The organism is Proteus columbae, assembly GCF_002777965.1.
In the GTDB taxonomy this organism is placed as follows: domain Bacteria; phylum Pseudomonadota; class Gammaproteobacteria; order Enterobacterales; family Enterobacteriaceae; genus Proteus; species Proteus columbae.
Window position 1 is genome coordinate 1 of the sequence record NZ_NGVR01000011.1, and the last position, 57,671, is coordinate 57,671.

General features: G+C 38.1%; 50 protein-coding genes, 1 tRNA gene and 1 pseudogene (1 of these 52 running past the window's edge). 24 read left to right on the plus strand and 28 right to left on the minus strand.

Going from position 1 to position 57,671, the window contains the following annotated elements:
- Positions 1-392: 392 nt before the first annotated feature.
- The 4 genes from CBE70_RS05280 to acs form a co-directional block, all read right to left on the minus strand.
- Positions 393-1,976 carry a phosphoethanolamine transferase gene (locus tag CBE70_RS05280; RefSeq protein ID WP_100158517.1) on the minus strand — a complete coding sequence of 528 codons (1,584 nt, stop codon included), beginning with the start codon at positions 1,974-1,976 and terminating at the stop codon, positions 393-395.
- A 432-nt stretch (positions 1,977-2,408) separates the two neighbouring features.
- On the minus strand, positions 2,409-4,064 hold the full coding sequence (locus tag CBE70_RS05285; RefSeq protein WP_100158518.1) for a cation acetate symporter: 1,656 nt from the start codon (positions 4,062-4,064) through the stop codon (positions 2,409-2,411).
- Entirely contained in the window at positions 4,061-4,372 is a 312-nt protein-coding gene (locus CBE70_RS05290; protein ID WP_100158519.1) for a DUF485 domain-containing protein, read from the minus strand. Before CBE70_RS05290 ends, CBE70_RS05285 begins: the two co-directional genes overlap by 4 nt.
- 158 nt (positions 4,373-4,530) lie before the next feature.
- Positions 4,531-6,489 (minus strand): acetate--CoA ligase, encoded by a 1,959-nt coding sequence (acs, locus tag CBE70_RS05295; RefSeq protein ID WP_100158520.1) that lies wholly within the window; start codon positions 6,487-6,489, stop codon positions 4,531-4,533.
- 372 nt (positions 6,490-6,861) lie between these two features.
- Between acs and sodA the strand changes: the two genes are divergently transcribed.
- The 3 genes from sodA to CBE70_RS18475 all read left to right on the plus strand — a co-directional run bounded on the left by sodA (position 6,862) and on the right by CBE70_RS18475 (position 8,526).
- On the plus strand, positions 6,862-7,485 hold the full coding sequence (gene sodA, locus CBE70_RS05300) for a superoxide dismutase [Mn] (protein WP_075672604.1): 624 nt from the start codon (positions 6,862-6,864) through the stop codon (positions 7,483-7,485).
- A 115-nt stretch (positions 7,486-7,600) separates the two neighbouring features.
- Positions 7,601-8,275, plus strand: a complete 675-nt coding sequence (gene yiiM / locus CBE70_RS05305; RefSeq protein ID WP_100158521.1) for a 6-hydroxyaminopurine reductase — start codon at positions 7,601-7,603, stop codon at positions 8,273-8,275.
- Between the two features lie 125 nt (positions 8,276-8,400).
- On the plus strand, positions 8,401-8,526 hold the full coding sequence (locus CBE70_RS18475; RefSeq protein ID WP_408634001.1) for a hypothetical protein: 126 nt from the start codon (positions 8,401-8,403) through the stop codon (positions 8,524-8,526).
- Positions 8,527-8,616: 90 nt separating this feature from the next.
- On the opposite strand, the gene trpS is transcribed toward CBE70_RS18475, so the two are convergent.
- The 11 genes from trpS to CBE70_RS05360 all read right to left on the minus strand — a co-directional run bounded on the left by trpS (position 8,617) and on the right by CBE70_RS05360 (position 18,331).
- Positions 8,617-9,645, minus strand: coding sequence for a tryptophan--tRNA ligase (gene trpS, locus CBE70_RS05310; protein ID WP_100158522.1), 1,029 nt, complete (start codon positions 9,643-9,645; stop codon positions 8,617-8,619).
- Positions 9,646-9,666: 21 nt separating this feature from the next.
- Entirely contained in the window at positions 9,667-10,356 is a 690-nt protein-coding gene (locus CBE70_RS05315; protein WP_100158523.1) for a phosphoglycolate phosphatase, read from the minus strand.
- On the minus strand, positions 10,356-11,027 hold the full coding sequence (gene rpe / locus CBE70_RS05320) for a ribulose-phosphate 3-epimerase (RefSeq protein ID WP_100158524.1): 672 nt from the start codon (positions 11,025-11,027) through the stop codon (positions 10,356-10,358). Before rpe ends, CBE70_RS05315 begins: the two co-directional genes overlap by 1 nt.
- A gap of 44 nt (positions 11,028-11,071) precedes the next feature.
- Entirely contained in the window at positions 11,072-11,887 is an 816-nt protein-coding gene (gene dam, locus CBE70_RS05325) for an adenine-specific DNA-methyltransferase (protein ID WP_100158525.1), read from the minus strand.
- 82 nt (positions 11,888-11,969) lie between these two features.
- Entirely contained in the window at positions 11,970-12,908 is a 939-nt protein-coding gene (locus CBE70_RS05330; protein ID WP_100158526.1) for an SPOR domain-containing protein, read from the minus strand.
- Positions 12,909-13,078: 170 nt separating this feature from the next.
- Positions 13,079-14,173 (minus strand): 3-dehydroquinate synthase, encoded by a 1,095-nt coding sequence (gene aroB / locus CBE70_RS05335; protein WP_100158527.1) that lies wholly within the window; start codon positions 14,171-14,173, stop codon positions 13,079-13,081.
- Positions 14,174-14,224: 51 nt separating this feature from the next.
- Positions 14,225-14,746 carry a shikimate kinase AroK gene (gene aroK, locus CBE70_RS05340; RefSeq protein ID WP_129586866.1) on the minus strand — a complete coding sequence of 174 codons (522 nt, stop codon included), beginning with the start codon at positions 14,744-14,746 and terminating at the stop codon, positions 14,225-14,227.
- Between the two features lie 579 nt (positions 14,747-15,325).
- On the minus strand, positions 15,326-16,426 hold the full coding sequence (pilQ, locus tag CBE70_RS05345) for a type IV pilus secretin PilQ (RefSeq protein WP_100158528.1): 1,101 nt from the start codon (positions 16,424-16,426) through the stop codon (positions 15,326-15,328).
- Positions 16,423-16,953, minus strand: a complete 531-nt coding sequence (locus CBE70_RS05350) for a hypothetical protein (RefSeq protein ID WP_100158529.1) — start codon at positions 16,951-16,953, stop codon at positions 16,423-16,425. Before CBE70_RS05350 ends, pilQ begins: the two co-directional genes overlap by 4 nt.
- Positions 16,950-17,519 carry a fimbrial assembly protein gene (locus CBE70_RS05355; RefSeq protein WP_100158530.1) on the minus strand — a complete coding sequence of 190 codons (570 nt, stop codon included), beginning with the start codon at positions 17,517-17,519 and terminating at the stop codon, positions 16,950-16,952. The genes CBE70_RS05350 and CBE70_RS05355 overlap by 4 nt, the downstream gene beginning before the upstream one ends.
- Positions 17,507-18,331, minus strand: coding sequence for a hypothetical protein (locus CBE70_RS05360; protein ID WP_100158531.1), 825 nt, complete (start codon positions 18,329-18,331; stop codon positions 17,507-17,509). The genes CBE70_RS05355 and CBE70_RS05360 overlap by 13 nt, the downstream gene beginning before the upstream one ends.
- 115 nt (positions 18,332-18,446) lie before the next feature.
- Between CBE70_RS05360 and mrcA the strand changes: the two genes are divergently transcribed.
- Positions 18,447-20,981, plus strand: coding sequence for a peptidoglycan glycosyltransferase/peptidoglycan DD-transpeptidase MrcA (mrcA, locus tag CBE70_RS05365; RefSeq protein ID WP_100158532.1), 2,535 nt, complete (start codon positions 18,447-18,449; stop codon positions 20,979-20,981).
- A gap of 50 nt (positions 20,982-21,031) precedes the next feature.
- Here mrcA and nudE read toward each other — a convergent pair whose 3' ends face one another.
- The gene (gene nudE / locus CBE70_RS05370) at positions 21,032-21,580 is read right to left on the minus strand and encodes an ADP compounds hydrolase NudE (RefSeq protein ID WP_100158533.1); all 549 of its coding nucleotides are present in this window, start codon (positions 21,578-21,580) and stop codon (positions 21,032-21,034) included.
- Positions 21,581-21,933: 353 nt separating this feature from the next.
- On the opposite strand from nudE, the gene umoB reads away from it, so the two are divergent.
- From umoB to pckA, 4 genes are all read left to right on the plus strand, one after another.
- Positions 21,934-24,042, plus strand: coding sequence for a flagellar biogenesis regulator UmoB (umoB, locus tag CBE70_RS05375; protein ID WP_100158534.1), 2,109 nt, complete (start codon positions 21,934-21,936; stop codon positions 24,040-24,042).
- A 71-nt stretch (positions 24,043-24,113) separates the two neighbouring features.
- Positions 24,114-24,527: a ribosome-associated heat shock protein Hsp15 gene (hslR, locus tag CBE70_RS05380; RefSeq protein ID WP_100158535.1), complete on the plus strand. Its 414-nt coding sequence runs from the start codon at positions 24,114-24,116 to the stop codon at positions 24,525-24,527.
- Positions 24,528-24,553: 26 nt separating this feature from the next.
- Positions 24,554-25,438 carry an Hsp33 family molecular chaperone HslO gene (gene hslO / locus CBE70_RS05385; protein ID WP_100158536.1) on the plus strand — a complete coding sequence of 295 codons (885 nt, stop codon included), beginning with the start codon at positions 24,554-24,556 and terminating at the stop codon, positions 25,436-25,438.
- A gap of 204 nt (positions 25,439-25,642) precedes the next feature.
- Entirely contained in the window at positions 25,643-27,262 is a 1,620-nt protein-coding gene (gene pckA, locus CBE70_RS05390; protein WP_100158537.1) for a phosphoenolpyruvate carboxykinase (ATP), read from the plus strand.
- 169 nt (positions 27,263-27,431) lie between these two features.
- Here pckA and CBE70_RS05395 read toward each other — a convergent pair whose 3' ends face one another.
- Positions 27,432-28,133, minus strand: coding sequence for a pirin family protein (locus CBE70_RS05395; protein ID WP_099076118.1), 702 nt, complete (start codon positions 28,131-28,133; stop codon positions 27,432-27,434).
- 600 nt (positions 28,134-28,733) lie between these two features.
- The gene (locus CBE70_RS05405) at positions 28,734-29,951 is read right to left on the minus strand and encodes a BaiN/RdsA family NAD(P)/FAD-dependent oxidoreductase (RefSeq protein WP_100158538.1); all 1,218 of its coding nucleotides are present in this window, start codon (positions 29,949-29,951) and stop codon (positions 28,734-28,736) included.
- Between the two features lie 309 nt (positions 29,952-30,260).
- On the opposite strand from CBE70_RS05405, the gene pitA reads away from it, so the two are divergent.
- Positions 30,261-31,760, plus strand: coding sequence for an inorganic phosphate transporter PitA (pitA, locus tag CBE70_RS05410; protein ID WP_023583129.1), 1,500 nt, complete (start codon positions 30,261-30,263; stop codon positions 31,758-31,760).
- 67 nt (positions 31,761-31,827) lie between these two features.
- Here pitA and uspB read toward each other — a convergent pair whose 3' ends face one another.
- Complete coding sequence (gene uspB, locus CBE70_RS05415) at positions 31,828-32,160, minus strand: universal stress protein UspB (RefSeq protein WP_100158539.1); 333 nt, start codon at positions 32,158-32,160, stop codon at positions 31,828-31,830.
- A 406-nt stretch (positions 32,161-32,566) separates the two neighbouring features.
- Between uspB and uspA the strand changes: the two genes are divergently transcribed.
- Together uspA and gdhA are read left to right on the plus strand one after the other, a co-directional pair.
- Positions 32,567-32,998 carry a universal stress protein UspA gene (uspA, locus tag CBE70_RS05420; RefSeq protein ID WP_023583131.1) on the plus strand — a complete coding sequence of 144 codons (432 nt, stop codon included), beginning with the start codon at positions 32,567-32,569 and terminating at the stop codon, positions 32,996-32,998.
- Between the two features lie 362 nt (positions 32,999-33,360).
- Positions 33,361-34,701, plus strand: a complete 1,341-nt coding sequence (gene gdhA / locus CBE70_RS05425) for an NADP-specific glutamate dehydrogenase (RefSeq protein ID WP_075672585.1) — start codon at positions 33,361-33,363, stop codon at positions 34,699-34,701.
- Between the two features lie 47 nt (positions 34,702-34,748).
- Here the strand turns inward: gdhA and rsmJ are convergent, their stop codons facing one another.
- Both rsmJ and prlC read right to left on the minus strand, forming a co-directional pair.
- On the minus strand, positions 34,749-35,522 hold the full coding sequence (rsmJ, locus tag CBE70_RS05430; RefSeq protein WP_100158540.1) for a 16S rRNA (guanine(1516)-N(2))-methyltransferase RsmJ: 774 nt from the start codon (positions 35,520-35,522) through the stop codon (positions 34,749-34,751).
- Positions 35,523-35,525: 3 nt separating this feature from the next.
- Positions 35,526-37,568: an oligopeptidase A gene (gene prlC, locus CBE70_RS05435; RefSeq protein WP_100158541.1), complete on the minus strand. Its 2,043-nt coding sequence runs from the start codon at positions 37,566-37,568 to the stop codon at positions 35,526-35,528.
- 241 nt (positions 37,569-37,809) lie between these two features.
- Between prlC and CBE70_RS05440 the strand changes: the two genes are divergently transcribed.
- The 3 genes from CBE70_RS05440 to CBE70_RS05450 all read left to right on the plus strand — a co-directional run bounded on the left by CBE70_RS05440 (position 37,810) and on the right by CBE70_RS05450 (position 40,656).
- Positions 37,810-37,904 (plus strand) — tRNA-Sec (locus CBE70_RS05440).
- A gap of 172 nt (positions 37,905-38,076) precedes the next feature.
- A complete protein-coding gene (locus CBE70_RS05445) occupies positions 38,077-39,102 on the plus strand; it encodes a virulence RhuM family protein (protein WP_100158542.1) in 1,026 nt (341 codons plus the stop codon).
- 183 nt (positions 39,103-39,285) lie between these two features.
- Complete coding sequence (locus tag CBE70_RS05450; protein WP_100158543.1) at positions 39,286-40,656, plus strand: hypothetical protein; 1,371 nt, start codon at positions 39,286-39,288, stop codon at positions 40,654-40,656.
- Between the two features lie 605 nt (positions 40,657-41,261).
- Here CBE70_RS05450 and CBE70_RS05460 read toward each other — a convergent pair.
- Positions 41,262-41,624, minus strand: coding sequence for a YibL family ribosome-associated protein (locus CBE70_RS05460; RefSeq protein WP_100158544.1), 363 nt, complete (start codon positions 41,622-41,624; stop codon positions 41,262-41,264).
- Positions 41,625-41,736: 112 nt separating this feature from the next.
- Positions 41,737-42,084, minus strand: coding sequence for an HNH nuclease YajD (gene yajD, locus CBE70_RS05465; protein WP_006534437.1), 348 nt, complete (start codon positions 42,082-42,084; stop codon positions 41,737-41,739).
- Between the two features lie 408 nt (positions 42,085-42,492).
- On the opposite strand from yajD, the pseudogene CBE70_RS05470 reads away from it, so the two are divergent.
- The 3 genes and pseudogenes from CBE70_RS05470 to CBE70_RS05480 all read left to right on the plus strand — a co-directional run bounded on the left by CBE70_RS05470 (position 42,493) and on the right by CBE70_RS05480 (position 44,306).
- Positions 42,493-43,050: pseudogene (locus CBE70_RS05470) on the plus strand (BRO family protein).
- Positions 43,051-43,188: 138 nt separating this feature from the next.
- Entirely contained in the window at positions 43,189-43,722 is a 534-nt protein-coding gene (locus tag CBE70_RS05475; protein WP_100158545.1) for a DUF2058 domain-containing protein, read from the plus strand.
- 101 nt (positions 43,723-43,823) lie between these two features.
- Positions 43,824-44,306: a cold-shock protein gene (locus CBE70_RS05480; RefSeq protein ID WP_100158546.1), complete on the plus strand. Its 483-nt coding sequence runs from the start codon at positions 43,824-43,826 to the stop codon at positions 44,304-44,306.
- Positions 44,307-44,316: 10 nt separating this feature from the next.
- On the opposite strand, the gene CBE70_RS05485 is transcribed toward CBE70_RS05480, so the two are convergent.
- The gene (locus CBE70_RS05485; protein ID WP_100158547.1) at positions 44,317-45,033 is read right to left on the minus strand and encodes an RluA family pseudouridine synthase; all 717 of its coding nucleotides are present in this window, start codon (positions 45,031-45,033) and stop codon (positions 44,317-44,319) included.
- Between the two features lie 125 nt (positions 45,034-45,158).
- Between CBE70_RS05485 and CBE70_RS05490 the strand changes: the two genes are divergently transcribed.
- The 4 genes from CBE70_RS05490 to CBE70_RS05505 all read left to right on the plus strand — a co-directional run bounded on the left by CBE70_RS05490 (position 45,159) and on the right by CBE70_RS05505 (position 49,612).
- Positions 45,159-45,404 (plus strand): DUF2543 family protein, encoded by a 246-nt coding sequence (locus CBE70_RS05490; RefSeq protein WP_036914285.1) that lies wholly within the window; start codon positions 45,159-45,161, stop codon positions 45,402-45,404.
- Positions 45,405-45,601: 197 nt separating this feature from the next.
- Complete coding sequence (locus CBE70_RS05495; protein ID WP_100158548.1) at positions 45,602-46,342, plus strand: MurR/RpiR family transcriptional regulator; 741 nt, start codon at positions 45,602-45,604, stop codon at positions 46,340-46,342.
- A gap of 331 nt (positions 46,343-46,673) precedes the next feature.
- Complete coding sequence (locus CBE70_RS05500) at positions 46,674-48,230, plus strand: PTS transporter subunit EIIC (protein ID WP_100158549.1); 1,557 nt, start codon at positions 46,674-46,676, stop codon at positions 48,228-48,230.
- 11 nt (positions 48,231-48,241) lie between these two features.
- The gene (locus tag CBE70_RS05505; RefSeq protein WP_100158550.1) at positions 48,242-49,612 is read left to right on the plus strand and encodes a class-II fumarase/aspartase family protein; all 1,371 of its coding nucleotides are present in this window, start codon (positions 48,242-48,244) and stop codon (positions 49,610-49,612) included.
- An 87-nt stretch (positions 49,613-49,699) separates the two neighbouring features.
- Here the strand turns inward: CBE70_RS05505 and CBE70_RS05510 are convergent, their stop codons facing one another.
- Positions 49,700-51,016 carry a sodium-dependent transporter gene (locus CBE70_RS05510; protein WP_100158551.1) on the minus strand — a complete coding sequence of 439 codons (1,317 nt, stop codon included), beginning with the start codon at positions 51,014-51,016 and terminating at the stop codon, positions 49,700-49,702.
- A gap of 735 nt (positions 51,017-51,751) precedes the next feature.
- Between CBE70_RS05510 and CBE70_RS05515 the strand changes: the two genes are divergently transcribed.
- The 3 genes from CBE70_RS05515 to fdhF all read left to right on the plus strand — a co-directional run bounded on the left by CBE70_RS05515 (position 51,752) and on the right by fdhF (position 55,986).
- Positions 51,752-52,867 carry a ParA family protein gene (locus CBE70_RS05515; RefSeq protein WP_100158552.1) on the plus strand — a complete coding sequence of 372 codons (1,116 nt, stop codon included), beginning with the start codon at positions 51,752-51,754 and terminating at the stop codon, positions 52,865-52,867.
- Between the two features lies 1 nt (position 52,868).
- Positions 52,869-53,528 carry a RelA/SpoT domain-containing protein gene (locus tag CBE70_RS05520; protein ID WP_232797365.1) on the plus strand — a complete coding sequence of 220 codons (660 nt, stop codon included), beginning with the start codon at positions 52,869-52,871 and terminating at the stop codon, positions 53,526-53,528.
- Positions 53,529-53,817: 289 nt separating this feature from the next.
- Positions 53,818-55,986 (plus strand): formate dehydrogenase subunit alpha, encoded by a 2,169-nt coding sequence (gene fdhF, locus CBE70_RS05525; protein WP_100158554.1) that lies wholly within the window; start codon positions 53,818-53,820, stop codon positions 55,984-55,986.
- Positions 55,987-56,072: 86 nt separating this feature from the next.
- On the opposite strand, the gene fdoI is transcribed toward fdhF, so the two are convergent.
- The 3 genes in view from fdoI to fdnG are tightly spaced (at most 10 nt apart) and all read right to left on the minus strand, a layout consistent with a single transcriptional unit that may run on beyond the window.
- Positions 56,073-56,732 (minus strand): formate dehydrogenase cytochrome b556 subunit, encoded by a 660-nt coding sequence (gene fdoI / locus CBE70_RS05530; protein WP_100158555.1) that lies wholly within the window; start codon positions 56,730-56,732, stop codon positions 56,073-56,075.
- Positions 56,729-57,658 carry a formate dehydrogenase subunit beta gene (fdxH, locus tag CBE70_RS05535; RefSeq protein WP_100158556.1) on the minus strand — a complete coding sequence of 310 codons (930 nt, stop codon included), beginning with the start codon at positions 57,656-57,658 and terminating at the stop codon, positions 56,729-56,731. The genes fdoI and fdxH overlap by 4 nt, the downstream gene beginning before the upstream one ends.
- A 10-nt stretch (positions 57,659-57,668) precedes the next feature.
- A protein-coding gene (gene fdnG / locus CBE70_RS05540; RefSeq protein ID WP_100158557.1) for a formate dehydrogenase-N subunit alpha crosses the window boundary here: on the minus strand, positions 57,669-57,671 show its 3' portion. 3,045 nt of this gene lie beyond the right edge of the window; only the last 3 of its 3,048 coding nucleotides appear in the window; the start codon falls outside the window, past its right edge — the gene reads right to left on this strand; its stop codon occupies positions 57,669-57,671.

Consider the following 57,671-nt stretch of genomic DNA (forward strand, 5'->3'; position numbering starts at 1 on the left):
TAGCGCCGATGGTAGTGTGGGGTCTCCCCATGTGAGAGTAGGGAACTGCCAGGCATTAAATAAGACGAGAAAGCCAACCCAGTGGGTTGGCTTTTTTGCGTTTGGGCGTTATATAGCTTATATGTTAGTCGTTAATTAGAAACTGTTGTTACATTCCTCAATAAAATAGCTAATCTTCATGCTGTTAAACACTATTTATGGCACTCCATTAGTAATGTTATCCCAATATAAAGAATCTAATATCACTTAAAATTTAATCCCTAGCGTTCTGATCTTTTTATTACTTGTTATCACTGATGATTCTTATTAAAAGCCGATGGTGGAAATATAAAAAACACACTCTTTATTACGGAGTGTATTTTTTATTTAGATAGATATTTTTAACGAGGATTTTATTGAGGCTCCTGCTCTTCTGAACGCAATAAATCATAGTTTAAGAGATTTTTATTACCATCAATAACTGTGATTGGTGATTTAGGCTGATAACACTCATTTAATGGTGACTGACACTTTTGGGGGGAGTTATGTTCTATCCCAAGCCAGCTACTTAGTAGCCAATAGTTGTTTACTGTTGAATAAGGCTTATTTAACACTTCATTATTAATAATTGGTTTAATAGATGATGGGCTATACCAAATAAACAATGGTATATCATAAGCTTCTTTTCGTGGTGTATTTACACCATGATGATAACGAACCTCTCTATTTTTATCGAGACGCTGTAAAGCGTGATCTGCAAAGTAGAGAATAGAAGCTGGCTTATCTTTGACTCTCTCGATGATGTCATTAATTAATTTATCTGTATAAGCAATAGAGCTGTCATAACAGTTATCATCATCTTCTTGTGTGAACTTCTTTAAATACTGACTTGGAAATCGGTTACAGGCCGGTTCATGGCTACCATATGTATGTAAGATGATTAATTTTTTTTGTGCAGATGGCTCATTGAGAGCTTTGTCTAAATAAGGAAGTAGCTCTTCATCATAACCGATAAATTCATTCCATTTTTTATTTTGAGCCATATTAGCAATGACAGAAATAACACTGGTTTTCTGATTACCTTCACCTTGATTACTTAACCAATATGTTTTAAATCCAGCATGATTGGCAAGAGAAACAATATTATCAGCGTAATGATTTTTATCTTGTAACTGTTCCAACCCTATATTTGAGAGTGAAATTGGTACAGAAAGTATGGTTACTGGTGCCGGAGAATAAACTTGATTGAATAGGATAAGATTACTCTTTTCTTTCATTAGATTAGGTGTTGTATCGTGCGGGTAGCCATAAATTCCTAGATGATCTCTACGAACGGATTCTCCAAGAATAAGGATATAAACCTCTGTATTATCATTCTTTTTATTATATTGAAATTCAACTTTTTGAGAGGCAATTCTTCTAATTTGACGATTTTCATGGAAGGTTCGGACAAGTGCTGCTGCATTATAAAAAGGTGTATTCAGAAGGGTATATTCTGCAAGTAATTTACTGTTGTTATCGTTCCTTAATGCTAAGTTTTTATAAATTGGAATGATGGCTATTAATACAACCAAAGCAGTCATGCTTTTTTTTGTCGTTTTTAGATCATGGACTTGAGCTGCTTTATGGATGAAAAAATAGTAAATGGCAAAAGCACATATATAAAATAAGACATAGTACTTATTATAAGAGAGCATACCGACAGTTTCGCTGCCGTTGGTATTTATAAAAGTTTCAGCAATGGATGACGAAAAGGCAATATCGTGTTCTCGATAGAAAAATAGAGAAATAGAAAGGTTTAAAGACCATAGCGCACTAGTAATAAAGGTTATTATTTTTCCAAAAAGAGAACGATAAATGCCACTACATATCAGTATAAGTAGCCAACCAATAAGAACAATATAGATTTTTTGTTCTATATGCAGCGTTGAACCACCCAATATTGCAGGTGCCATAGATAAGAAAAATAAAAGTGCGTAATGAGTTAATTGGAACATAATCTATTTAAAAACTACCACCTCTTTTTATGTAGAATAAAAAGTTAACCATTTACCTTTTGACAATACAAGCCTTGTTTGGCTGAAGTGAGTCTGAAATTGATGTTGCTATGTTTCTTTCTCACTATTTTGGGATATTGGGTTTTATTAATATGCTATGTATCAGATAAGTTATGTTTATTTTTATTTGTAATTAATTGATTTTAATTTAATTTTTTTCTTTTTATAACAGTAGAATAACTAATAATAAGTTATTTAAATAATCGTATAGATATGTAGTTAAAGTTTGAAAATATTCTAAATAAGTAAATGACAGAAATAGGATCAAGATTTTTATTGTAATGGATAAAAATTATTGGAAATGAATAACCCCAAAGTTGAAATTCACTTTGGGGCTATTTTTATTTAGAAAGGTAACATTATTTCAGGCTGTTAGTGCTGTTTACCTTGTTCAATACCTAAGCCAATCTGAGAACGAATAAACTGGGCTTGGAATTTTGCTTTTTCTTGTTCACCTAAAGATGATTTATCTGTAATAGAGAAAAGCCATGAGATAACAAAAGCAATAATTATTGAGAATAATGCTGGATATTCATAAGGATAGATGGGTTTTTCATGACCTAAAATACTTACCCAAATTGTTGGTCCTAAGATCATCAACGTGACAGCAACTAATAAACCAGACCATCCTCCCGCGACTGCACCTCGTGTTGTCAGACCTTTCCAATACATGGATAACAATATAATTGGGAAGTTACAGCTTGCTGCAATTGAGAAAGCTAACCCCACCATAAAGGCAATATTTTGCTTTTCAAATAAAATACCTAAACCAATAGCGACAATACCTAAGATAACCACAGTAATTTTGGATACTTTTAGCTCTTGCCTTTCATCTGCGTGACCATTTTTAATTACGTTAGCGTAGAGATCATGCGATACCGCAGATGCGCCCGCTAAAGTTAACCCTGCAACAACGGCTAAAATAGTGGCGAAGGCAACGGCTGAAATAAATCCTAAGAAGAAATTACCGCCAACTGCATCCGCTAAGTGAACAGCCGCCATATTGGTTCCGCCAATCAAAGCACCAGCGGCATCTTTGAACACAGGATTAGGGCTAACGAGTAAGATAGCGCCGAAACCAATGATAAAAGTAAGAATATAGAAATAACCGATAAAACCTGTTGCATAGAAAACACTCTTACGGGCTTCTTTTGCATCACTAACAGTAAAGAAGCGCATGATGATATGAGGAAGTCCTGCCGTACCAAACATCAATGCAAGACCTAAAGAGAGAGCAGATATAGGATCAGAAACCAATCCACCAGGACTCATGATAGAGAATCCTTTTGAGTGAACACTAACGGCTTCTTTAAATAAGGTATTAAAATTAAAATCGACAGCTTTCATAACCATAACAGCCATAAAACTTGCACCTGCAAGTAATAAAATAGCTTTAATGATTTGAACCCAAGTGGTGGCTAACATGCCTCCAAATAAAACATATAGCACCATTAGAATACCGACGAGCACAACGGCAATATGGTAGTTTAAGCCGAAAAGGAGTTCGATTAATTTACCGGCACCTACCATTTGTGCAATCAGATAAAGAGCAACAACAACCAGTGATCCAATCGCAGAGAGTGTTCTCACAGGTTTAGGGCTTAAGCGATAGGAGACAACATCAGCAAAGGTATAGCGCCCTAAATTACGTAAGCGTTCAGCAATGATAAAAAGAATGATAGGCCAACCAATCAGAAATCCAATTGAATAGATAAGTCCATCATAACCAGAGGTATAAACTAGAGCGGAGATCCCTAAAAAGGATGCGGCAGACATAAAGTCACCAGCTATTGCCATTCCGTTTTGGAAGCCAGTAATTTTGCCTCCGGCAGTATAGTAATCAGCACGAGAGCGGGTACGTTTAGAAGCCCAATAAGTGATGTAAAGCGTTAATCCTACGAATATTAGGAACATGATAATGGCTTGAATATTCATAGGTTGTTTCTCACCTCCTTCTGTTATTGCGGTAGCGTAAGCAACCGTTGAGAAGAGGAAAAATAAGCTTATTGCATAAAGTAACTTTCTCATTTTTCTACCTCTTCAATAATTTCAGCGGTAAGTTTGTCGAACTCAGTATTGGCTTTAATAACGTAAACGCCTGTTAATAAAAATGAGGCGATGATTAAACCCATACCAATAGGAATTCCTCGTGTAATGTAGCTTCCTTCGTACAGTGGTGTACCTAGCCATTGTGGATAGAACGCAATAAGCAAGATAAATGAGACGTACATAACGAGAGTAATAATTGAAAGTGTCCATGAAAAACGACTACGTTTATTAACCAGTTCTTTAAAGCGAGGGTTGTTTTCTATCTCTTGATAAATATTGGCATTCATCAGAGTTCTCCTCTATATAATTGTTTGGTTTATCACTTGATTTAGAGGCTTCAATCCCCCGCATTTCATGATTTTTAGGTAAGAGAGCCCAGCAAAGGCATTTTTATGCCTTTGCTTTGCCGTATTACGTTTTTTAAATGACAGCTATTTGTTGTGTATTAAGCAGTGAGTGATAGAGACTGTTTTTCTTCTAACAGTTTCTCTACAACACCCGGATCAGCGAGTGTTGAGGTATCCCCGAGGTTAGTTGTGTCGCCAGAGGCAATTTTACGCAAGATACGGCGCATAATTTTCCCTGATCGTGTTTTGGGTAAGGAATCTGTCCAATGGAGGATATCGGGTGTGGCTATTGGTCCTATTTCTTTACGTACCCAGTTGCGAACTTCAGTATAAAGTTCAGGTGTTGGCTCTTCACCGTGATTTAAAGTGACATAAGCATAAATAGCTTGGCCTTTAATATTGTGAGGAATACCAACCACTGCGGCTTCTGCAATTTTAGGATGTGCAACAAGAGCTGATTCAATTTCTGCTGTTCCTAAACGATGACCTGAAATATTCAAGACATCATCAACACGCCCTGTTATCCAATAGTCACCATCTTCATCTCGGCGAGCTCCGTCCCCAGAGAAATACATTCCTTTAAAGGTTGAGAAGTAAGTTTGTTCAAAACGATCGTGATCGCCAAAAAGTGTTCTTGCTTGACCTGGCCAAGAATCAGTAATCACTAAGTTGCCTTCACAAGCCCCTTGTTGTATTTCTCCCATATTATCGACAATTGCAGGCTGAACACCGAAGAAAGGACGTGTTGCGGAGCCAGGTTTTAGATCCATAGCACCCGGTAATGGGGTTATCATGAAACCACCAGTTTCTGTTTGCCACCATGTATCAACGATAGGACATTGGCCACGCCCCATCTTCTGATAGAACCATTCCCATGCTTCTGGGTTAATAGGTTCACCTACGGAGCCTAGAATACGCAGAGAGGTACGTTGAGTACCTTCAATCGCTTTATCGCCTTCAGCCATTAATGCACGGATTGCCGTAGGTGCTGTATATAAGATATTGATTTGGTGCTTATCAACAACTTGAGCCATACGGTTAACTGATGGGTAATTAGGAACACCTTCAAACATAACAGTAGTAGCGCCATTCGACAGAGGGCCATACAGTAAATAGCTATGTCCTGTTACCCAACCCACGTCAGCGGTACACCAATAAATATCACCTTCATGATAATCAAAGGTGTATTTGAAGGTCATTGAAGCATAAACGAGATAACCTCCCGTTGTGTGCAGTACACCTTTAGGTTTGCCTGTTGAACCTGAGGTATACAGAATAAAGAGAGGATCTTCGGCATCCATCACTTCAACATCACACTCAGAGCTGACACCTTGAATGATTTCATCCCACCAAACATCACGTCCTTCAATCCATTGTTCGGTATGTCCTGTTCGACGAAATACCACTACATGATTAATAGGAGGGATATCTGCGTGATTTAAAGCATCATCAACATTTTTCTTTAAAGGAATAGCGCGACCTGCACGTAATCCTTCATCCGCTGTAATCACTAATTTAGCTTTTGAATCAATGATCCGGCCTGCAACAGCTTCAGGAGAGAAACCACCAAAAATAACAGAATGGATAGCACCAATACGAGTACAAGCGAGCATAGCAACTGCCGCTTCTGGCACCATCGGCATATAAATCGCCACAACATCGCCTTTTTTAATACCTAACTTTTTTAATACGTTAGCGAATTGGCAAACATCTTGGTGGAGTTGTCGGTAAGTGATTTTTTTCGACTCATTAGGTGAGTCACCTTCCCAAATAATGGCGACTTGATCACCTCGTGTTTTAAGGTGGCGATCAAGACAGTTTTGACTGATATTTAGCTGACCATCTTCAAACCAGCGAATGCGTACATGGCCTGGGTCAAAAGAAGTATTCTTTACCACAGTATATGGTTTTATCCAGTCAATGATTTTCCCTTTATCTGCCCAAAAGGCCTCAGGGCTTTTGATGGATAATTCATAATCTTTTTGGTATTGCTCTTTATTGATCAGGGCGTGTTCTGCAATGCTTGCAGGAATATGATGTTGGTTTATTTTTGTCATAATAGTTCTCCTCACTATTGTTAATACTATGTCAAAAAGTCGTTAACAAAAGAGGGCGAATAAAGATTGTTTCTTTTTTGCGCAGAAGATCACGAATTAATGGAAATGCTTTTCATGGAATGTTCAATTAGTGCTAAAGCTAGTTGGGCACTATTTATCTACTATTTTCTTGTTTAATAGGATTATCGTTTAATAGAAAGCTTTTAAATTAAAATAATATACTGTTAAAATTAATTTAACCGTGCTGGATAAAAAAACCACAAAAATAACATGGATATGATAATGATTTTCATTAACGTTTTTTTCACTATAATGAAATGAAAAGATAAATCACATGATGTGATCCAAGATAAAACAGCACTGGAGATTAATATGAGCTATACATTACCTGCACTACCTTATGCTTATGATGCATTAGAACCTCACTTTGATGAACGTACAATGGAAATTCACCATACTAAGCATCATCAAACTTATGTGAATAATACCAACACAGCATTAGAAAAATTACCTGAGCTTGCTGGTTTAGAGATTGATGAGTTAGTGAAAAATCTTCATAAAGTGCCTGCTGATCAACGTACCTTTTTACGTAATAACGCAGGTGGTCACTCTAATCACTCATTATTCTGGAAAGGCCTGAAGCTAGGTACTCAATTACAAGGTTCACTAAAAGATGCGATTGAGCGCGATTTTGGTAGCGTTGATGCCTTTAAAGAGTTATTTGAAAAAGCCGCAGCTAGCCGTTTCGGCTCTGGTTGGGCTTGGCTGGTATTAAAAGACGATGGCAAACTTGCAGTAGTTTCTACTGCAAACCAAGATAGTCCATTAATGGGTGAAGAGTTAGCTGGCGCATCTGGTTACCCAATTGTAGGGTTAGATGTGTGGGAACATGCTTACTACTTGAAATATCAAAATCGCCGCCCTGATTATATTAAAGCATTCTGGTCAGTTGTTAACTGGGACGAAGCGCAAAAACGTTTTCAGAGCAAAGCATAATTGAGTAGATAACTTCCTTTCTCTTTTATATTTTCAATGCCGACAAATGTCGGCATTGTTTCTTTTGAACACTATCTTTACTATGAGTTATTCTTTTCTGTTTAGGTAGTGAGCCATGCGTTATTTTCCTAGTGTTTTTATCGGTAATATCACAACAACATCTAATGGATTTACCAGTGCGATCACCAAAAGGCTGGTGGATGGCCATATCAAATTGACATCATTGGGATTAGAAGGTGATGAGCAAGCAGAAAAGAGTTTTCATGGTGGTCCTGATCGCGCACTTTGTCACTATCCTAAAGAACATTATCTTTATTGGGCTGAGCAATTCCCACAGTTGACGGATTTTTTTCATGCTCCCGCATTTGGTGAAAATATCTCAACAACAGGCATGACTGAAGAGAATGTTTTTATTGGGGATATTTATCAATGGGGAACTGCACTCATTCAAGTAACTCAACCTCGTTCTCCTTGTTATAAACTCAATACGGTGACAGAAGTCAGTAACTTTTCACAAATTATGCAAGATAGTGGTTATTGTGGTTGGTTATATCGTGTTGTGAGTACAGGAGAAACAGGCAGTCATCATCCTCTTGTTCTGGTTTCAAGAAACAGTGATATCTCTGTTAAAGAAGCGATTTCGATTGCTTTTCATATGCCTTTTGATGAAGAACTTTATCATCGTCTATTAAGTGCCGCAGGATTATCAGCAAGTTGGAGTAAGACTATGCAGCTAAGACTGCAAAATCAAACAATAGAGAGTTTTGATAGACGATTGTTTAAAGGTTAATTAGTTAACAAATTGATAATTAATGAGATTATTAATACAAATTAGCTTGTAGGCTAATTTTAAAGTTAAGAAAATGGTCTTTTCGAGATCCGTACTATGGGTACTGATGTTGCTAGAGGTGCTCAATGAAATTGAGAAGCCATAAAGAATTACATAATGAGATGATGGAAGATGAAGAATATCGTGTGGCTTGGGATGAAGAAACGCGTAAGGAAAAATTGAAAGATACACTGGTTCATTCAATGGCGTAAACGCGATAAAAAACATCTCTCTAAAAATGAACTGCACCCCAAAAGTTGGACACCAACTTTGGGGTGTTTTTTTTATGTATTAATGACAAATCACGGATGTGCAATAAATCCGATTGCGTCATAAACCTTGTCTAAGGTTGCTTGAGCACGAGCTTTGGCTTTATCTGCGCCTTCTTTCATGATTTTATTAAGTAGCACTTCATCATTACGGAAAGTATTAAAGCGTTCTTGAATATTGGTTAGCATTTCAGAAACGGCATCAGCAACAGCACCTTTTAGATGACCGTACATTTTGCCTTCAAATTCAGCTTCTAATTCAGGAATAGTTTTACCGGTTACACCAGCTAAAATATCCAGTAAGTTAGATACACCTGCTTTGTTTTCAAGATCGTAAATAACACGAGGTGGCTCTTCTGAGTCTGTCATTGCACGTTTGATCTTTTTCGCTGCTGCTTTTGGATCTTCAAGTAATGCGATAACGTTATTACGGTTATCATCAGACTTAGACATTTTTTTAGTTGGATCTTGTAATGCCATCACACGAGCACCGCCTTTTGGAATAAAAGGATCTGGTACGGTGAATATATCGCCATAAATAGCGTTAAAGCGCTGAGCAATATCACGGCTTAATTCAAGATGTTGTTTTTGGTCGATACCAACAGGAACTTGGTTTGTTTGATAAATCAGAATATCCGCTGCCATTAACACAGGATAATCGAATAACCCTGCATTGATATTTTCAGCGTGGCGGGCTGATTTATCTTTAAATTGAGTCATTCGGCTCAATTCACCAAAATAGGTATAGCAGTTAAGTGCCCAGCTTAATTGTGCATGTTGTGGAACATGTGACTGAACAAAAATAGTGCTTTTTTCTGGATCAATACCGCAAGCAAGATAAAGAGCCAGCGTATCTAAGGTTCTTTTTCTAAGTTCTTTTGGATCTTGACGAACTGTAATGGCGTGTTGGTCAACGATACAGTAAATGCAATCATAGTCATCTTGCATTTGTACCCATTGACGTAATGCACCCATGTAGTTACCAATAGTGAGTTCACCAGAAGGCTGTGCACCACTGAATACAATTGGCTTTTGTGCCGTTTTTTCTACTGAAGTCGTCATCTTAATTCTGTTCCACAGTTGTCATTGCGTGATGTCGAGGATTGATAGCAGGTCAGCAAAATTATCGAGAGTATAATCAGGTTTGCTGTCTGCGATAGAGACGCCATAGTTATAGCCATAGGTTAAACCTACGCAAGGGCATTGTGCCTCTTGTGCTGCAATAATATCGTTGCGAGAGTCCCCAACAAAAAGGAGTTCTTCCTTTTTAACACCAAATGTACCCATTGTTAAATATAATGGTGCTGGATGTGGTTTTTTTTCTTTGACATCATCTCCCCCTAGCACTAAGGAAAAATATTTATCAATTTCCAGTTGCTGTAATAGCGGCGCAATAAAGGGTGAAGGCTTATTGGTGACGATACCTAATGGAATGTTATGTGAAGCTAATACTTCAAGCGTTTCTTTGACGTGTGGGAATAAATCACTGCCTGTTTTGACTGAAGTTGCATAATGTTCATCAAAAAGGTCACGCATCTCTTTTAATAAGGTTTCTGTGACATCTTCTACGCCAGCGTTATGCAAAGCGCGCGTAAGTAGCATATCAACGCCATTACCCACCCAAATTGTGACATTATGTTTACCAGCAGGTGCAAAACCTTTTGATGTTAATGCGTAATCTGTTGCTTCTGTTAGTCCAACAGCGCTGTCAGTGAGTGTGCCATCAAGATCAAAGGCGATAGCACGAATGCCTTTGAGTTTTTTGTCTGTCATTACGATACCTTTTTTAATTCACGGCGCATATTGTCAATAACATGCTTATAATCTGGTTGGTTGAAAATAGCTGAGCCAGCAACGAACATATCTGCACCTGCTTGGGCAATTTCAGCGATATTATCGACTTTAACACCACCATCAATTTCTAAACGAATGTCATAACCACCATCATCAATCATTTTACGAACTTGGCGTAATTTATCGAGGGTGTTAGGAATAAATGATTGACCACCAAAGCCTGGGTTAACAGACATCAGCAGAATAAGATCCAATTTATCCATTACATAATCGAGATAATTTAATGGGGTTGCTGGATTAAGCACTAAGCCTGCTTTACAACCACAATCTTTTATTAGTTGAATTGTACGGTCAACGTGGTCACTGGCTTCAGCGTGAAATGAGATATAAGTTGCACCCGCATTTGCAAAATCAGGAATGATACGGTCAACGGGTTTAACCATTAGATGAACATCAATGGGCGCTGTAATACCGTAGTTGCGCAGAGCCTTACAAATTGGCGCACCAAATGTCAGATTAGGAACATAGTGGTTATCCATAACATCAAAGTGGACAACATCTGCGCCAGCTGCAAGTACTTTTTCAGTATCTTCACCAAGGCGAGCAAAATCAGCGGATAAAATAGAAGGGGCAATCAGAAAGTCTTTCATCGCATTCTCCAGACAACACCCCCATTGTCGGGAGGTGTTAACGATTATTTATATAAGGCAAGTAATTCGTTCACTTTGCTACGACCAAGTGTGTTACTACTGATTGTTCTTCTGACTTTCACACTGTGTAGCTCTTTTGCGTCTACATACCACTCTTTTGTTAACGCAGTCTCATGATTTGATATTAACACGGGTATCTGTCTCTCGTAAGCCAGCATTGAGGCAAGTTGAGCCAGATGTTCCTGCTCTTGAAAACTAAAGCTATTTGTATGGTATGACGTGAAATTTGCAGTCGGTGATAATGGTGCATAAGGCGGATCGCAATAAACGACGGCACCTTTTTTTGCATTTGTCATAGTTGATGAATAGCTTTGGCAAACAAATTCGGCTTTTTGTGCTTTTTCAGAAAACCAAATTAGCTCTGCTTCAGGAAAATAAGGTTTTTTATAACGACCAAAAGGGACATTGTATTCACCTTTTGAATTATAACGACACAGCCCATTGTAGCAATGACGGTTAAGATAGAGAAATAACACACTACGCTGATAAGCGTCCGTTGAACGATTAAATTCTTGTCGTAGTTGGTAAAACTCTTCTGCGATATTCATTTGAGGGGTAAATAATAAGCGAGCATCCTTCATAAATTTTTCAGGATGTAGCTTTACCGTATTATAGAGATGAATTAGATCACTATTTATATCGGCAAGAATATATGAATCGTATTCTGTATTCAAAAAAACAGAACCGGCACCCATAAAAGGTTCAATTAAACAATTACCCTCAGGCAGATGACGTTTAATGTCATCTACCAAAGGATATTTACCACCAGCCCATTTTAGGAATGCGCGTTTTTTTTTCATGCCGTCCAAATTTCTCAATCGTTTCAGAGTCGCCGATTGTACTCTGTTTCAGACAGCATATCAGCGGTGAACTTCGTCTTAATTATTTTTTTAGATCCTGATGAACATGTTTCATCGGTCTAACCCAAGGTTGTTTTGCTTGTACTGGCGCTGGTAAAGAAGAAACAGCCTGTTTGGCTTCGCTTATATTACGATAATTTCCATAGATGAGTACATACCATGGATTACCATTACGCTGTGTTTTGTAAATAGCGTAGTTTCCATTGAGGTTCTTTTTAGCGAAAGCCTCTAAGGTATCTTGGCGACTTGCACCACTTAATTGCAACGTATAGTTAGTGGCAGGGATAGTGCTTAAGTTACCTGCTGATAATGAGCCTGAAACAACAGGTTTAGTCGTTGCAGGTTTTGGTTGCGTTGTTGCTGGTGGTGTGACCGGTTTTGTCGGCGGTGTTTTTACTTCTGCCGGTTTTTGTACGGGTTGTACAGGTTTGGTGACCGGTGGCTGTGTAACAGGCTGTGCAGGATTTGGTTGTTGAGCATTTAATTGCTGATTAGTCGCTTGATTAATGCCTGCTTGTTGTTGATTTAAAGAATCAACGATATCTCCTGGGATCTCAACACGTTGACCTTGCGAATCAATCATTGGAGGTAAATTTTGTGAAGGTGGTGTTGCTGGCTGTATATCTTGCCCAGAAATAGCTTGAGGTGTTGATGGCTGACCATTTTCTGAAGGCGTAACGGATGACGGTTGTTGAGACAGGTCGATATTTCTTTCTGTATTGGTCGAAGGCGTAGGCTCAGTTGTTTCTGGTGATTTTAATGCTGAACTTATTGCGATGATTAGCAGAATAAGGACTAAAACACCTACACCAATCATCATCTGTTGACGGGATACAGAGAATCGTGCGTTTTTTAATGGATTGCTACGAGGTCGGTTGGTTCGACGTTCAGGTCTATCCGATGTATCAGGTGTGAGTGAATTATTACCCTTGGTTTCATTATCAGGTTTGAACTCGTCCATTATGCCCTCCGTCAGAGCGTCAAAAAGCGAAAAATATTCTATTCAGCCTTAGCCATTACCTCATAGTATAAGGATGAAACGCTTTTTCTGAAACGTTGCATTTGACAATATTAACCAGAATTTTCCTTAAATGAATATTCTGGTTTGTTTCTAGTCAGGTAATGGGGAGCTTAATTTGCATTAATGCAAGATGTTATCGCTTTGCGGACTTGTTCGCGAGTAATATCGGCACGCAATTCGGATTGACCGATACCTTTTGGTAAAACAAGGTGTAATTTGCCACCAGATACTTTTTTATCTCTCATCATATGAGGTAAATAGTCATCAGGTGTCATTTCAATAGGGCCATTGACGGGGAGATTGGCTTTCTCAAGCAATTGAATAACACGTTGAGTCTCTTCTTCAGTGAATTGACCAAGTGCTTGGGATGTTCTTGCCGCCATTACCATACCTGCAGCAACGGCTTCACCATGCAACCACACACCATATCCCATATGAGCTTCAATGGCGTGTCCATAGGTATGACCAAGGTTGAGTAGTGCGCGCAAGCCACTCGTTTCTTTTTCATCAGCAGCAACGACGTCAGCTTTTAGCTCACAGCAACGACGGATACAAAATGCCATAGCTTTAGGATCAAGAGCTAAGAGTTTATCAATATTATTTTCAAGCCAGATAAAAAAGTCTTTATCTAAAATGATGCCATATTTAATAACTTCAGCTAAACCCGATGAAAGTTCACGAGGTGGTAATGTGGCAAGACAATCGAGATCGATAACAACAGAAGCGGGCTGATAAAACGCACCAATCATATTTTTGCCAAGAGGGTGATTAACCGCGGTTTTTCCACCAACAGAAGAATCGACTTGTGACAATAGTGTTGTTGGTACTTGGATAAAGCGAACGCCACGTTGATAGCTTGCTGCGGCAAAACCGGTTAGATCACCAATAACACCACCGCCTAATGCGATAAGTGTTGTATCTCGATTGTGATTTTTTTCTAATAATGCAGTAAAGACATCATTCATGATTTCAAGCGATTTATATTGTTCGCCATCAGGCAAAATTACGCTATCAACCAAAACACCCTGTTTTTTTAAGGCGTCCGTTACCTTTTCTAAATAGAGTGGAGCAAGTGTCACGTTTGTGACTATCATAACTTGCTGCCCTGATTTTAAAGGTAAAAAGGTATCTTCTTGATGAAAAAGGCCAGAAGCAATGGTAATGGGGTAGCTTCTTTCACCTAATGTGACAGTGATTTTTTCCATAACAGTGGCCTTCTTATTGTCTTTACTTAACCTTATAAATAGCTGAATTTATTAGTTTTGTTCTAATAATTCAATTATTTGATTGGCTACAATTTTTGCACTCTGATCATCAGTATGAATAGTGATGTCAGCAATTTCTTCATAAAGAGGATTACGTTCTTCAGCTAATGTCTCTAAGACATCGCGCACAGGTTCAACACCTTGCAATAAAGGACGTTTTTTATCACGTTGGGTACGCGCGAGCTGCTTTTCGATGTTGGTTTCTAAATAAACAACCACACCACGTGCAGATAATCTGTTACGGGTTTCTCGCGATATCACCGAACCACCACCTGTTGCGAGTACAATGCCTTGCTTTTCAGTGAGTTCGTTGATTATTTTTTCTTCTCGTTGACGGAAGCCTTCTTCGCCTTCAACATCAAATACCCAACCTACATCCGCACCTGTACGCCGCTCAATTTCCTGATCGGAATCATAAAACTCCATACTAAGTTGTTGAGCTAACTGACGACCAATAGTGCTTTTGCCGGCACCCATAGGCCCAACCAGAAAGATATTACGTTTCTCTGCCATGTTTTTGGTATTACTAAGATATTCGTTAATGATAACCCGCCCCGCCAAATTCATTCAGCGACGGGACCTAAACTGAAATTTATGAGTGTTTATCTAATTCACACCTGATAACATTTGTTATCTACTCTCATAATAAGACTGAGTTCTTTCAGTAGATCGCTATAAAATAACCACATGCCGTCATAAGCGACAACATAGGATAAAAATCCCTTTGCCCACAGTACATAACAAAAACTACTAAAAAAGTAATTATCTTTGTTGGCAACGCGGAGATTCTAACACAATTTAGCCGGAAAACCGCACCTGATAATATTGTCTTTTTCGTCATCAATCGATCAATATTACATATAAAAGGCCCTACCTCCAAGAATAGAGGAAGTGCATAAAATGTATCCGTATTTTTATTGTGATGTTTCAGGCTCACTCAAATTAGCTAACCCTTGTAAGCTAAATCGTCCTCATCGTCAAATCTATAAATACTGATTATAAGAAAAAACAATGAATAACTCTTAGTTTAATCCTAGTAAAAAACCCATAGTGCTTTGTATTTTATAATAAAAGTGTTTATCACATAAAAAATTAGATTAATTTGGGTGTAATAAAAATAACCAATTCATGGCGACTGTGTTGATCTCTTTTATGACTGAAAAGTACACCTAATAATGGAATAGAGGATAAGAAGGGGATCTTTGCCGTGTGTTCTTGCTGCTTTTGCTGAAATATCCCCCCTAACATAATGGTTTCTCCATCGCGAATCGTCACTTCTGTGCTGATCTCTTGTTTATCAATAGACAGATGTTCACTTCCGCCTTGAACAAGTGCAATGCCCGGTGTGTTTTGACTAATTTTAAGTATTAACCTTATCTTTTTATTTCTTTGAATAATGGGTGTTACTTCCATACCTAAGACGGCTTCTTTAAATTGAACTCGTGTAATTTCATTATCTCGACTGACATAGGGGATCTCCGTTCCTTGTTTGATGGATGCTGTTTTTTCATGAGCGGTTGTTAGCCGTGGACTTGCAATGATAGATAACTGTTTTTCTTGTTCTAACGCACTTAATTCAAGCTCTAATAGGCGTCCATTAATTCTGGCAATATTAAATGCAATATAGTGAAGGGGATTTTTGGTGTTTTGATGGAGTGATAATGCAGAAAGTGAAGGGGTTGATAATGACGAATTAAGTGGGGAGGTTGTTGAAATAGCATTAGGTATTGTAGATGCTGCTTCGGTTTGTGTTTTTAATGCTTGTAATCCCCATTGAGTGCCTAATTCATTTAAGGCATCCTGACTACTACTCACAATATGTGCTGTGATATGAACTTGTTGTTGTGGGGTATCTCGTAATTTTAACCAATCTTCAATTTCAGACAGTGTTTTACTATTATCAACTATTGAAAGACTATTCGCTTCTCTATCAATAATAACTCGCCCCTGCTGGCTAAGTAATGGAATAGTGTGATTACTTAGTTGTTCGCCTAGCCTCTCAGCATCAGCATAATTTAAAGGATAAAGTTGATGATGTAATTCTTCAGGTTGTTCCGTAGTTGATGTTCGCTCTTCAATAAAGGTGGATGAGATCTTTTCGTCATCGATATTCTCAGGAAAGAAGGGATCTCGGGTGTAAGCCCAAATGGTGGTTGTCATACATAATATGATGATTAAAATTCCTATCTTCATGATATATCACCCTGTATTGCACTAGGATAACTCAGTTCAGTAAAGCTCATTCGTACTGAAATTAGATGGGATTCTATTGGAACAATATTCAGAGAAATAAGCGCTAAACTTGTTTGATTGAGGTATTCCAATAGTGTTAAAAACTGTGGATAAGACAAAGTAAAAGTGAGCTTATATAAAGAGTTAGGCGTGTTTTCCCAAGTCTCTGGTATAAAATGATAAGTCATCAGTAAGCGTTGTAATTGCTCACTAACCGGTGGGTTATCGAATGAAATGTCATAATCTATTTGTTGTGCAATTAGTGAATTGATAGATGGCATTGTGTCTAACGTGTTCTGATAGTGACTAATACGCTTTAGTCTTTGTGCTATTTCTAGATGTTGTTGGGCTATCTCTTGCTGGTAGCCTGTGTAGATAAAGAGGTAATAAAATAGAAGGGTAATAAAGGGTATCATTAAGCTCAGTAAATTTAGTTTCCACTTAGGTAGAAACGCAATAAATAACAACCATTGTGCATTTATTTTCATTGGCTTCCCTCATCTTCTTCATTCCATTGCTCTTGTTCTTCTGATTCTCCGTTTAAATGTACTTCAGTGTAAGACGGATCAGTTTTGCTTTGTTGTAAATAATTCAACGTTAAAGAGGCTAAAACAGGGTGACTTTTAAGGTTGGTAATAAAGGAGAGTGATTGTGTATTGGGGAGAGAGAGATGCAGTGAGCGTTGATTATCTGCCTCATTATAGTGGTTAATCCAACCCGTTGAGGGAAGATGCGTTTCGATAGCTCGAAAGAAGTGAATGTAATGTAAATAACGCAGCCAGTTTTGATAATAGAGTGAATAGTGTTGATAGCATAAAAGTGTCTGTTTTTTCTGTTTTTGATATATATCGAGTTGTTTTAGTAATAAATCTTCTTGTTGTTGAGTTTGGCTTTGTTGATCTGTTATGAGTGCTCGTTTCTGTGCCAAATGGTAGGTGTAATAGCTACAAACAACGAAAGTGATCGTGACCAACGATAGCGTTTGAGAAAGCCATAACAATGCTTTTTGTCTAAATAAGCTGTGGCGCCAAGGCAGGTAATTTACTTGATACATAACACCTCTTCAGGGCGTAATGCTAAACCCAATGCAACAAGTGGAATGAGTTCTTTATCTGACGTTGTTTTAAATAAGTCGAGGGAAAGATTGGGCCAAATAGGCATCAACTGGCTAAAATATTTTTCATTATCACCTGTTAAGTAACACTGTTTTAATGACCAATGGTATTTTTCTATTAACTGGTAAATACAAGCTTGTTGCTCTTGTTGGTTTTCATAGGCAAGAGTGCCGTAATGGGGCATATTTTCATCAGATGATACCCAAAGTAGCGTTTTGTTTTTACAGTACAAAAGTGGATACTGAGGTGAGATGTCAAGGTAAGTTGCTAAATAGCGTAGTGCACACGCAGGGGTATCAATCGCAGTTATTGTTAAGTTTATTCGAGAAAATAAGTCAATATACTTATCTAAAATCGTTTTATGGCACAGGTGAATAGCGAGTTTCTCTTTATTTTGCCGATAATCAAAATTAACAGGGATTTTCATATTTTGTGTGTAAGATGTGGCTCGTAGTTGCGCTAACCGATAACATGCTGCTGATGTAAGGGAAACTGCATGAGGCAGTGGGATAATTTGATAGTTTTCATAAATATCCGGTAGAGAAAGCGTAATATTATTAATAGAGGGTAATTTTTTACGCCAATCTATTAGGATTTTTCTTAATTTTGTGTCATTTAAATCGTCATTAAGAGGTAAAGGGAATTGCCAAAATGCACTGATTTTCCATTGTTTATTCTGCTGAAATACCAAAACTGCATTGATATGATGAGTGTTAATTTCAATACCAATCTGGTAATTGTGTGTTTCCATAAATGATATCCATATCTATTGATGAGTAATTGCCTATTTTCAAAGAGGCGTTACCTTTATACTACGCACTGTTTGTTTATAAACCGCCCAATTCACACTACATGGGAAATTTAAGGTGAAGTTCTTAAAATATTTTTTCATCTTCGTTTTTGCTTGCATAATTTTGGGAGCAGCCTCGATATACGGTATGTATAAGTATGTTGAGCCTCAGTTACCCGATGTCGCGACATTAAAAGATGTTCGTTTACAAACCCCTATGCAGGTATTTAGTGCAGACGGAGAGTTGATTGCGCAATACGGCGAAAAACGTCGTTTACCGCTCACATTGGAGGAGATGCCTCCTCAACTTATTAATGCTTTTATCGCAACAGAAGATACGCGTTTTCGTGAACACCACGGAATTGACCCTATTGGGATCTCGCGTGCTGTTGTCGTGGCATTAACATCAGGACAAGCCTCTCAAGGCGCTAGTACCATTACGCAACAATTAGCTCGAAATTTCTTTTTAACACCTGAAAAGAAATTAATGCGAAAAATAAAAGAAGCCTTTTTGGCTATCCGCATTGAGAAAGAGCTCACTAAAGATGAAATTTTAGCGCTGTATCTAAATAAAATTTATCTAGGTAACCGTGCTTATGGTGTGGGTGCTGCGGCTTACGTTTACTTTGGTAAAAGTGTTCATGAGCTTAGCCTAAATGAAATGGCAGTAATTGCCGGTTTACCTAAAGCACCCTCTACACTTAACCCACTCTATTCTTATGATCGTGCCTTAAAACGTCGTAATGTCGTTTTACAGCGCATGTATGAAGAGAACTATATCACTCGTGCACAATATGAAAGTGCAAGAGCCGAGCCTATTGTTGCTAAATACCATGCACCGCAAATTGATTTCTCAGCACCTTATTTAACAGAAATGGTGAGAATGGAGATGTATGAACGCTATGGTGAAAATGCTTATACTGATGGCTATAAAATTTACACTACGGTGGTTCGTAAAGATCAATTAGCAGCAGAAAAAGCCTTGCGTGACAATGTTATCGACTATGATATGCGTCATGGTTACCGTGGTGCTCAAGAAGTTTTGTGGCGTGAAGGACAAACGCCATGGGATAACGAAGCTATCAACAAGAAATTAAAAGGGATCCAAACTTATGGTCCTTTAATTCCAGCTGTTGTGTTATCCGCTGATGCGAAAGAAGCCAAAGTTATCTTAAAAACGGGCGACAACATTACGCTAGATTTAAAAGCGGTTCGTTGGGCTCGTAAATTTATTTCTGATACCTCTCAAGGTGCAACACCAACAAAAGTTGATGCCGTTGTGCATGCTGGTGAGCAAATTTGGGTACGTCAAAATAACGAAAACAGTTGGGTACTAGCGCAACTTCCGGAGGTTAATGCTGCATTTGTTGCATTAGATCCTATCAATGGAGGAATTATTGCGCTTGTTGGTGGTTTTGATTTTGAGATCAGTAAATTTAACCGAGTTTCTCAATCTTTACGCCAAGTCGGTTCAAACATTAAACCTTTCTTATATGCTGCTGCATTAGATAAAGGATTGACGTTATCGACACTACTTAATGATTTACCTATTAGCCGTTGGGATGCTGGTGCAGGAACAGATTGGCGCCCTAAAAACTCACCGCCAACTTATGCCGGTCCTATTCGTTTACGTCAAGGTTTAGGCCAGTCTAAAAACGTGGTGATGGTACGTGCAATGCGTGCAATGGGTGTGGATTATGCTGCTGATTATCTATTACGTTTTGGTTTCCCTAATCAAAATATCGATAGAACAGAATCTTTGGCATTAGGATCACCATCATTTACACCAATGCAAATGGTACGAGGGTTTGCTGTTATGGCAAACGGCGGATATCTCATCGAACCTTACTATATCCAACGTATTGAAAATGCTGATGGTGAAGAGCTGTTTACTGCAAAACCAAAGGTAGCTTGTCCAGATTGTACTGATATCCCTGTTATTTACGGCGATACCATGCGTTCTATAGCATTATCTGATGACTATATGGAAAACGTTGCTCAATCTAATAAATCTCAGCCAGCAACGGCTACGCCTGAAATTGAATTAGAACAAGCACCGTTAGCTGAAACAGTAAAAGAAAGCCCTTATGCACCACACGTTATCAGCACACCACTGGCTTACTTAATGCATGATGCATTAAGAACAAACCTTGTGGGTGAACCGGGATGGTCTGGTACAGGTTGGCGTGCTGTTCGTGATCTTAAACGCCAAGATATTGGTGGTAAGACCGGAACAACAAACAGTTCTAAAGATGCATGGTTCTCTGGATATGGTGCCAATATTGTTGCCACAGCGTGGATTGGCTTTGATGACAGTAGCCGCAATTTAGGTCGAACTGCCGCAAGTGGTGGTGAAGCGGGTGCTAAAACAGCACAACCTATTTGGAACGACTTTATGAAAGTGGTTCTAGATGGTGTTCCCGTTAATATGATGCCTGTACCAAAAGGTGTTGTGGCTGTTCAAATTGATAGAAGAACAGGAAAATTGGCGGGTGATGGCTCTTCAATGAAAGAATATTTTATTGATGGAACTCAACCGACAGAAAGAGCAAAAAATGAAGTAGGAACACAGATTTTTGAGGATAATGGCGAATCTAACGAGTTATTCTAATTAATCGAAAATAAAAACCGGATGTTAAAGTCCGGTTTTTTATTATCTATTTATTTTTGTAATAGATAGCGGTGAGCTAAGAAGAGAGCGCTGACACTACGAGCTTCTGTAAAATCTGGGTGATCGAGTAAGTCCATCATTTTGGCGATAGGCCAACGTATTTGGATCAGAGGCTCAGGTTCATCACCTTCGAGTTGCTCTGGATAAAGGTCATGCGCAATGACAATGTTCATTTTGCTAGAAAAGTAAGATGGCGCCATAGAAAGCTTTGCGAGTTCTATTAATGAGCGGGCACCATAGCCAATTTCTTCTTTTAGCTCGCGGTTTGCGGCTTGTAGGGCATTTTCACCAGGATCAATTGCACCTTTTGGAAAACCAAAGTCGTAATTTTCGATACCTACGGCGTATTCACGAATAAGAATAATATTGTCATCAATAATAGGAACAATCATAACGGCTTCACGATTAGTGGGTTTCATTCGCTCATAAGTGCGCTTTTCTCCGTTACTAAACTCCAGATTAACGGATTGGATCTGAAATAATCGAGAACGGGCGATGTTATCAATGTTTAGTATATTGGGTTTTTTTAGTTCTTTCATAACAGTCCCTGACAGAATAGAGATTAACCTGAATTTAACACATTAATGACAAAATAAATCTAACAATTAGATTTAGCTTTTAAAGGAAAATTGAGTACACTCCGCTATTAAATCTAGTTATTGATTGATTTTTTGAGAATATTATTATTTATTGATTCGCTATTTTACCCGAAGATAGCATTGTTAGCGGATATAAACTTGATAATAGATATAAATTATAACGCGACTGCAAAAATATAATCTATTGTATTTAAATAAAAAATAGAACAAAAGAATAGGAATTGCCTTATGTTAGGCAGGGTTTTAAATTTGTTATTGTTACTACGCAGCATCAGTATAATCATGGGGAAAAAATGAGATTATCAGTCATTATATTGGCTATCTTGATGATAAGCCTATTTATAATGGCCGCCTTTCTATTCTTTAAAAGAAGGCGGCTTGATGGCTCACATCATCTCCCATCTCTCGCTAAACCGACTTATCGCAAGCTCACTTCTGATGACTATGGGCTTATTAGTGATTATTTATCTTATTTTGGTACATCAGACTTCTCTTCTGGCTATTCATTACAAAACTTTCCCGAAATGCCAATTAAAGGCGAAGTTGTTACTACATTAAGAAATATCGTTAATCGCTTTGCAGGTTCTAGTGAAGGATTAAATCATTGGCGTTACTATATTGATGCCGTAGAAATTCATATTCCCCCGCTGCTCGTTCCTTATCTTCAGCAAGAAAACGTTCTCGATGTTGTTTGTACCCCTTCAATCCCCATCGTTGTTGGTGTGAATGGCCATTTCTTAAAAGATGAAAAAATTCATTTTTCTGCGCTAAGTTTAAAGCAGCTTTCTGAGCCTATATTGGCAAATGGTTCATCAACGATTCAAAAGAATGAAGGTGATGCGGCGCATTTATTACAGATCCGAGAGGAAACAAACGAAGAATACCGATTACATAACTCATCTGGCTTTTGGAATGGTTCTTTTGTTTGTATAGGGCTTACGTTGTGTCTAACTGCCTTAATGATGCCTCAAGTTTTTCTTCCTTGGATCTTAGCGACCGGTGGTGCTTTTCTTGCTGTTGGTATTTTTCTGATCCACAACCCTTTGATCAAATCGCGTAAACAAGAAATTCACTGTTTTAAAGGACGCTTAAAGCGCTGGGGGCTTTTTGGTAATTTTGATCATGGGCAGGTAAAAAATGTTTCTTTAGGGGGGATTGATCTTGTTTACCCGCCTCATTGGGAACCTTATATTCAAAACGATATTGATAAGGTGACCTATTTAGAAATGTATCCAAATCATCATGTTGTAAAGCAAGGAAATTACCTTTCATTACATGATGAAGAAAAAAATTATCCTTATAAACGGTATATTAAAAATATTATTTTCGTTTTTTGGAGTTTGTTTATTATTGGTATGTTGTATCTTTATCAGCCACTTTCTCTTTCTATGAAGCTCAGCTTTTCATGGCTTAAAGATACTGAACCTCATTTAGTCACCAACTTTACCGAGTTGGAAACAACAGATTTGCATGTCGGAGATATTATTCAAGCTAAAGGAATTGGGATGTGTTACATGCCCCCTAATTTATCCAGTAAGAATAATAAAACGATTTTTGCGCCTTTTGATTGCTCAGGAATTTACTGGAATAACAGTAATCCGATGCCTATGCCTGAATCGAGCACGATAGAAAAAGCTGCCGCTTTATTACATATGGTTGAAGAGCAACTTCATCCAGTTTCTAACAACCGCGTTAACCCAAGTTTAGGGCAAGCTATCACTAAATCGGGAATGAATCTGTTAGATAACTTTGATGGTATTGTGTTGAAAACAGAAGATTTATGCCCTCGAGAAAATGAATGTATTCGGCTAAAAATGGCGCTAGTTAACTTAAGTAACGTCAATGATTGGGCTGCATTAGTCCAACGCGCTGAAAGTGGAAAATTAACCGGTACTAATGTTTTATTACGAGCTGTGAGTGCAGAGGCCTTGGAAAAGCTTATCGACACCACCACATCCTCTTTTATCTACCGAGAAATAGATAAAGCCGCAATACTGTTAAATAGTCCTCCACCAGGTGGTGTGCTGTTAATCAGTGATGAGAGAAAACAACTTGTTGATTACGCTTCAAGTTCAAATTCGGTGTTTGAACCTACTCCGTTAGAACAATGGCGAGAACTACAACGTTTATCTGATATTTTATTACATACGCCTTTTGATACCGGAGGTGTCATAACAGGTATGGTTATCGATGCAAATGGTACGTTACAGATATTTTTACATAGCCTGCCAGACTCGATGACAATGTTATATTACATCGGTAATACGTTATTATTGTTTCTTGCTATCGGGTTCTTAGTATTGAACCTATTTCTTATCATCCGGCGCCGGCGACAAAACAACCAACGCATGAATAAAATCAGTCTCTATTATGAGCACTGTTTTTATCGCCCTCCTCAGTAAGTCCCTTGTTGTGGAAGGCTATGTGTTTACACTATCGCCTTCGTAAAGAAGTTGAAGTTAAGGAGAAAGGGATGAGTCAACCATCACAAGAAAGTGGTGTCCGCTTAGATAAATGGCTTTGGGCTGCTCGTTTTTATAAAACGCGTGCCATTGCTCGCACGATGATTGAAGGTGGTAAAGTCCATTACAATGGTGTGAGAGGCAAGCCAAGTAAAATCGTTGAAGAAGGCGCAGAAATACGCCTGCGACAAGGTAATGATGAACGGACGGTAACCATTCTCATGGTGAGTGCACAGCGACAAGGTGCTACACAGGCACAGACACTCTATTGTGAAACACCAGAGAGTATCGCTAAAAGAGAAAAAATTGCTCTAGCGAGAAAAATGAATGCGTTAACAATGCCTCATCCTGAGCGTCGTCCTGATAAAAAGGAAAGACGCACCTTACTTCGCTTCAAACAGACAAATTTACAAGAATCGGATTAACCGATTCCCTGAAATGAGAGAAAGTTATGTCTAAAAAAGACGCTTTATCACGTTTTTTATTCGAAAAAAACGCGGTACGTGGTGAATTAGTCAATGTGACTGAAACCTATCAATCAATGCTTGAAAATCACCATTATCCTGAGCCAGTTCAATGCCTTCTGGGTGATCTGTTGGTGGCAACGAGTTTGTTAACAGCGACGCTTAAATTTGAAGGAGATATTACAGTTCAAATACAAGGCGATGGTCCAGTACGATTGGCGGTTATTAATGGTAATAATAATCAACAAATGCGTGGTGTTGCGCGTGTAAGTGATGATGTTAAGGCAGGAAGTACATTAAAAGAGATGATCGGTAATGGTTTTATGGTCATCACGGTAACGCCTGAAAAAGGTGAACGTTATCAAGGTATTGTTGCTCTTGATGGTGAAACTATTGAAGCATGTATTGATAACTACTTTAAGCAATCAGAACAGCTACCTACTCGCGTATTTATTCGTAGTGGTATGCAAGCGGGCAAACCAGCCGCAGCAGGTATGTTATTACAAGTATTGCCTGCATCAGAAGAGTTCACCGCAGAACATACTGCTGAACATTTTGAATTGCTCACACAGTTAACGCACACAATTAAAGCCGAAGAGCTATTTACACTAGATACTAAAGAGATCTTACATCGCTTATATCACGAAGAAGATGTCACTCTTTATGATCCTCAAGTTGTTGAATTCCATTGCACTTGTTCGCGTGAACGTTGTGAAAATACATTAGTAACATTGTCGAGAGAAGATGTGAATCACCTGTTGCAAGAACAGGGAAATATTGATATGGAATGCGAATATTGTGGAACACATTACATCTTCACTGAGAGTGATATCAACAATATCAATAAGTTGGATGAGTTTGAATTACACTGATTCGATTTAGCAAGACTGTTTTATTAAAAGGACGCTATTTTGCGTCCTTTTTTATTCAACAATTTTTCTTTAGTTTTGTGCATTGGCTCTCGTTCTTAACATAAAAAAATTATAAATTTTCAAAATATTGATAACAATCGCTGTTAATTACTCGTAACACCTTAATATTATTCGTAGAAAGGTCTATTTATCAGGAGCGAAACTATGAGCGTTAAAGGTCTTACCCCTAAGGATCTCCAGCAGTACGGTATTAAGGACACAAGTGAAATCATTTATAACCCAAGCTATGAGCTGTTATTTAATGAAGAAACCAAGCCTGGATTAACAGGTTACGAGCGAGGCACACAAACCTCGTTAGGCGCTATTGCCGTTGATACAGGTATATTTACTGGACGTTCTCCGAAAGATAAATACATTGTTCGTGATGATGTTACTCGTGACACCGTATGGTGGGCTGATCAGGGTAAAGGTAAGAACGATAATAAGCCACTTTCACAAGAAGTGTGGACTGACTTAAAATCATTAGTAACCAATCAGCTATCAGGCAAACGTTTGTTTGTTGTCGATGCATTTTGTGGTGCGAATGCAGATACTCGTTTGAAAGTTCGTTTTATCACAGAGGTTGCTTGGCAAGCGCACTTTGTTAAAAATATGTTTATTCGTCCTGAACAAGAAGAGCTGGAGAATTTCACACCAGACTTCATTGTGATGAACGGAGCGAAATGTACAAATCCAAATTGGAAGGCGCAAGGTCTGAATTCAGAGAACTTCGTTGCTTTCAATTTAACTGAACGCATTCAGTTAATTGGTGGTACTTGGTACGGTGGCGAGATGAAGAAAGGCATGTTCTCTATGATGAACTACTTCCTTCCTCTTAAAGGTATGGCTTCTATGCACTGCTCCGCAAACGTTGGCGAAAGTGGTGATGTTGCTATTTTCTTTGGTCTATCAGGCACAGGTAAAACAACCCTTTCAACCGATCCTAAGCGTAAGCTAATTGGTGATGATGAACATGGTTGGGATGATGACGGCGTGTTTAACTTTGAAGGTGGCTGTTATGCGAAAACAATCCACTTATCAAAAGAAGCTGAACCCGATATCTATGGTGCAATTAAACGTGATGCACTGTTAGAAAACGTGGTTGTGTTATCTGACGGCTCTGTTGATTTCGACGATGGTTCAAAAACAGAAAACACCCGTGTTTCTTACCCTATTTATCATATCGATAATATCGTTAAACCAGTTTCCAAAGCAGGTCATGCTAAGAAAGTTATTTTCTTAACAGCGGATGCTTTTGGTGTGTTACCTCCGGTTTCACGTTTAACACCAGAACAGACGCAATACCACTTTTTATCTGGTTTCACCGCTAAACTTGCGGGAACTGAACGTGGTGTGACCGAACCAACGCCAACATTCTCAGCCTGTTTTGGTGCAGCATTCTTATCTCTACACCCAACACAATATGCTGAAGTATTGGTAAAACGTATGCAAGCATCAGGTGCAAAAGCCTACTTGGTTAATACAGGTTGGAACGGTACAGGTAAGCGTATCTCGATTAAAGATACTCGCGCTATTATTGATGCCATTTTAAATGGTGATATTGATAAAGCACCAATGAAAACATTACCAGTATTTGATTTAGAGATCCCAACCGCACTGCCAGGCGTTAACAGCGAAATTTTAGATCCTCGTGATACTTATGCTGATAAAACGCAATGGGATACCAAAGCAGACGATCTTGCCGATCGTTTTGTGAAAAACTTTGATAAATATACGGATACCCCAGCAGGTCAAGCATTGACTAAAGTTGGGCCTAAACGTTAATTATTAGTACGAATAAAAACACCAATTTCATAGGATGTGATTTTGGTGTTTTTTTATTTGAGAACTTTGAGAAAAAAAATCCCTGAAATGCGAGAAGATTTCAGGGAATAGAAAAATAAAGTGAAATAGCTTATTAGAGAAAAAGTGGCTTTAGAGGGTGATAACCCAACTATGCTGTTACAGGAGGTAAATCAAACAGTAAAATTTCACTGTCCTCATCACCAACGAAACGGATCATATCTTCATTTGCAATTGCCACACCATCGCTGGTGGTCGCAATAATGTCATTAATGGTTATTTTACCTTTCACAACTTGTAGCCAAACATGACGACCTGTTTCGGCTTGATATTGTGCTTCTTCACCTTTTTTCAGGTTCCAACGCCATAGCGTCATATCTTGAAAGACTTTTAAAGAGCCATCACGGGCATCTGGCGATAAAATAAGCTGTTTGCTTACTGTAGTATCAAAACGACGTTGATCGTAACGTGGTGTGATACCGACAGTGTTTGGCATAATCCAAATTTGGTAAAAATGCAGTCCTTTATCACTATTTGGATTATATTCTGAGTGAGTAATACCTGTACCTGCACTCATTATTTGAAACTCACCAGCAGGAACATTTTCTTTATTGCCCATGCTGTCTTTATGCTCGATATTACCTTCAAGCACATAGGTTAAAATTTCCATGTCTTTATGTGGGTGAGTACCAAAACCTTCACCGGGTATTACGCGATCTTCATTAATAACTCGTAGTGCAGAAAATCCCATAAAATCACGATCGTAATAATTTGCGAAAGAGAAGGTATGCCAGCTATCTAGCCAACCATGATTAGCGTGTCCTCTTTCATTTGCTTTGCGTAGATAAATCATAATGTGTTTCCTTCTCTGAAGTTATTGAACACAGTTTACTCAATAGCGCAAAGTAAAAAAGCGGAGGAATTTAACCTGAAGATCCAAATAATTTGAATAAGAGAAAACAAAAACATCGAATAAGTTCTAGAAAAGAAAAAGCCAGCACCCGGCTGGCTAAAGTAAAACACTGGAAGCAATGTGAGCAATGTCGTTCTTTCATATGACCCTGAAGGTGGTGCATCTGAAAGTGTTATTGATGATAATAGTTCTCAGTATCATTTGTAAAGCCCTTTTTTTAAGCAAATTAGAAAAAATAGCTAAAAAAGTTTTAACTCACTGATTAACGAGTTATTTTATTTTAATAATTTTTTAAAACAGTAATATAACCAAATAGTTAACAATATTCTTTATGGGGTCATTTATAGGAAAAAGAAGAGAAAATGTGACATAAAACCCGAGGAAAGGAAGGGATATAAGGTATTTTGAATCTCTAGCGAGAAATACAAGAAGAAAAAGCCATCATTGATTGATGATGGCTAGTTTTTATTATGTATAACTTATAAGTTTATAGAATTATAAAACCGATATTTATAACTTTAATATTTACAAATTCATTTATTATTGCTCAACAAAAGTCGATTTTGGTGTTGAAATAAGGCTCTGTGCACAGGCATAAGCTGAGCTCCACGCCCACTGAAAGTTATATCCACCTAACCAACCCGTCACATCAACCACCTCTCCAATAAAATAGAGTCCTTTTACTTTTATGGCTTCCATTGTTTTAGAGGAAAGGGCTCTAGTATCTACACCGCCTAGTGTGACTTCTGCGGTGCGATATCCCTCAGTACCATTGGGCTGAACTTGCCATTCTTGTAGTAACGTTGCAATTTGCGTAATACGTTCATTACTCAGTTGAGCCAGAGAAACATCAGGTAATTGTTTATTTTCTATCATTATTTCAATAAAACGCTTTGGTAATAAGCGAGAAAGCGTATTTTTTAATGACTGATTTGGATGCTCTTGTCGTTTTTCTTGTAGTAGGCTTTCCAGATCAACACTTGGAAGTAAGTTAATACTTACATACTCTCCTGCTTGCCAATAACTTGAAATTTGTAAAATCGCAGGGCCTGAAAGACCGCGGTGCGTAAAAAGAATATTTTCTTTAAAACTTGTTCCGTTTTTTGCCGTCACAATAGCAGGTACAGCAACACCGGATAGTTGGCTTAATTGTTCAAGTTGAGGTTTATGCAGAGTAAAAGGTACTAAACCTGCGCGAGTAGGTAAAACAGAAAGCCCAAATTGTTCTGCAACTTTATAGCCAAAAGGAGTAGCCCCTAAACCGGGCATAGAAAGACCACCACTGGCAATGACCACAGAAGGTGTTGTGATAGTTTTTCCATCAACAAAAATAGTAAAGCCCACATCTGTTTTCTCGATTTGCGTGACTTCACTACGTAAGCGAACACTTACTTTCCCTTTTTGACATTCAGTGAGTAATAAATCAACAATTTGCTGTGCTGAATCATCACAAAATAGCTGTCCTAACGTTTTTTCATGGTAGGCGATGTTATGTTTTTGCACTAATTCAATAAAATCCCATTGTGTATAGCGAGCAAGTGCTGACTTACAGAAATGAGGATTCTCTGATAAGTACGCCGAAGGTTCGATATACATATTGGTGAAATTACAACGCCCACCACCTGACATTAGAATTTTACGGCCCGCTTTTTTGCCATTATCGAGGACTAAAACAGATAATCCTGCTTGTCCTGCTAAAGACGCACAAAAAAGCCCCGCGGCACCTGCACCTATAATTACTGTATCGTATGATCCCACAATGATGTCTCGTTCTTGGTTTTCTCTGACTACTTAATCAATGATTTTCGCGTAAGATCAGAGTGTTTTTGTAAAATTATATGGAGAAATCTGCATTTTTCACCTAAATTCTTATTAGCAAGGAAAAAAATTGTCAGAAATTTACTTTTTTTTTATTTTTATTAATTAAATGATATATAAGGAATTATCTTAAAAAGGCTCTAATTTTCTTGGTTATCAAATCAAAAAAAGGTTAAATTTCGCTTCCACCGTTCGCATTTGTCGCTGATAATGCGCCGCGTTCATGTCCAACTAACTGGCTTAACGTCTATGCTACATTTGTTTACTGACCTAGAATTTCATACAGGTTTGATGTTGGTTTTAGCACTGTTATTTGTGCTATTTTATGAAGCTATTAACGGCTTCCATGATACCGCAAATGCGGTAGCAACTGTTATCTATACTCGTGCTATGCGTGCGCAATTTGCGGTCGTGATGGCGGGTGTATTTAACTTCCTTGGAGTTTTGCTCGGTGGATTGAGCGTAGCTTATGCTATCGTTCACTTGTTACCGACAGATCTTCTGCTGAATGTGAGCTCTGCTCATGGCCTTGCCATGGTCTTCTCGTTGCTGTTAGCCGCCATTATCTGGAACTTAGGTACATGGTATTTCGGTATTCCAGCATCAAGTTCACATACGCTGATAGGTGCTATCATTGGTATTGGTTTAACAAATGCTATCGTGACAGATTCGTCTATCGTTGACGCATTAAACATACCAAAAATGATCAGTATCTTCCTATCACTCATTCTTTCACCAATTATCGGCTTGGTTATTGCAGGCGCGATGATTTTCTTACTGCGCCGTTACTGGAGTGGTACGAAAAAACGTCGTCGTATTCACCTGACACCCGCTGAACGTGAGAAGCAAGATGGTAAGCGTAAGCCGCCATTTTGGACTCGTACTGCTCTGATTTTATCAGCAGTTGGGGTGAGTTTCTCTCATGGTGCAAATGATGGGCAGAAAGGTATCGGTCTTATCATGTTGGTATTAATTGGCGTGGCGCCTGCGGGCTTTGTCGTCAATATGAGTGCGAGCGGATACGATATCACCAAAACTCATGATGCAGTTGTACACTTACAACAATATTATGAGAAACATCAGCCAGCGCTACAGCATGCTATTGATAATACACCAGTAGTACCAGCACAAGCTGATGCTAGTGATACCGATTTCCATTGTAATAGCGCAAGAACGCCAATTGTTCTGAATCAAACAGAACAGATGCTTGCTAATATTAGCTCTTATGATGAGCTAACAGCAGACCAGCGTGCTCAAATGCGTCGATTACTTATGTGTATTGCTGATACCGCAACAGAAGTGGCTAAATTACCAGAAACTAGCGCCCAAGATGCACGGTTCTTAAAAACATTGAGTCGTGACCTGCTAAACACAGTGGAATATGCTCCAATTTGGATCATTATCGCAGTGGCATTAGCGCTCTCTATTGGGACAATGGTAGGTTGGAAACGCGTTGCAGTAACGATTGGTGAGAAAATTGGTAAAAAAGGTATGACTTACGCTCAAGGGGTTTCTGCTCAGGTAACAGCAGCAGTTTCCATCGGTGTAGCAAGTTATACGGGTATGCCTGTATCAACAACACAAGTTCTGTCATCTGCAGTTGCAGGTACGATGATTGTTGATGGTGGTGGTGTTCAAACGAAGACAGTGAAAAATATTGCACTGGCTTGGATCTTAACATTACCAGTTAGCATTGGTTTATCAGGTTTACTTTATTGGATATCACTTACATTTATTGTGAATAGCTGATAACAGTAAATTACCCAAGTTTGTTTATAAACGGTGACTTTTAGTCACCGTTTTTTTGTTTTTGTCGCTACCAAAAAAGCATCGCAATTAAACTTGCGACAGCCAAAATACAAAAACGACTAACAAGATAAAATTGCCGATAAATTCGATCGCAACGCATAATAACTTCAGGATTATGATGATTGATGTATTGGCGTTGGTTGATATAGCGGATAAGTCGCAACTGTTTTGAAAATTGCCCATGCATAGTAAAAAATCCATTGCCATCCACCGATTGGTAGAGCAAAGGATCAGATTGGCGCAAGATGGTGAGCAATACCCGAATAGATGAAAAATAACGCATCATATTAATCAGGCAAAGAATACATAGCGCCCAAAAGACAACAATGACATTAAACATAATCCCCTCCCTAGAATAATAGATTCTGAGATGAGAAAACCTTTACCAATAAAGGTTACTTTTTTCTCTAATTTAAGTTTAGGTGAAATTAAGCAATAAACAAAAGTGACTTTTTCAAGTTGTTTCCTTTTTCAGAAAAAAAGATAAAAAATAACTCTAAAAGGGTGTTTTTGTTGTTTTTTATACTCAATTCTCATTATTATGATGTTATTGTCGGTGAATGACATCGTGCTAATCTAAAATGGTGTATATTGTTATTTATCGATAGATGCTTTCTTGATGAATTTGACATAAGTTGTGATCAAGACGACATCTAACTTTCATCTTAAAACGTTATATTTAACACATAGGATTTAGGCTTAACCGCCTTTCCAACCGATTAATCAGCTTATGGAAGGAGTTCACGATGGCTTATAAGCATATTCTAGTGGCAGTTGATTTATCCCCTGAGAGTAACGTCTTAGTACAGAAAGCTGTATCTATGGCAAAACCCTATAATGCCAAAGTTTCCTTAATTCACGTTGATGTTAACTACTCTGATCTTTATACCGGTCTAATTGATGTCAACCTCGGTGATATGCAGCAACGTATTACTGATGAAACCCGTAACGCGTTAAAAGATCTCTCTGATAAATCAGGTTATGAAATTCAGGAAACCCTGAGTGGTAGTGGTGATTTAGGTCAAGTTCTGGTTGATGCGATTAAGAAATACGATATGGATTTAGTCGTTTGTGGTCATCACCAAGACTTCTGGAGCAAATTGATGTCATCAGCACGCCAACTAATTAATACTGTGCATGTTGATATGCTGATTGTTCCTCTGAAAGATGATGAATAATAATCGATTGCTTGTTTAAGCAAAAAAAATGCCTGCTTATGCAGGTATTTTTTTGCCTAAAATTCCTATTTTTCCTGCCTTTAAACTGAGTCAACCTTTTTTTTTTGTCTAATTATGAAAAAAATGTCTTGAAGTGTGAATGTATTTTAATGATATATTCAAGAAGCAAAACAACATCAACCTCACAAAACCCAAAAATATTCCGAATAAATGAGGTTATGCCAACATCACATTACACAAAAAAGGAATAGCTGAATGAATATATCTGGCTCATTATCTTCGTTNAACCTCACAAAACCCAAAAATATTCCGAATAAATGAGGTTATGCCAACATCACATTACACAAAAAAGGAATAGCTGAATGAATATATCTGGCTCATTATCTTCGTTTTTAGAAGGGGTAGAAAAATATAACGCTCATCAACCTGAGTATCATCAGGCGGTTCGTGAAGTTTTTACCACTTTGTGGCCTTTTTTAGAGAAAAACCCACAATATCGTGAACAATCATTACTTGAGCGCTTAGTTGAGCCTGAACGTATTATCCAGTTTCGCGTCTGTTGGTTAGATGATAAAGGGCAAGTGCAAGTTAACCGTGCATGGCGTATCCAATTTAACTCAGCCATTGGACCTTACAAAGGTGGTATGCGTTTTCATCCATCAGTAAATCTTTCCATCCTAAAATTCTTAGGTTTTGAGCAAACATTTAAAAATGCATTAACTACATTACCGATGGGAGGAGCCAAAGGCGGTTCTGATTTTAATCCTAAAGGTAAAAGTCATGGGGAAGTGATGCGTTTTTGTCAGGCTCTGATGACTGAACTTTATCGCCATTTAGGCGCGAATACGGATGTTCCTGCTGGTGACATTGGTGTGGGTGCACGAGAAGTTGGCTTTATGGCAGGCATGATGAAAAAGCTGTCTAACAGCAATGAATGTGTATTTACAGGTAAAGGTCTTTCATTCGGTGGTAGTTTAATCCGCCCAGAAGCCACAGGGTACGGTTTAGTTTACTTTACTAATGCGATGCTTAAACGTCATGGTATGTCTCTTGAGGGAATGCGTGTGGCGGTTTCTGGCGCAGGTAACGTTGCACAGTTTACTATCGAAAAATGTTTAGAGTTAGGCGCAAAAGTAATAACTGCATCCGATTCAGGTGGTACTGTGGTTGATGAAGCTGGATTTACGACTGAAAAACTCGCTCGACTCACTGAAATTAAAAATAATTATGGTCGTGTTGAAGAGTACGCAAAAGAATTTGGCTTAACGTATCTTGAAGGGCAACAACCTTGGGCTGTTCCTGTTGATATTGCTTTGCCTTGTGCAACACAAAATGAGTTAGATTTGGAAGCGGCTAAAGTACTAATCAAAAATGGTGTGAAAGCTGTTGCTGAAGGCGCGAATATGCCAACAACGATTGCTGCAACAGATGCTTTTATTGAAGCTGGTGTCTTATTTGCGCCGGGTAAAGCCGCGAATGCAGGTGGTGTTGCAACCTCTGGTTTAGAGATGGCACAAAATGCAGCTCGTTTAAGCTGGAAAGCCGAGAAAGTAGACGCGCGTTTACATCACATCATGTTAGATATTCACCATGCTTGCGTGAATTACGGTGGTGAAGGTAAACAAACTAATTATATTCAAGGTGCAAATATTGCAGGTTTTGTCAAAGTAGCCGATGCAATGCTGGCACAAGGTGTGTTGTAATTTTCATTGATTCTGAACGGGTGTTGAACACCCGTCAGATTTCAACTTTATTTATTGTTTCCTAATGTGTAAGTGGTTACACAAGGATAAATATCAAAACGGTGATTTTTCGTAGTTACATTAGCGTGTGCGGGCTGATTATTTAATGGCTCTGCATAATCAGGGCGTTTAACCACAACCCGCTTTTTAGCCAACATAATTGCAGGTTCTAATAGTGCATCCGCATCTTCATCGGCACCCACTAAAGACTGAAAGACACGCATCTCTTTTTTTACTAATGCGCTTTTCGCTTTATGTGGATACATAGGGTCAAGATAAACTACATCGGGTGCGGGTGTAATTTCTGTCAGTGCTTGAGCTGAAGAGGCATGGATAAGTGTCATACGTTCTTGCATCCATTCACCAATATCCGGATCAAGATAAGCACGTTTTAAGCCATCTTCAAGCAATGCTGCAACAACAGGATGGCGTTCAACCATTCTTACCTTACAACCAATAGAGGCCAATACAAACGCATCACGACCAAGTCCCGCCGTTGCATCAACTACATCAGGTAGATAGTCTTTTTTAATGCCGACAGCTTTTGCCACTGCTTCACCTCGACCACCGCCAAATTTACGACGATGTGCCATGGTGCCTTCCACAAAATCGACATAAATACCACCCAATTTAGGTTCATCTTGTTTGCGTAATTCAAGGTGAGTGGGTGTTAACACTAATGCCATAATTTGCGTTTCATCGTGAACTAAGCCCCAACGTTGCGCTAAATCAGATAAGGCGCTGTTATCAGCGCCTTCTTCACAAAGTAAACAGATATTCACATATCATCCTTTAATGCCGTAGCCTTTGAGCATAGCATCAAGTTTCGGTTCACGACCACGGAAGCGTTTGAATAGCTCCATTGGTTCTTCTGAACCACCACGAGTTAAAATATTATCAAGGAATGATTGACCCGTTTCACGGTTAAAAATGCCTTCTTCAGAGAAGCGAGAGAATGCATCTGCTGCCAGTACATCAGCCCATAAATAGCTGTAATAACCTGCTGCATATCCACCTGCAAAGATATGGCTAAAGGCATGAGGGAAACGCGCCCACGGCGTAGATGGAACCACGGAAACTTTCTCTTTCACACTATTTAAGATATCCATAATACGCGCTCCTTTAGATGGATCATATTCAGCGTGTAAACGGAAATCAAACAGACCAAATTCCAGTTGGCGTAACACAAACATCGCTGACTGATAATTTTTTGCTTTAAGCATATTATCAAGCATTGCCTGTGGTAATGGCTCACCAGTTTCATAATGACCTGAAATAAAGGCTAACGCTTCTGGCTCCCAGCACCAGTTTTCCATAAATTGACTTGGTAATTCAACGGCATCCCAAGGTACGCCATTAATGCCTGCAACATCAGCAGTATCAATCTGCGTTAACATGTGATGTAAACCGTGACCAAACTCATGAAACAGAGTGGTCACTTCATTATGAGTAAACAGTGCCGGTTTATCGCCTACTGGTTTATTGAAGTTACAAGTGAGGTAAGCAACAGGGTTTTGTAGTGAACCATCTGTATGACGCATTCTACCCATGCAGTCATCCATCCAAGCGCCGCCACGTTTGTGTTCACGCGCATATAAATCAAGATAGAAGCTACCACGTAAAGTGTTGCTTTCATCATAAAGCTCAAAGAAACGAACATCATCATGCCAAGTGTCGATATCGTTACGTTCTTTGGCTGTTAAACCATAGATACGATGAACGACTTCAAATAAACCACTTAAAGCACGTTGTTCAGGGAAATAAGGGCGTAACTGTTCATCATCGATTGAGAACAGGTGTTGTTTTTGCTTTTCGCTGTAATAAGCCAGATCCCACGATTCGAGTTTATCAACACCATAGTGTTCTTTTGCAAATTGAGTGAGTTCTGCTAATTCTTCTTTACCTTGTGGATGAGCACGTTGGGCTAAATCAGTTAAGAAGCCAATTACTTGCTCTGGAGATTCTGCCATTTTAGTGGCAAGGGATTTTTCAGCGTAATTTTTAAAACCTAGTAGTTGAGCGAGTTCATGACGTAATGAAAGGATCTCCGCCATAATTTCACTGTTATCCCACTGACCTGCATTTGGACCTTGATCAGAGGCGCGAGTACTATAAGCAATGCTCATCTCTTTTCGCAGCTCACGGTTATCTGCGTAAGTCATAACAGGTAGATAGCTTGGCATATCAAGTGTTAACAGATAGCCTTCTTGCTCTTTAGCTTGTGCAATCGCTTTTGCTGCATCAATCGCACTTTGCGGCATACCGGATAGATCGTCTACATTAGTAATTAATTTAGACCAACCCATTGTGGCATCTAATACGTTATTGCCGTACTTCGCGCCTAGTTCTGACATGCGTGCACTGATTTCACCAAAACGCTGTTGTTTCTCTTTTGGTAGCCCAATGCCTGATAATTCAAAATCGCGTAGTGCATTTTCAACCGCTTTTTTCTGAGGTTGAGTTAATGTGTTGAAATCTGCACTTTCTTTAATTGATTTATAAGCTTGATATAAACCTTCGTGTTGCCCCATCCAAGTACTAAATTCAGACAATAGCGGTAAGCTTTGTTCATAGACTTCACGCAGTTCTGCACTATTTTTAACAGAATTTAAATGGCTGACAGGCGACCAAACTCGAGACAGTTTATCGCCAGCTTCCGCTAACGGTTGGCAAAGGTTGTCCCAGTTAAATTGCGTATTATCAGCCAATAATTTTTCAACTGTTTCACGATAAGTTGCTAAGACTTCTTTGAGGGCAGGAACAACATGTTCTGGTTTGATAAGGGAAAATGCAGGCAATCCCGTTGTGCTAAGTAATGGATTTGACATAAAAAACATCCTGTATTTGGGGTTGCAGTGACGTAAAACACACCACTGAGTTTATTCGTTATAGAGAGTAAGATGAGGATGAAACCGCATAAGTTCAATAGTATCGCGGTAATTATCCGAGGTTTTACTCAAAAATGGGGTTATTTTATTTGAAAGAGCTTTTATTGATTTGATGCACTTGGGATTAAAAATAATTCAGCGTATAATCATCCCGTTATTTCCTTTTGACCCATTCAAAAATGGAAGATCATCGTCCCCGGTGGGGCGGCTGGACTTCAAATCCAGATGGGGCCGCCAGCGGTCCTTGGCAGGTTCGACTCCTGTGATCTTCCGCCAATACTCATTCAATTAACCTTCTCATAAAACTGCTTTTTACGCCTTTATCATATTGTTTTTCAGCAAAATAGTACGTTTACTATCTATTTATAGGTGCCCTTATCTTTTTGTTAAACATGGTATATTGTTGTTCATAGTTTATTCATAACGTATAGAGAGTGGGGACAATTTGATGAGCGAAAATCTTCCTGAAGCACCACAGGGTGAATTTGTTTTGTTCCGTAGTGAAGATGGACAAACTCACGTCGAATGCCGCTTTGAGTCTGATACGCTGTGGTTATCTCAATCCTCCATTTGTGAACTTTACGGTAAAGCGAAAGCTACGATTAGTGAGCATATCAGCAATATTTTTACTGAAGGCGAGTTAGTTGAAGATTCAGTTGTTCGGTTTTACCGAACAACTGCGGATGATGGTAAGCAGTACAATGTAAAATACTTCAATCTCTCAATGATCCTTGCTGTTGGTTACCGCGTCCGTTCTACTCGCGGCACTCAATTTCGTCAGTGGGCAACTCAAACTTTAGAGCAGTATCTGATCAAAGGGTTTGTGATGGATGATGAACGTCTGAAGAATCCGCCTATCGATCAGTCAGTCGTGCCTGATTACTTTGATGAGATGCTCGAACGCATTCGTGATATTCGTGCCAGTGAGCGGCGTGTGTATTTACGGGTGAAAGAGATCTTCACCATGGCAGCGGACTATGAGCCTTCAAATAAAGAAACCAATCGTTTCTTCCAAACCATCCAAAACAAATTACATTTTGCTTGTACGGGAATGACTGCCGCGGAGCTTATAGCTAGTCGCGCAGATGCCAGTCAGCCGGATATGGGATTAACCAGCTATAAATTTGATGAGGTGCGTAAAACCGATGTCACGATCGCGAAGAATTATCTACGTGAAAATGAGCTCAAAGAATTAAATCGTATCGTCAATATGTGGCTCGATTTTGCTGAAGACCAAGCACTGCGCCGTAAGCAGGTTTTTTTACAGGATTGGGATACTAAACTGGATCAGTTTTTAAGTTTAAACGACCGTGACGTATTGCAAGGTGTTGGTGGGGTTAGTAAGAAAGTAGCTGACGAAAAAGCTAAAGAGATATTTGATATTTTTGCTCAAAAACGTCGACAGTTAAAAGAAGCAGAAGGGGCGAGGGTGAATATTGCAGCTCTGAAAGATTTGCTGAAAAAAGGTAAGTAAAATGTATATAGGTAAAGAAATGCTGAATAGTTTTTGTGGTTCTATGTTTTAAATGATTGTTATTTTAGCTGGACTAATCTTAGACAGGCAGATAGAAATCCAAAAGTGGACACTGTTAACTTCTTACCAAATTAGTCGAGAGGCGAGCAGGTCACGCTAATTAATTTCATAAGGTGGGATTGCGTGGATATTCAATCAATCAAAGAATCAAGATTTAATGCTCTTGCGGCTTATGCGAGGAATCCAGATGTTAAGCTTATTAGCGAAGAGGTTAGTTGGTATCAAACAGATGATCTATGCATTGTAGCCTGTATGATATTTGATAGTATTGATGGTGAATATGCAGGAAATATAATGGCAAGAGATGAAGCGGAAAGGTATCGTCATGTAGCTCTGACAAGCTTTTTCTCTGATATTGAGCTTGCAAAGGTCGCTTTATTCAGAAGAATTGAAGAATGTCATTCGAATATTGATAGTATTCGCTTGCAGTATCAGGATGAAGTTAATTCCCCAACTCCAGTTGACTTCTTTACACCGTTGAGAGGGACGCAAGATAGACTAGACCCTTTATTCGATGAGTTGATTAACAACCCAATGCATTTGTCCGCAAAAAATATTATTGAGCCAATGATGCGATGGCACGAGGATGCCGATGGAAATTTTATCGAGCAGTTTCAAACCACCGGCTTTAAGCAGCGGATTTGGGAGTTGTATTTATTTGCTATGCTCATCGAGAATGATGTAATAATTGAGCCAAGAGAGGCTATTCCTGATTTTATATGTGATAGTTTCTATGGTCGTTTTTGTATAGAAGCAACCACTGTAAACCCAACAGTGACACGAGGCGTAGTCGAATCCATTCCAGTGCCATCTTCCCTAGCAGAATTAGAAAATATTCAGAGTAACTATTACCCAATCAAGTTCGGTAGCGCTTTATTTTCCAAGCTGAGAAAGGAGTACTGGTTAAAGGAAACATGTGCTGGAAAACCTTTGGTTTTTGCAATTACTGATTGCTTAAGTCCTGAATCAGGCAAAATTTCTAAAGTCTCATTGGCATATTATCTATATGGTTATATTCATGAATGGCAGCATGATGAGAACAGTCAATTACAAATACTACCACGACGAATTGACGAACATAGATGGGGTGATAAAGTGATACCTTCTGGCTTTTTCAATCTGGAGAACTCTGAACATATAAGTGCTGTGATATTTTCAAACGATGCGTCATTTGGTAAATTTAATAGAATGGGATTAATTAATGGTTTTGCTCCCGAGGGAACTCAGATGAGGCGGATCGGAACACAGTATGATCTAGATCCTAATGCCACAAAGCCGTTGCAGTTTGATTTAAACGTTAATGATGAAAGTTATCAGGAATTATGGATTGAAGGGTTAGATGTTTATCACAATCCTAACGCACTTATTCCTCTATCACCTTCAATTTTCAAGAATGCAGCTCATTACTATTTGTTGCCTGATGGGAATGTAAGGTCTAATTTTCCAGCATTCCAGCCGCAAGGCTCTATCACTCTGATAAGTCTCCCTGAATAATCTTGTTTGGGCTGGGGACAGATGCTGAACTATAAGCAAAGTAATACTAGAATTACTACTAATCTGGTTTATCGACCAGCAAGCTTGTTGGTTAACTAGCCCCAGCATATTTGTTTTGGTCTTACTCTTCTAAAGATAACGTGAGCCTGAGCTAATGGATAATTAGTACATAATAAAAGAAATTTTCCATCTCCCATCCCCCACTCAAAAACCAACTTGGGGGCATTAATGGGGGCACTGCTATTTATCCAACTAGACAAACTCATTTAATATCAATGCCATTGCCTATTAAATGCGACTCCTGTGATCGCCACTTCTTGTTTCATCACTTTCCAATAAAGCATCTAATTAATGTTTTCTCTGAAGGAAAACTTGTACAAAATTCAACTTGTAAGTCTTTCTTACAAGTTCGAAAAGAAGGTAATTGGCAGGTTAATCGTAATACTCTACATTTCAATTTCTCAATGACTGTGAAGTATTGCAAGGTGCTGGTGGGATTAATAAAAAAGCTGCGGATAACTGACGGTTCATAACAACGAAAAGTATATTAAGAACCCGCCAGTATTAGTCGATCTTTGCAGGTTTTAGTTGGGTTAATTTTCTAACTAAAAATCCGTCTTAGAGAAACCAGTCATACCTTCTAGCTCCATTTCACGACCTAATGCCGTCATTGGATGGACAATTGTCAAGCCTCGTACAGCTTTTTTCAGCTTGCCAATATCAGCTTGTTCTTTCTTTGTGATGAGGCGTTTGAATGGCATATTCTCTAATTTTTGCGCTTCTTTACTTAGCTTATTGTTACGTACTGCTTTCAGACGAACGATTTCCGTTTCCAGTTCTACTTTTTCTTTCTCAAACTCTGCGTATTTTTCCGCTTCGTCCGTCAGGGAAATATTTGCCATCTTGTGGCGAATAAGATCTAAACGGTCGCTGAGGAGTTTGATTTTTTCTTTTTCGATTTCTTTCATTATTAATTAACCGTGAACAAATTTCTTGTTGCCAAGTATACACGCATTTTGCGCAAGAGCGTGAAAAGAGGAACAGATTGGATGCTTTGTGCCAAAGTAGACATCGCATTCATTATTTTTTCTTGTTCAGCATCGACTTTAAATCAGCAAAAGGATTATAAGTGGCTGCACCTACATCGTCCTGTGCATCTTCGCCAGCAACAACAGTTGTGCCATATTGGTCTGCTTCTGTGTATTTTGAATGTTCATGATCATGACAAAATAGGCACAATAACTCCCAGTTACTACCATCTTCTGGGTTATTGGTATGGTCGTGATCAATATGATGAACGGTTAATTCACGTAGGTTCGAGTAGACAAACTCACGCGCACAACGTCCACATACCCATGGGTAGATTTTCAGTGCTTTTTCACGGTAGCCACTTTCCAACCGTGCATAGTTTTTTGGGATCAGAGCCATTGTTAGTATTACCTGTTATAAGAAAAGTTTGACGAGCGTCTTCCCAATATACTCTGAATGTATGGATAGGTTCAAATGTTGCTAAAGCTATTAAGCATATGATTGAAAATACTTAATTATTTTATATATGTCTTTGAGTTTGAAATTAGAGGTAAATATTTTATTACATATCGTTTTTACACTTAAAGCTTATTAATCTAAATATCATTTTTATCTGATGTCTTAGATCGTTATAACGGAATTTATCCTTGAAATAAATTGCTCTATATTCAATATAAATTTACTAATTTTGTCGGCTACAACTTGTAGAGCATAAGGTTATTAATACTCAATACAAGGTACACGTATTAGAAATTACGGTTATTTTCTTAAAGAAAAAATTCAGCATTCTAGAGAAAGGAATTATTTATGGAATATCACCATCAGCCTTTTGACGAAATAAAAAGAATTAATGAGTTTGGTATTGAATATTGGTCTGCCAGAGAGCTTTCTAAGCTTTTGGAATATTCGGAATACCGTCTAAACAGAGCTAAAGAAGCATGCCTACAGAGCGAGCATAAGGTAAATGACCATTTCGAGGATATTCTCGGTATGGTGAATATTGGATCTGGTGCGCAGCGAAAAATTAAAGATGTCATACTCTCTCGTTATGCTTGTTACCTTGTAGTTTAAAATGGCGATCCAAGTAAACCTGTAATTGCTTCTGGGCAAACTTATTTTGCTATTCAGACTCGACGACAAGAGCTAGTCGATGATGAGGTTTTTAAACAGTTACGGGAAGATGAAAAACTTAGACGAGATAATGTGCAAAATAAGACACAAGCCAATAAAACTCACTTTGATGTAGGAAGAAAAGTTAGAGAAACTATTTATGAGCTAGGAGGTACAATGCCTGAAGATTTACCTTCTCCCCAAAAAAGTATTAAACAATTAATTTCTACAGAAAAGAAAAAGCTTAATAAATAGAAGTAAGACAAATATTTCCTCAAGCAGCAGAATTTTTAAATCTGTTTTCTTCTGCATTCTCCCAATCTTACAATCTGATGCACTCTTGGAAATTACAGGTATAATTTCAAAAACTATTTAGCAGATTTAGGCATAAAAATGGCAAAACTTACCTTACAAGAGCAAATGTTAAAAGCAGGGCTTGTGACCAGTAAAAAAATGGCAAAAGTCCAGAGAACAGCAAAAAAATCACGCGTTCAAGCGCGAGAAGCAAGAGAAGCCGTAGAAGAAAATAAAAAAGCTCAACTTGAGCGCGATAAACTGCTTAGTGAGCAACAAAAACAAGCCACTTTATCTAAAGAGTATAAAGCGCAAGTTAAGCAACTTATTGAAATGAATAGAATTACGCCAGCAAAAGGTGATATTGATTTTAACTTCACTGACAATAATGTAATTAAAAATATTGTGGTGGATAAACTGACACAATCTCAATTGATTAGTGGACGTCTTGCCATTGCGCGTCTGGATAATGCCGATAAAACTGAATACGCGATTATTCCAGCAAGTGTAGCGGATAAAATTACACAAAGAGATGTGGACTGTATCTTGTTAAATAACGCACTTAGCGAGACAGAACAAGATGAAGACGATCCTTATGCTGATTTTAAAATCCCAGATGATTTAATGTGGTAATAAGCAAAGTAGCTTATTAGCTCAAAGGCATAGTCTGTATAAGCATTGTGCTTTATACTGCATCTGGAAATTTTTGTAGATAAACGATTAAGTAGGCGATAATGGCAATGAACGGAATAATCACAAAGTGGTTTGAAGATAAAGGTTTTGGATTTATTAAAGATGAAAACGGTGATAACCGTTATTTTCATGTGATTAAAGTTGCCAACCCTGCTTTGATAAAGACAGATGCAAATGTCACGTTTGAACCCACTTCAAATACCAAAGGTCTATCTGCTTACGCTGTGAAAGTGATCCCAGACAGCAAATATGTCTATATTGCAGGTGAAAGAGTTAAGCTGGCATCCATTAAATCATTTCGAATTTATAGTGAAGACGTATCCGCAGATACGCATATCAATAAAGAAAACACCGTACTTTCTGTCGGTACTTTAATGAATAGCATCAGACCAAAATCAGCGGATGACACCAATAATATGCGCACGTTGAGAAAGCTTGCGATCACCACTATGCACGGAACAGAAATCGTTTTTACTGAAGATGAACTTGATATCGATGAAACAGTAAAAGCACTTAAACTATAAATATCAGTATTTAAAACGGGCTCTCGCTGCACGCTTTTATTGATGCTTGGGTAATGGGGTGAACAAAATGAAGTTTACTCGCATGAAGCATAAGTCGCGGAGTCCGTTCAGTTCCTTCCATTCCTTCAATTAAATCTCCGTCGCATCCACCATATAAATCACAACCTAAAATAGGATGCCCGATAAATTGGCTGTGAATACGAAGCTGATGAGTTCTCCCTGTTTCAGGCATAAATTGTACTCGCGTTAAAGGCAATAACGTTCCACTTTCTAATGTATGATAAAAACGCTCAATAACGTGATAACGAGAGCGCGCAGGTTTGCCATTAACAGGGCAAATCGACATTCGTGGGAACAGAGCCGGATCTTTTGCTATCGGTGCATCGATTATTCCTTCATTCTCATCTAAATGCCCGCACAGTAGTGCGCTGTATACTTTGGTTACACTGCGCTGGCTAAATTGCTGACACAAAAGAGCGTTGATAGCTTTATTGCGTGCTACAACCATCAAGCCAGATGTACCAAAATCAAGCCGATGAACAAGCGTACAACCCGGAAATAGCTTCACTAATCGATAATGCACTGAATCTAAATTTTGCGGATTTTTTCCTGATAAGCTCAATAGTCCCGTCGGCTTATTGATAAGCACTAAGTGCTCATCTTGATAAAGGATCTCGATTTCATCATGGCAAGGTGGGGCAATAAAAGTATCGATAATCGTAGACATCGGTTTATCCGCAGAAAAAGAAGGAAGTGGATGATAGCGAATTTTAGGTTAACAGGCGAATGTAGAGATATACTCTTAGTAACTTGAATATGACGCGTATAAACGTTAATCCCTGAGGACAACCGATGAACAATGACATTCATTTTAAATATTATGACATGGTAGAAGAGTATGCGATGGAATCGATAGAGCCTGTTGCTGAGGCAGAAGAAGATGCACTTGCTCTCTACTTTCAATTACTACTTACACGATTAATGAATAACGAAGAAATTAGCGAAAACGCACAGCAAGAGATGGCAAAAGAAGCGGGTATTGATAAAAAACGCATTGATGATATCGCCATGTTTCTTAATCGCTGGGGTAATGAATAACACGTATTGAGCTCATTAAAAAGTGGGCTCAATATTATCCTAATTCACAAAATGTCACTCTGATCCTACATAACTGTATGATTTAACGTATACTCGTTATGTACTTTATTTCACATAAACTCGTAGAAAGAACAGAACTGCTTTTTTGATGTTTGCTGTTTTCATAAGATGTTTTAGATTAATTTATTGGGTGAGATATGCTGGATTTTTTAAAAAATTATGACAATTTAACGATCAGCGAAAAGAAAGTATTAAAATATCTCACCGATAATATTGCGGATATTCCGTATTTAAATATTAATGATTTAGTCGCTAAAACCTTTGTATCAAAAACGGTTATCATTAATTTATCGCAAAAGTTAGGATTTAGTGGATTTAAAGAGCTTAAATTCCAAATTAATAATTATATTCTGACAAAAAATAAAGTCGAAAAAACGAATACGACATCTTATAAAAAACAATTAGAAAAAAACATACATAAAACATTTACCTTAATTAATGAAGAGCAAATTCAGGAGTGTGCAAAAACCTTACGCCATTCTAGGAATATTTTTATTGTTGCAAGAGGTACAAGCAAAGCCGTCGGGTATTACCTTGAACATCTATTGTTTGCATTAGGTCTACATTGTTTTTTTATTAATGATTACAACTTATCTGATTCGTTTACACGTCTTGTTAATGAAGATGACACGGTTATCTTTATTTCTCTTTCTGGTGGCACCAAGAAAATCATCGAGACAGCAAAAATCGTGCAGTTAAAAGATGCCAACATCATTAGCATGACAGCATTTAATACTAACGAATTAACCACTTATGCAACTCATGCTCTATTTTGTTTTGCTGATAATCATGATACAAAAAAAGATGATACTAAATCCCGTATTGGCTTTTTTATGCTGGTGGATTTACTAATTAATGAGCTGGAAAATCTACTTTAAAAAGAGATAATAGCATCTATATGATTTATTAGATCCTCTGTTTAATTATTAAATCGTGAATAGTATTAATTTATCCCGTTAGATTAATCATCGTTTATTTTAAAATAGCCTTTCTTTTCAATCTTACTTCTAAGTCCTAAAATAAATATTATTTAATAAAAAAGCATTTCTTCACTGTTTTTTATTAAGTTAGTAGTTAATAAAAAGACCTAAGTCATAAAGTATGACTTGAGATAATATTTAAAACCAGCGCGTCATTCATTTCCTATAATCCCTAAGATAGAGTACCTCGGTAATTCTTTTATATTCGAGAAGTCATAAGGAAAAAAATATGGCCAGGAAAAAGTTCAGCGAATCTATTCAGCGCTTTGGTAGAACCCTACTTCTACCTATCGGCGTATTGGCACCTATTGGTATGATCTTGGGGATCAGTGGTGCTTTAGTTCAGTCTTATATGATTGCACGCTTCCCTTTTCTAGGAAATGAAACAGTCAATGCTTTATTAGTTAGTATCCGTTCTATTGCGGGCGTTGTGTTTGACAATATCCCTCTCTTATTTGCAATGGGTGTGGCATATGGTATGAGCCATAAAGATAAGGGGATCGCGGTCTTTGCCTCCGTTGTCGGCTATTTAACCTTGATAAGTACTATCAATATCTGGCTGGTATTGACAGGAAAACTTGCTGATCCTGCGATTATGACACAGGTGGGGCAAATCAAGGTACTTGGTATACAAACCATGAATATCAGTGCCGCGGGGGGGATTATCACGGGATTAATTGCCGCATGGGCAACGGATAAATTCTATAACCTTGAATTACCAACAGCATTTGCCTTCTTCTCAGGGAAAAAATCTGTCGCCATTATCATGGTCGGATTGATGATCTGTGTAGGCGCATTACTACCATTTATTTGGGAAGTATTAGTCATGGGCTTAACTAAGCTCTCGGCTGTCTTCTTAAGTCCTGTCGGACCTTTCTTTACGGCGGGTGGCGAGCGTCTATTTATTCCATTTGGTTTACACCACGTCTGGAACGTTCTGTTTAGATTTACCGAAGCCGGTGGTTCTTATGTGATTGATGGACAAACCTATGTGGGCGTCGTTCCAGCAATGACAGAAGTGTTATTTAACCAAGGACCAAGCAGTGAATATTGGGCAATGATGCCAAGTCTAACGCGTTTTATGGCTCAGCAACAAATGCTGGTTACGCTGTTCCTGTTCCCTGCGATTGCATTAGCAATTTATAAAACCTCGAAAAAAGAGAACCGTGCTGAAGTGAAATCGATGTTGGTAACAATGGTCTTAACGGCAATGTTAGGTAACGTTACAGAACCGCTTGAATTTACCTTCGTCTTTATCGCACCGTTACTTTATTTAATTTACGCGATTATCGTGGGTATTGGTGCAGTTCTGCTCTCTTTTGCGGGTGTTGCTATCGGTTATATCCGAGGCACAGTCTTTGACTTCACTATTTTTGGTTTACTGTACGAACACACTAACTGGATCTTCTTAGTGCTGATTGGTAGCGCACTGGCTGTTGTGACCTACTTTATTTTCTACTGGGCTATCGTCAAATTTGATATCAAAACGCCGGGTAGAGAAGAATCAAGCAATATGAAAAATACGCTAATCAAAGAAAAACGTTATGGCGAAATTGCAGACATTCTTATTCAAGCGTTAGGTGGCAAACAAAATATTCGTAATGTTGATAACTGTATTACACGATTACGTATTGATATTAATGAAGTTAATCAAATAGATAAAGAATTAATGTTGGAGTCTGGATGTACAGCATTCTTCTTTCCGGCAGCAAACCATGTCCATGTCGTTTATGGCCCTAAAGTCGAATTTGTTCGCAATGCTGTTGATGAAGCAATGAAGAAATAAAAGGATACATGATGAGAGCGTTATACGATTCTAAAAGTAAAACAATCGACGATCGCGGTATAAAAAATCTGCTGTCCAATGAAGCTAAATATTCAACTTGGTTGATGTTTGAAGCAATGTTAGCACAAGCACAAGCTGAACACGGTTTTATTCCACAGTCTGCCGCAGATGAAATTAAAGAAAAGGCGATTATTGAGAATATTGATTTCGAAGAGATGAACCGTATTTATCAAAAAATCGGTCATGGCTTTGTGCCTTTCTTAAAAGTACTGGTAAATGCATGCTCTGAAGAGAGTGGTAAGTATGTGCACTACGGCATTACCACGCAAAATATACAGCAAAGTTCACAGCTGTATATGATGAAAACCGTACACGATAAGTTCATGTTATTGTTGAGCGAAATTATTGAAAACTTATCAAATCTCGCTGAAAAAACAAAACATATGGTAATGGCAGGTAGAACGCATGGTCGTCATGCCATTCCTATCACTTACGGGTATAAAGTTTCAGTGTGGATCAGCGATTTTATTGATTGCTACCAGCGTATGAAAGAGAGTGAGAAGCGTGTATTCACCATTATGATGGGGGGTGCAGTAGGTGCTTTTAACTCAATGCCTGAAGTGGGAATGAAAGTACAAAAACGCGTTGCTGAATTAGTGGGTATGCAAGCAATGGAAGTCCCATCACGTAACCTAAGTACACATAAATTAGAGTACATGATGAACTTGGCATTGATGGCAAATATCTGCCATAAAATTGGTGAAGAGGTGTATAGCACCACGTTAGAAGAAATTGCTGAGGTTTCTGAAGGATTTACAAAAGGCACCGTGGGTAGTAGCACGATGCCTCATAAAATTAATCCAAAACTAGCCAAAGGAATTATTGCTAACTCACAGAAACTGTACTCATTACCGAATGTGGGGATGTACTCTGCGGTAAGACCTTATGAAGGTGACAGCAGTTCTTATATGTTATTCGATGGCTTAATTGAAGAAGCATTAGAATTAACAACAGAAATTCTATTAAGAACAGAAGAGCTTTCAAGAACCATCGTTCCTCATGAAGAGCGAATGCTACATAACGTGATGAGAAATAAGGGTTTAGATAATACCGAATACGTTATGATGAAAATGGCAGAAAAATTAGGTAAAGATAAAGCGCATTCACTGTTATATGAAGAAGCCATTAAAACGGCGGCTGATGGTGAAGATTTTTACACTAACCTAATGAAGAATGAAACCATTACCGCTGCTTTTAATGCAGATGAAATTAAGGCAATGCTTGATCCTCGTTCTTATATCGGTTTATCCGTTGAACTTGCTGAGAAAGAAGCAAAACGTGGGTTAGCGATTTCTCAAGAAATAAAACAAAGTTATAAATAAGTAGTAAAAACCATCAAGTATCCATAAATAAATCATTATCAGTTAAGTCAAGAGCCACTCATTTGAGTGGCTCTTTTTTGTTGATAATTAACCAATTAAACCATGTACTAAAATAATACCGATACAAATTGGACCAATATAACGCCATACCAATAATAAGCTTTGACGTTTTAATCCAGTGATATTTTCAGGAATAAATGCATTCGCTCTACGTGACCAACCAAAGATCAAACACATTGCAATACCAAACAATGGCATCAAAATATTAGAAGTCAGGTAATCCAATAAATCGAAGACTGTTTTGCCCCCTAGTGTTACATCACTCATAGGTCCGAAAGATAATGAAACTGGAATACCCATCAACATAATAGAGGCTGTAACCACTAATCCGGCACGACGACGAGTCCACTGAAAACGCATTTGCACATAAGCGACGATATGCTCAAGTAATGAAATTGCAGAGGTTAACGCTGCCATTAATAACAAGACAAAGAAAGTCACTGCTAAAATATTACCACCGGGCAAGTTGGCAAAATAAACTGGCATCGTCATAAAGGTTAAGCCAGGGCCTGCATTAGGCTCTAAGCCCGCGGCAGATAATGCAGGGAAAATCATTAATCCAGCAAGTACACACACCATACAAGACAAAATAACCACCCACATGCTGGAGTTAGCGATACCTTTATTATCCGCTAAATAAGCACTGTAAGTGATGTGAATACCTAAACCGATAGACAGTGAAAAGAAGGCTAACCCTAACGCATCTAATACACCTTGAGGCGTTAATTTACTGAAATCAGGGTATAAAAATAATTTTAAACCTTCAGAAGATCCGGGTAAGCTGATGCCAACAATAATCAATAAAATCATAATGATAAATAACATAGGCATCATGATTTTGACGGCTTTTTCTAATCCACGCTGTACACCTGCTAAAACGACAAAACAGGTTAATCCAGCAAAGGTAAGGTGAGCCAAAATCGGCCATAAAGGATCACTAATAAAGCGAGTAAAAATACCGGTTAATTCAGCACTATCTGTAATATTCAACTGACCTGTTGCCGCCATCACGGTATAGCCAATTGTCCAACCACCGACAACACTATAGAAGCTATAAATACACCATGAACTGAATACACCAATAACACCAATGATGACCCAATTGCGTCCCATCATCTTTTTAAATGCGTTAACGGCTTCAGCGTGTGTGCTACTACCCAAAATATTCTCAGCGAGTAATACAGCAAGTCCGATTACAAAACTAAATAACAAGAAGACAATTAAAAATGCACCGCCACCATTATTGGCTGCGACATAAGAAAACTTCCAGATTGCGCCAATACCGATTGCAGAGCCTGCGGCTGCTAAGATATGGCCAATTCGTGATGTCCATTGTTGGCTCATTTTGCCCCCTGCGTTATCGAATGAGTGATAGAGGCTATTGCCATACAGTGGCTTATTGGTAAGACGTTGTAACTCATCATCCTAATGGTGAAACTAAACATCATAGAAACTCCCCTAAAAAACAGTTCCACCAGTAGGGGCACAACAAAAAGCCACCTTACTGGTGGCTTTTGCAAAAAAATGAACGTGCTCGGCCACCTAGCGAAGTAGTAGTAGGTTTAGGCCTAAGAGTCGGTTATTGGTGTTCATATTCATCTTTTTGCTCTTTATTGAAATGAATTTGGTTTATTGCAGTTATAACTTGATTTTCACTGCCAATAATTAACCCTTTTGTTATATCACAAAAACAGATTAAAGAAAGGTCTATTTTTTAGAATGGTGATAAGTTTTATCAAAATTTCTCATGAAATATATCTAGTAAGAATATTTAAATCCAGTTTTATATGATAATAGCGAAAGTACAATAAATTTTGACAATATTTATTATTTTTTATGATGTATATTGACTATTTTTTAGTTTATAAATAAATTGGAAATATAATGTAAAGAATGAAAGCGCTATTTTTATCTAAAATTTAGTGAAATAAGAAAGGATATAATTTATATTTAATTATTTTGAAATGGTGTAACATCTATCATATAAGAAATTTTAATTTAAACTATTAAATAAATTGTTTAAGTTTTACCTGTGTTTACGCTTGACTATTTTTTTTAAGGAAAATAAGGTGATTTTCTATGAAAGTAATTTCAGTGTTTAATAATAAAGGTGGGGTAGGAAAAACCACGCTTACTTATCACATAGCACACGCTTTATCCGAGTTAGGAAATAAAGTATTGATGATAGATGCAGATCCACAATGCAATTTAACTATTTATTCAATTAAAGAAGAAATAATTCATAATATTTGGTCTGAAGAAGATTGTTTTATTGATGAGGGTTTCGAATCAACAAAAAAAATATTATCACCTGAAGATTTTCATAAAATTAACAATACAACAAGAAGCCTTCATTATCTTGTTAAACCAACAGAAGAAGGGACAGGGGATTTAGAAAACTTACCACCACCATATAAAATTACTCCGTCACTTGATATTATTCCGGGACGCCTATCTTTGCATTTATTCGAAGAGAAAATAGCAGGAAGATGGACAGATTTATATAGAGGTGAACCTTTAGCATTGAGAACTATAACTAAAATACGAGAATTATCTGAAAAGTATTCTGAAATCAATGGATATGATTATGTTATAGTAGATACATCCCCAAGTCTAGGGGCTCTTAATAAATCAATAATATCAACTGTTGATGGGTTTTTTATTCCAGCACTACCAGATTTATTCTCTTTATATGGAATTAAAAATATAGGTAAGGCTCTTTATTCATGGAAAGAGGAATTTGATATTATTTATAAGTTGATTTCTACAGAGAAACGAAAGAATTTTCCTGATCAATTTGTTACTTTTTTAGGTTATACAATTTACAATGCTAAAAAATATTCTAGTTCAAAAAATGAATGGAATCTTGCAGAAGCACATTTTAATTATGCAAAACAAATACCTGAAACTATAAAAGAAAATATTAATACTACATTAAGAAATCATTTAAATGAAGAACAGTTAGTTTCACCAATTGGTGGTCAACAAGTTATGTTAACACATAATACTTTTCCTTCTATGGCTCAATATTATCATCAACCAATGTGGAAAGTACCCGATTTATTTCCAAATAATATAGAGTCTGAACATATTAATACACTAAGGGGATCTAGTGCTAAATACCGAAATACTGGACCAGCATATAGAGAATTTGTTAGTGATCTTATAAGTAGAATTAGATTATTGGATGATTAATATGAATACTAAAAATATAGTTGAAGAGTATAAGAAAAATAAATATATTTTTCAAAGGTTTCTAAATGCCGTTGTTGATTCATTTAATCTTGAGCCAGAGCTAAATAATTATAGCCATCCAATAATTCATAGTGTTAAATATCGTTTAAAAGATGAATCTCATTTGGAAATGAAGTTGCAACGGAAATTAAAGACTTCGCCTGAAATTACATCAGAGAATTTATTTGATAATATTACAGATTTAGCTGGAGTTCGTGTATTACACCTATACCAAGATCAACTACCTATAATCAATAAATTTATTATGAGTATGGTTGAACGAGGAGACTGGGTATTAAATGAGCCACCTACTGCATATTCATGGGATCCTGAGGCACAAAAATTCTTTGAATCATTAAATCTAGATGTAAAAATAAAAGAAAGTTATTATACAAGTATACACTATGTTGTTCAGCCAGCTAATGATGCTCGTATAAAATGTGAGATACAAGTACGTACTTTATTTGAAGAGATCTGGGGAGAAATAGATCATACTATCAATTACCCTGAAAAGTCACAATCTATAGCAACTAAAGAGCAATTACGGGTCTTATCAAAATTAGTATCAACAGGATCTCGATTAGCAGATTCTATATTCCGTTTGGACACAATTAAGAATTAGAAAAATATAATCTAGTTATTTAAAACAATAAAATGTTTCTAGTAACTAGATTATTAATGATATTAGGTAGTCACTTTTTACCCTTGGATGTTTCTAAAATAATACTTCCTATATGTTATAAGTAAATATTTCTTAATTTCTTATCGTCAAAAATGTCGAAACGGTTATTAAACATTATTTTGTTTTTATATCTTATTGATAATTAATAAATTATTAATTGGCATAATTCCTGCTTAGTTCAAAGTTCTTTATGACTCTTTTACTCCCTAGTTAGGGGAAAGGATATCAAATGAACAAAATCAACTCCGTCTGTCCTTATTGTGGCGCTGGCTGCAAAATCAATCTCTGTGTCGAAAATGGTCGTATAATCAAAGCTGAAGGTGCCAATGGTGTCACCAATCAAGGAGAACTTTGCTTAAAAGGGTTCTATGGTTGGGATTTTCTTAATGACAATAAATTGCTAACAGCCAGAATTCATGAACCGATGATCCGCCGACAAAAAGGGGCTGATTTTGAAATTGTGAGTTGGAATGAAGCTATTCAATTTACGGCAAAAAAATTGCTGGAAATAAAAGAAAAATACGGTGCGAAATCCATCATGTGTACAGGCTCTTCTCGTGGTACAGGGAATGAAACTAACTTTGTGATGCAGAAATTTGTTCGTGCAGTATTAGGTAATAATAATGTCGATTGTTGTGCGCGTGTTTGCCATGGACCTTCTGTTGCTGGTTTGCAAGAAACATTAGGCAATGGTGCCATGAGCAACTCTATTGCTGATATTGAAGATTCAGATTGCTTATTAGTTTTTGGTTATAACTGTGCTGATTCTCATCCTATTGTGGCGCGTCGTGTGGTTAAAGCGAAACAAAAGGGTGCCAAAATTATTGTTTGTGATCCTCGTAAAATTGAAACCGCTAAAATTGCTAACCAATATTTACCGTTAAAAAACGGCACTAATATGGCGTTAGTCAATGCCTTCGCATACACGCTAATTGATGAAGATCTTTATGATAAAAACTATGTGAGCCAATACACAGAAGGTTTTGAAGAATATAAAAAACAACTTGCAGGCTATAGCCCTGAAGCCGTACAAGATATTGTCGGCATTCCTGCCATTGAAATCCGTAAGGCGATGCGTACTTATGCAGAAGCTAAAACGGCCACTATTATGTGGGGGATGGGCGTTACACAATTTGGTCAAGCAGTTGATGTGGTAAAAGGCTTATCGGGTCTTGCGTTATTAACGGGTAATTTAGGTAAACCGCATGTCGGTGTTGCGCCAGTTCGTGGACAAAATAATGTTCAAGGTGCTTGTGATATGGGGGTTTTACCGAATATGTTTCCGGGATATCAATATGTTACCGATGAACATACACGTCAGAAATTTGCACAAGCATGGAATATTCCCGTTGAACAACTCGATCCAGAAATAGGATATCGCATTACGGAAGTGCCTCACTTAGCGATTGAAGGCAAAGTAAAAGCTTATTACATCATGGGTGAAGATCCACTCCAAACAGAGGCGGATTTAGGTCTAGTGAGGAAAGGCTTTGAAGCTCTCGATTTTGTGGTGGTTCAAGATATTTTTATGACCAAAACAGCAGAGCAAGCCGATGTGATTTTACCTTCAACTAGTTGGGGTGAACATGCTGGCATCTTTACTTGTGCGGATAGAGGTTTTCAACGTTTTGAAAAAGCCATTGAACCTAAGGGCAATGTAAAACGTGACTGGGAAATTATCAGTTTACTTGCCACAGAAATGGGCTATCCGATGTCTTATCAAAATAACGAAGAGATCTGGAATGAAGTGAGAGCATTATGCCCTCTGTTCTTTGGTGTCACTTATGAAAAGCTGGCAGGTTTAGCGCATATTCAATGGCCTTGTACTGATATTGAAGATATGGGAACACCTTATTTATATTCAGGTAATCAATTCACCACACCATCAGGTAAAGGTCAGTTATTTGCGACGCCGTGGCGAGCTCCTGCTGAATTACCAGATACTGATTATCCAATGATCTTATCGACTGTACGTGAAGTCGGGCATTACTCTTGTCGCTCTATGACAGGTAACTGTAAAGCATTGGCATCACTTGCAGATGAGCCGGGTTATGTTCAAGTTCACCCTGAAATAGCTAAAGAAGCGGGTATTCGTGATCAAGAAATTGTTTGGGTTGAATCACGTAGAGGTAAAGTGATGTCTCGTTGTAATGTGAATGAGACAATCAATAAACAAGCAATTTATATGACTTATCAATGGTGGATTGGAGCATGTAATGAGCTGACTCAAGATAATCTTGATCCTGTTTCAAAAACGCCTGAAACCAAATATTGTGCGGCTAAAGTGATTAAGATTGATGACCAAAAATGGGCGGAAAGCCAAGTTTCTCAACATTATCACGCCATGAGAAGTCGTTTAATTAACTTGGTGGAACAAGCCAAAACAGTAACACATTAAGCGATAGGCTTGTTAAAAATAGAAATGGAGGCGGTTAGGCCTCCATTTTTTTCTCACATCTATTTTATAGAAACAAAAGCAGTGTATTATTTTTGTTTTAATTTGCTTTCTGCTTCTTTTTTCTCTTCTTCTAAAATCTCACGATACCAACGTGGGTGATGTTTTTTCGCCCAACCTCGTGTTACCCAACCTTCAATCATGCTACGAATTGAACCTTTTACCCAAAACGCGGCATAAGCATGAACAATCACGGTGATGATCAATAAGATGGCTGACAGTGAATGAGCCAGTAAAGCAATGCGAATTACTGGAATAGAGAAATAATCGGCAAAATAAGGACGCCAAATAATTATCCCACTAATGGTTAGAACAATAAGGCTGAGACTTAATGTCCAATAAATTCCTTTTTGGCCTAAGTTGTAATGCCCAATATCGCCTGCTTCTTCATTTTGTAGCACTTTATGGATATTTTTTGCCCACACTAAATCATCTTTATCAACAGAGTTATACTTGAAGTATCTAAAAAACATAAAGATAAAGAAAAACACCATCGCAACACCCGTAAATGGATGCAGTAAACGCGAAAGTTGCGGTGTGCCTAAAATATTCATAAACCAATTTAGGGATGGGAAGAAAAAGCCCAATCCACTAAAGGTGGTAAAGACAAAGAAAATCGCCACAACCCAGTGATTGATCCGCTCTGAGGCAGTATGACGAAGGATTTTATCGCTTTTCTTCTTCATTATTTCTGCTCCTCTTTATTCACTGAATTTTGTGATGCTTCCATCTCTTTTTGTGCCTCTTCTTCATCTTCTTCGGTGGTGTGGTTAGGGCCAATACCTAAGTAATGGAACATGGCACCTGCAAAAGTGGCAGCAAAACCAACCGCCGCTAATGGCTTCCAAATACCTTTCCAGAATTTCACTGTTGAGCTAATTTCAGGATTTTCTGGTAAGCCATGATATAAATTTGGTCTATCAGCGTGATGAAGCACATACATCACATGTGTACCGCCTACACCTTGAGGATCGTATAAACCCGCTTTGTCATAACCTCGTGTATTGAGTTCAGCAACGCGCTCATTTGCAAGATGTGTCATTGCTTCTTTAGAGCCAAAGTGAATAGCACCTGTAGGGCAAGTTTTCACACAGGCAGGCTCTTGACCCACTTCAACGCGATCAACACACAATGTGCATTTGTAAGCGCGGTTATCTTCTTCATTAATACGAGGAACATCGAAAGGACAACCAGCAATACAGTAGCCACAACCAATACAGTGCTCTGATTGGAAATCAACAATACCGTTAGCGTATTGCACAATGGCACCTTCCGCTGGACACGCTTTTAAACAGCCCGGATCAGCACAGTGCATACAGCCATCTTTACGAATTAACCATTCCAGCTTGCCGTTTTCTTCGACTTCAGAAAAACGCATTACTGTCCACGATTTTGCTGTTAAATCCATTGGATTATCGTAAACACCAACGTTAAGACCAACTTTATCGCGAATATCGTTCCATTCAGAACAAGCAACCTGACACGCTTTACAGCCAATACAGGTCGTCACATCGATAAGTTTTGCCACTTCTTCTTTAAAGTCACGTACCTGTGGTGCTGGCGTAAGAGAATTGGTAGCAGAACGACGAATAATATCTTGAGATTGCAATGACATCAGTTTCCCCTTA

Bases quoted from the DNA above. Each gene is read 5' to 3' on its own strand.
- CBE70_RS05280 (WP_100158517.1), bottom strand. From the start codon at position 1,976: ATGTTCCAATTAACTCATTACGCACTTTTATTTTTCTTATCTATGGCA.
- CBE70_RS05285 (WP_100158518.1), bottom strand. From the start codon at position 4,064: ATGAGAAAGTTACTTTATGCAATAAGCTTATTTTTCCTCTTCTCAACG.
- CBE70_RS05290 (WP_100158519.1), bottom strand. From the start codon at position 4,372: ATGAATGCCAATATTTATCAAGAGATAGAAAACAACCCTCGCTTTAAA.
- acs (WP_100158520.1), bottom strand. From the start codon at position 6,489: ATGACAAAAATAAACCAACATCATATTCCTGCAAGCATTGCAGAACAC.
- sodA (WP_075672604.1), top strand. From the start codon at position 6,862: ATGAGCTATACATTACCTGCACTACCTTATGCTTATGATGCATTAGAA.
- yiiM (WP_100158521.1), top strand. From the start codon at position 7,601: ATGCGTTATTTTCCTAGTGTTTTTATCGGTAATATCACAACAACATCT.
- CBE70_RS18475 (WP_408634001.1), top strand. From the start codon at position 8,401: ATGAAATTGAGAAGCCATAAAGAATTACATAATGAGATGATGGAAGAT.
- trpS (WP_100158522.1), bottom strand. From the start codon at position 9,645: ATGACGACTTCAGTAGAAAAAACGGCACAAAAGCCAATTGTATTCAGT.
- CBE70_RS05315 (WP_100158523.1), bottom strand. From the start codon at position 10,356: ATGACAGACAAAAAACTCAAAGGCATTCGTGCTATCGCCTTTGATCTT.
- rpe (WP_100158524.1), bottom strand. From the start codon at position 11,027: ATGAAAGACTTTCTGATTGCCCCTTCTATTTTATCCGCTGATTTTGCT.
- dam (WP_100158525.1), bottom strand. From the start codon at position 11,887: ATGAAAAAAAAACGCGCATTCCTAAAATGGGCTGGTGGTAAATATCCT.
- CBE70_RS05330 (WP_100158526.1), bottom strand. From the start codon at position 12,908: ATGGACGAGTTCAAACCTGATAATGAAACCAAGGGTAATAATTCACTC.
- aroB (WP_100158527.1), bottom strand. From the start codon at position 14,173: ATGGAAAAAATCACTGTCACATTAGGTGAAAGAAGCTACCCCATTACC.
- aroK (WP_129586866.1), bottom strand. From the start codon at position 14,746: ATGGCAGAGAAACGTAATATCTTTCTGGTTGGGCCTATGGGTGCCGGC.
- pilQ (WP_100158528.1), bottom strand. From the start codon at position 16,426: ATGAAGATAGGAATTTTAATCATCATATTATGTATGACAACCACCATT.
- CBE70_RS05350 (WP_100158529.1), bottom strand. From the start codon at position 16,953: ATGAAAATAAATGCACAATGGTTGTTATTTATTGCGTTTCTACCTAAG.
- CBE70_RS05355 (WP_100158530.1), bottom strand. From the start codon at position 17,519: ATGTATCAAGTAAATTACCTGCCTTGGCGCCACAGCTTATTTAGACAA.
- CBE70_RS05360 (WP_100158531.1), bottom strand. From the start codon at position 18,331: ATGGAAACACACAATTACCAGATTGGTATTGAAATTAACACTCATCAT.
- nudE (WP_100158533.1), bottom strand. From the start codon at position 21,580: ATGAAAGAACTAAAAAAACCCAATATACTAAACATTGATAACATCGCC.
- umoB (WP_100158534.1), top strand. From the start codon at position 21,934: ATGAGATTATCAGTCATTATATTGGCTATCTTGATGATAAGCCTATTT.
- hslR (WP_100158535.1), top strand. From the start codon at position 24,114: ATGAGTCAACCATCACAAGAAAGTGGTGTCCGCTTAGATAAATGGCTT.
- hslO (WP_100158536.1), top strand. From the start codon at position 24,554: ATGTCTAAAAAAGACGCTTTATCACGTTTTTTATTCGAAAAAAACGCG.
- pckA (WP_100158537.1), top strand. From the start codon at position 25,643: ATGAGCGTTAAAGGTCTTACCCCTAAGGATCTCCAGCAGTACGGTATT.
- CBE70_RS05395 (WP_099076118.1), bottom strand. From the start codon at position 28,133: ATGATTTATCTACGCAAAGCAAATGAAAGAGGACACGCTAATCATGGT.
- pitA (WP_023583129.1), top strand. From the start codon at position 30,261: ATGCTACATTTGTTTACTGACCTAGAATTTCATACAGGTTTGATGTTG.
- uspB (WP_100158539.1), bottom strand. From the start codon at position 32,160: ATGTTTAATGTCATTGTTGTCTTTTGGGCGCTATGTATTCTTTGCCTG.
- uspA (WP_023583131.1), top strand. From the start codon at position 32,567: ATGGCTTATAAGCATATTCTAGTGGCAGTTGATTTATCCCCTGAGAGT.
- gdhA (WP_075672585.1), top strand. From the start codon at position 33,361: ATGAATATATCTGGCTCATTATCTTCGTTTTTAGAAGGGGTAGAAAAA.
- prlC (WP_100158541.1), bottom strand. From the start codon at position 37,568: ATGTCAAATCCATTACTTAGCACAACGGGATTGCCTGCATTTTCCCTT.
- CBE70_RS05445 (WP_100158542.1), top strand. From the start codon at position 38,077: ATGAGCGAAAATCTTCCTGAAGCACCACAGGGTGAATTTGTTTTGTTC.
- CBE70_RS05460 (WP_100158544.1), bottom strand. From the start codon at position 41,624: ATGAAAGAAATCGAAAAAGAAAAAATCAAACTCCTCAGCGACCGTTTA.
- yajD (WP_006534437.1), bottom strand. From the start codon at position 42,084: ATGGCTCTGATCCCAAAAAACTATGCACGGTTGGAAAGTGGCTACCGT.
- CBE70_RS05475 (WP_100158545.1), top strand. From the start codon at position 43,189: ATGGCAAAACTTACCTTACAAGAGCAAATGTTAAAAGCAGGGCTTGTG.
- CBE70_RS05480 (WP_100158546.1), top strand. From the start codon at position 43,824: ATGGCAATGAACGGAATAATCACAAAGTGGTTTGAAGATAAAGGTTTT.
- CBE70_RS05485 (WP_100158547.1), bottom strand. From the start codon at position 45,033: ATGTCTACGATTATCGATACTTTTATTGCCCCACCTTGCCATGATGAA.
- CBE70_RS05490 (WP_036914285.1), top strand. From the start codon at position 45,159: ATGAACAATGACATTCATTTTAAATATTATGACATGGTAGAAGAGTAT.
- CBE70_RS05495 (WP_100158548.1), top strand. From the start codon at position 45,602: ATGCTGGATTTTTTAAAAAATTATGACAATTTAACGATCAGCGAAAAG.
- CBE70_RS05500 (WP_100158549.1), top strand. From the start codon at position 46,674: ATGGCCAGGAAAAAGTTCAGCGAATCTATTCAGCGCTTTGGTAGAACC.
- CBE70_RS05505 (WP_100158550.1), top strand. From the start codon at position 48,242: ATGAGAGCGTTATACGATTCTAAAAGTAAAACAATCGACGATCGCGGT.
- CBE70_RS05510 (WP_100158551.1), bottom strand. From the start codon at position 51,016: ATGAGCCAACAATGGACATCACGAATTGGCCATATCTTAGCAGCCGCA.
- CBE70_RS05515 (WP_100158552.1), top strand. From the start codon at position 51,752: ATGAAAGTAATTTCAGTGTTTAATAATAAAGGTGGGGTAGGAAAAACC.
- CBE70_RS05520 (WP_232797365.1), top strand. From the start codon at position 52,869: ATGAATACTAAAAATATAGTTGAAGAGTATAAGAAAAATAAATATATT.
- fdhF (WP_100158554.1), top strand. From the start codon at position 53,818: ATGAACAAAATCAACTCCGTCTGTCCTTATTGTGGCGCTGGCTGCAAA.
- fdxH (WP_100158556.1), bottom strand. From the start codon at position 57,658: ATGTCATTGCAATCTCAAGATATTATTCGTCGTTCTGCTACCAATTCT.